Below are 40,850 nucleotides of genomic sequence, written 5' to 3'. Positions count from 1 at the left end.
CAGCAGCATGGCGGCAATCAGCAGCACGCCGACCACCTTGATCGCCACCGCCACAACCAGCGCCAGCGCGATGGTCAGCACCATCTGCTCGCGCCGGGGATCAATGCCGGCGGCATGGGCCAGGTCCGGGTTCAGGGTCGCGGTCAGCAGTGCAGACCACCGCCACCACAACAGTGCCAGCACCAGCACCGCGCCGCCCCAGATCACAGCCAGATCGGCCCGGCCCACCGCCAGGATATCACCGAAAAGATAGGCCATCAGGTCGATCCGCACCCCCTGCAGGAAGGAGACGGCAACCAGGCCGAAGGCAAGCGAGGAATGCGCCAGGACCCCCAGGAGCGTGTCCATGGCATAGCCGCGCCCTGCCAGCGCCGACACTGTGGTGGCCATTGCCATCGCGGTGGCCAGAACGCCTGCAAAGACCGAGACATCAAAGCTGAGCGCCAGCGCTACGCCGAGGATCGAGGCATGCGCAGTGGCGTCGCCGAAATAGGCCATCCGCCGCCAGACCACAAAACAGCCCAAGGGCGCGGCGGCCAGCGCCACGCCGATGCCCGCCAGCGCGGCACGGATCAGGAAATCGTCCAGCAGGGTCATTCGGCGGCCTCGTGTTGGTGCCCATGGCCATGCTCGTGATCATGGGCGCAGCCGTGGTCGTGGCTGTGGTTGTGTTCATGCCGGTAGAGCGCCAGCGCGCCCTGGGTGCCGGTGCCGAACAGGGCACGGTATTCCGGGGCGGAGGCGACATGCTCCGGGGCGCCTTCGCAGCAGACATGGCCATTGAGGCAGATCACCCGGTCGGAGGCGGCCATCACCACATGCAGTTCGTGGCTGACCATCAGCACCGCGCAGCCCAGCTCCTGGCGGACCTTTTCTATGCGCTGGTAAAAGGCGGCGGAGCCGGGCTGGTCCAGCCCTTGGGTGGCCTCGTCCAGGATCAGCAGCTGCGGATTGCACAGCAGCGCGCGGGCCAGCAGCACCCGCTGGAACTGTCCGCCCGACAGGCCCGACATTTGCCGGGCCGCCAGATCGCCGGCACCTGCCTGCTGCAATGCCTCAGCGGCGCGGGCGTCGGACACCCGGTCCGGCAGGCTGAGGAAGCGGCGCACAGTCAGCGGCAGGGTGGGGTCGATGTGCAGTTTCTGCGGCACATAGCCGATGCGCAGCCCTTGTGCCCGGGTTACGGTGCCGCGGGATGGCTTCAGCGCGCCGATCACGCTGCGCAGCAGGGTGGACTTGCCAGAGCCGTTGGGGCCGACCACGGTGACAATCTCACCGGGTGCAATCGACAGTCTGACGCCGGACAGAACCGTGTTGCCGCCATGCGCGACGGTGAGGCCGTCCAGGGAAATCAGGCTGGTCATGCGGCGGGCTTCGCTTGGCATTTCGGGCACAGGCCCTCGGCCTCGATCACCGCGCGCTCAATCACGAAACCAGCGTCGCGGGCGGCCTCGCCAAGCTGGCCCTGGGTTGGCTCGCGCTGCGCCTCGGCCACCGCGTCGCAGGCGCGGCAGATCAGGAAAACCGGGGCGTGGCTCTCGCCCGGATGGGTGCAGGCGATAAATGCATTCAGGCGCTCGATCTTATGGGCAAAGCCGTTTTTCACCAGGAAATCCAACGCCCTGTAGGCGACGGGCGGCTGCGAGCCAAGGCCCTCTTCGCGCAGCCGGTCGAGGATTTCATAGGCTCCCAGCGCGCGGTGTTCTTGCAGCAGAATCTCCAGCACCCGGCGGCGGACCGGGGTGAACTGCAGGCCTTCGGCCCGGCACTGGGCATCCACGGCGGCGATGCCGTCCTGGATGCAGCTGCTGTGGTCGTGCGGGGCAAAGCCGATGGAGTCCATGTCCGGGGTCCTTTGGGCGGCGGCGGATTTGCCTCTTGATATGTTATGTTATGACGTTTATCAAGCCGCGTGATGTTATAAGATTACATGGGGCGCGTCATGCGGAAAACGGGGATGTGGACAGCGAGCGCGGCGGCCTTGCTGGCCGGGGCAGGGGCTGCGGCGGCAGAGGTGCCGCGGGTGGCGGCAGATATCGCGCCGGTGCACGGACTGGTGGCACGGGTGATGCAGGGTCTGGGCGAGCCGGCGCTGGTGGTGCCGCCGGGAGCGTCGCCGCATGGTTACTCGATGCGCCCGTCGGAGGCGCGGGCGCTGGACCAGGCGGATATTGTGTTTTGGCTGGGCGAGCCGCTGACCCCCTGGCTGGAAGGCCCGCTGGAGGAACTGGCCGGCGATGCGCACAGGATTGAGCTGCTGGAGGCCAAGGGCACCACGGTGCTGCCGTTCCGCGAGGGGGCCCGGTTCGAGGCGCATGCGCATGAAGAAGAGCATGACGATCACGATTCTCACGACGGCCACGCGGAGCATGGCGAGCATGATGAACATGCCGAAGGTCATGATGATCACGCGGGTCACGAAGACCATGCTGAGCATGGCGATGGACATGACGATCATGATCATGAGGAGCATGCCGAAGGAGAAGGCGACGTGGGCCATGAGGATCACGCCGAAGCCCACGGCCATCACCACGAGGGTGCCGATCCGCATGCCTGGCTGCTGCCGGCCAATGCCCAGGCCTGGCTGGACGTGATCGCAGAAGAACTGGCAGAGAACGACCCGGATAACGCGGCCGCCTACCGGGCGAATGCCGAAGCCGGTAAGCAGGAGATCGCAGAAGCCGTTGCAACAGTCTCAGCCCAGCTGGCGCCGTTCCAGGACAAGCCGTTCATCGTGTTCCATGACGCCTATCAATATTTCGAGCAGGGCTTTGGCCTGAGTGCTGCGGGGGCGATCTCGCTGAGCGACGCGGTGAAGCCCAGCCCGGCGCGGGTTGCTGAAATCCGGGATGTGGTGGCGGATCTGAAAGTGGCTTGCGTGTTCTCGGAGCCGCAGTTCAACCCGGGACTGGTTGCCACAGTGCTGGACGGCACCGCGGCTGGCACCGCTGTGCTGGATCCGCTGGGGGCGGGGCTGGAGCCGGGTCCGCAGTTCTATCCGGCGCTGCTTCAGGACATCGGCGCGGCGATTGCTGGCTGCGAGTAAAAGGGGGCGGGCATTGGACCCGCCTTTTCTTTCATCTATTGCTGAAAAGATGAGTGAGCGTGGCGCCGGTTTCGTAATAGGCGCTGCGCAGGCCCGCGAGGGGCAGGCTGTGACCCGGGGCGGGCGGAACTGGCAGGCAGGCGCTGTCACCTGTCAGCAGCGCCTCGGCCATTGCCGCGCCGAACAGGGTGCCGGGGCCGATGCCGCGGCCGGAGTAGCCGAAACAGGCATAGCCGCCCTGCAAGTCCAGGATTTTGGGCAGGTGCTCCGTGGTCATGGCGATGCGGCCGTGCCAGTGGCTGCGGAGCTGCACATCTTTCAGTTCCGGGTACAGCGCTGCCAGCTTGCGGGGCAGCCAGTTGCGGTGCAGGGCGCTGCCGAAATGGTTGAGCGCGCCCATGCCGCCGATGACCAGCCGCCCGGCCTGGTCCAGCCGCCATGACGACATCACCAGCGCGGTGTCCCAGCAGCCTTCCCTGCCCGGCAGGATTTTTTTCAGCAGGGATGCGGGCAGCGGATCGGTGCCGGCCTGGAAGTAATGCACCGGGATCACCTGCGGCGCTGCGTAGCCGGAGATCTCGCGGGCATAGGCGTTGGTGGCCATGATCAGGTGTTTGGCGCGGATGCTGCCCCTGGGCGTCGCCACATGCCAGGTGCCGCTGTCGCGGCTGATGGCCGTTGCGGGGGAATGGCCGTGCAGCTGCGCGCCTGCGTTTGCCGCAGCGCGGGCGAGGCCGCGGACGTAGGCCAGCGGCTGGATGGTGCCCGCGCGTGGGTCGAACAGCGCGCCGTGCACGGCGTCTGACCCCGTTCGCTGCACCGCCTCTGCACGGGAGAGCAGCTCCACCGGCGCACCGATGGCGGTGAGCTGGGCGTGGCGGCGCTGCAGGTCTTTCATTCCGTCGGGCGCATGGGCACAGTGCAGGGTGCCGCCGCGTTCCGGCTCGCATTGGATGGCGTGTTTTTCGATCAGCGAGAACACCATCCCGGGGGCGCCCGCCAGCAGGGAGGAGAGGCGGCTGCCGGTCTCCGGCCCCAGCGCGGAGTTGATGTCTTCGGGTGGCAGCCAGAGGCCCGCGTTGGCCAGCCCCACGTTGCGGCCGGAGCCGCCGCAGCCGATCTCGTCCGCTTCGATGAGGTGGACCGAGGCGCCCAGTTCCGCGGCTTTCAGGGCTGCAGAGCAGCCGGTGTAGCCGCCGCCGATCACCACAAGATCGGCCTCTGCCTCCCCGGTGAGTTCCGGGAAGGCAAGGTTTTCCTGGCAGGTTTGGTGCCAGAGGCAGGACGCCAGATCAGATGTCAAACTTGATCCCCTGAGCAAGCGGCAGCTCGCGCGAATAGTTCACGGTGTTGGTCTGCCGGCGCATGTATCCTTTCCAGGCGTCGGAGCCGCTTTCGCGGCCGCCGCCCGTCTCTTTCTCGCCCCCGAATGCGCCGCCGATTTCAGCGCCGGAAGGGCCGATGTTCACGTTGGCAATACCGCAGTCGGAGCCCGCTGCCGAGAGAAAATATTCGGTTTCGCGCACGTCGGTAGAGAAGATGCAGGAGCTGAGGCCCTGGGGCACTTCGTTCTGCATTTCAATGGCTTGGTCCAGATCGGAGTACTTTACCACATAGAGGATCGGGGCAAAGGTTTCGGTGTGCATGATCTCCGTCTGGGCCGGCATCTCGACGATGGCCGGGTGCACATAGGCCGCATCGCCGTGGCTGTCCGCCAGCGCGCGGGTGCCGCCGTGCACTTTGCCGCCTTCACTCTGAGCACGGTCCAGCGCGCTGGTCATCGCGTCCAGCGCGGCGCCGTTGATCAGCGGGCCGACCAGGGTTCCGTCGGCCAGCGGGTCGCCGATGGGCAGGCCCACATAGGCCTTGATCAGGCGCGGGATCAGCGCGTCATAGATGTCCTCGTGCACGATCAGGCGGCGCAGCGAGGTGCAGCGCTGGCCGGCGGTGCCGACGGCGGAGAACACGATGGCGCGCAGGGCCATTTCCAGATCGGCGGAGGGTGCCACGATCATCGCGTTGTTGCCGCCCAGTTCCAGAATGGTGCGGCCGAGGCGCTTGGACATATCACCCGCAACCGCCTTGCCCATCGGCACCGAGCCGGTGGCGGAGATGATGGCGACGTCTCTGGAGGCGGTAAGCGCCTCGCCCAGGTCCCGCTCGCCGATCAGCACCTGGATGAGGCCCTCGGGCGCGTCATCGCCAAAACCCGCCATGGCGCGGTCGCAGATTTTCTGCACGGCAAGGGCGGTCAGCGGGGTTTTCTCCGACGGTTTCCAGATCACCGGATCGCCGCAGACCAGCGCCAGCGCCGCGTTCCAGCACCAGGGGGCGACGGGGAAGTTGAAGGCGGTGATGATGCCGCAGGTGCCCATCGGGTGCCATGTCTCGCGCATCGCGTGGCCGGGGCGCTCAGACGCGATGGTGAGGCCGTAGAGCTGGCGCGACAGGCCGACCGCAAAGTCGCAGATGTCGATCATCTCCTGCACTTCGCCGAGGCCCTCCTGGTAGATCTTGCCGCATTCCAGTGTGACAAGGCGGCCCAGGTTTTCCTTTTCCTTGCGCAGTTCGTCCCCCAGCAGGCGCACCAGCTCGCCGCGGCGCGGGGTTGGCACCAGGCGCCAGGATTTGAAGGCGGATTTGGCGGCGGCGATTTGCGCTTCGGCCTCCGCCGCGGTGTGGGTTTTCAGGCGGGCGATTTCGCTGCCGTCTACCGGCGTGGTGACAGAGAGGCTGCCGCCTGTGATTTCGGCTTCGGTCAGGCCGGCAGCGGCGAGGATGTCGGAATGGGGCATATCAGCGTCCTTTCGGTGCGAGGGCAGGGCATGAGCAAAACTTTAGCCTGATTTGCGCCGGTGTCCCGCCGGGCGTCGGTTGGATATAGAAATTGCACCCTTCGGCGCGGATTGCTATTGAAACAAAATCCTGAAGATATGAGCAAAGATCATATGATTGCCCCGCGCCGCTTTCTGCCCTCGATCCCGTCGCTGCTGGCGCTGGAGGCCGTGGACCGGCTTGGCAGCGCCTCAGCCGCGGCAGAGGATCTGTCGCTGACGCAAAGCGCCGTCAGCCGCCAGCTGAAACAGTTGGAGGAGCAGATGGGGGTGGACCTGATTGCCCGCGACCAGATGCGGATGCAGCTGACACCGGCGGGCGCTGGCTTTGCCAAGGAGGCGCGCGCGATCCTGACCCGGCTGGCGCAGGCCTCGGTCAAGCTGCGCGCCAACCCGGATGGCGGCAGTTTCACCCTGTCGATCCTTCCGTCCTTCGGCCTGCATTGGCTGGCGCCGCGGCTGAAAGGGTTTGCCGCCAGCCATCCCGGTATCACGGTGAACCTGCACACCCACAATCTGCCGTTCAGCTTTGACGGTGGCACGGCGCAGGCGGCGATTCACTACGGCACGCGGGACTGGCCGGGGGTGGAGTATCTGCCGCTGATGCCGAAACACGTGTTGCCGGTCTGCGCGCCGGGGCTGATGGACGGGCCGGTGGCCAGCCCGGTGGAGCTGCTGGACTATCCGCTGTTGCATCTGGAGACGCATCCCGACTGCTGGGAGCAGTGGTTTCACCTGCACGATGTCCCGGCAGCCAAGCTGCGCGGGATGCTGTTTGACCAGTCTTCAGCCATGACGCAAGGCGCGGTGCATGGGCTGGGGGTGGCGCTGCTGCCGGACTTCCTGGCGGAGAACGAGATTGCGCAAGGGCGGCTGGCGCTGGCGATGGAGGGGGATGCGGTGAGTCTGGGTGAGTATTTCCTGGTCTGGCCTGCGGATCAGGCGGAGGACTATCCGCTGATCAAGTTCCGCGAATGGCTGCTGGCGCAGCTGGAGGAGAGCTGACATGCGATTGCCGAGCCTGACCCATCTGCGCTGTTTCGAAAGTGCCGCGCGGCATCAAAGTTTCACTGCCGCGGGGGAGGAGCTGGGGCTGACCCAGAGCGCGGTCAGCAAGAAGGTGAAGGAACTGGAGGCGGATCTGGGCTTCGACCTGTTCCAGCGGGCAGGCCGCGGCGTGGTGCTGACCCCGGCGGGGCAGGGGCTGGCGGCCGATCTGGAGCTGGATCTGGCGGGGCTGCGCGCCACCTTGCAAAAGGCTGCGGCTGCCGGGGCCGGGCGGTCGGCCCTGCGGATTGCGGTGCTGCCGGCATTTGCCAACCTCTGGCTGATCCCGCGGCTGCCGGATTTTTTTGCCCTCCACCCGGAGGTGGAGCTGAGCTTCTCCACCCGGCTGGAGCCGTTTGATTTTGCCCGCGAGAATTTCGACCTGGCGGTGCATTACGGGCTGGATAACTGGCCCGGCACCCGCATGGCGCCGCTGTTCGGCGAGGAGATGGTGCCGGTCTGCGCACCAGGGTTCTATGCCGCCCATCAGCTGGAGCAGGCGCATAATCTGGCACAGGCGCCGCTGTTGCATCTGGAAAGCCGCGCGGGCTCCTGGGCGGAGTGGTTCGAGCGCGCAGGGCTGGCGGGCGCGCCGCGGCAGGACGGACGCTATTTCGACCAGCACTCTATGGTGATTGCGGCAGCAGCGGCGGGGCTGGGCGCGGCGATTGTGCCCTATGACATGGTGGCGCGGGAGATTGCGGGCGGCGATCTGATGCGCATCCCGGGGCCTGCGCTGGAGTCGCGCAAGCGCTATTACCTGGTGCGCCCGCACGGGGTGGTGCCGGAGGCGGTGCAGAAATTCGAAAGGTGGCTAAAGAAGCAATTGCGTTCAAAGTGAGATTGAGATGTTTTGCCCGGCCGACAAGCCGGGCTGCACCTGCCTGCCCGTCAAACCGGAGGTTTGCCTCCGGCAAAACGGACAGGTGCATTCGCACCTACCCAGGCAGGCGCAGCCCTAGGTGGTTTATGCATGTACCATGACAATCTGGAATTAGTTGTGTCGTAATGGGCTGGTATTTCAAGAGCGGCTTTCGTTTCATTCTGGCTGTGCCAAAACCAGAAGGGAGCCTTTGCCATGGCCCAGTTCCGCCGCGCCGCCCGTCTTGACCCGCTCGAGGTCTCCGAAATTCTGACCATCGGCGCCAAGGCCGCGGAGATGAAGCAGCAGGGCGTACCGGTGATTATCCTGGGCGCGGGCGAGCCGGATTTCGACACACCGGACCACATCAAGGAAGCCGCCGCTGCCGCGATGCGGGCGGGGGAGACGAAATACACTCCGCTCGGCGGCACGTTGGCGCTGCGGCAGGCAATCCAGGCCAAGTTCAAGCGTGACAACGGGCTGGATTATGCGCTGGACGAGATCATCGCCGGCACCGGCGCCAAGGAAATCCTGTTCGATGCCTTCATGGCCAGCCTCAATCCCGGCGATGAGGTGATCGTGCCGACGCCATATTGGACCTCCTATTCCGACATCATCCGCATTGCCGGCGGCGAGCCTGTCCTGGTGCCTTGCGGGGATGACACCGGTTTCCGGCTGACGGCGGAGAAGCTGGAGGCGGCGATCACCCCGCGCACCCGCTGGCTGCTGCTGAACTCGCCTTCGAACCCGGCCGGCGCCGGCTACAGTACCGCGGATTATCAGCCGCTGCTGGAGGTGCTGCTGCGGCACCCGGATGTCTGGCTGATGGCCGACGACATGTATGAGCACATCACCTATGGCGGCTTTGAATTCGCCACTCCCGCGCAGGTGGAGCCGCGGCTGAAGGACCGGGTGCTGACGGTCAACGGCGTCTCCAAGGCCTATGCAATGACCGGCTGGCGGCTGGGCTATGCGGGCGGACCGAAGGCGCTGATTGATGCGATGAAGGTGGTGCAGTCGCAATCGACCTCGCACCCGTCGTCCATTTCGCAGGCGGCGGCAGAGGCGGCGCTGAACGGCCCGCAGGGGGTGCTGGCAGAACGGCGGGCCAGTTTCCAGATGCGGCGCGATCTGGTGGTCGAAGCCTTGAACGGCATGGAGGGGATCAGCTGCCCGGTGCCGGAGGGGGCGTTCTACACATTTGCCAATTGCGCCGGCGTGCTGGGCAAGCGCACGCCGGAGGGCAAGGTGCTGGAAACGGACGCGGATTTCTGCGCCTGGCTGCTGGACCGGCATCATGTGGCAGTGGTGCCGGGCCGCGCCTTTGGCATCTCTCCCTATTTCCGGATTTCCTATGCCACATCCGAGGCGGAGCTGCGCGAGGCGCTGAGCCGGATCGGGCGGGCGGTGGCGGCGCTTGCCTAGGCTTCCGCAAGCGACGGCTGGCGGGCGCGGGCGTTGGCCCAGGCCCGCACCAGCTGCCGCTGCAGGGAGGCAACGGCCAGCCCCAGCGCGATGCCGCCGAGGATGCCGAGCGTGTTGACCAGCGAGCTGCGTCCCTCCAGCCCGATCATCGGCATCAGGACTTCCGGCACCAGCCGGTGCAGCAGGTAGATCGGGAAGGCGGCCTGCGCCAGCCGCATGACAGTACGCGAAACCGGGCGCGGCAGCGGCACCCGCTGGACAAAGATCAGCCCGGCGATCAGCGCCAAGAGCCACATGTACTTGATCCAGCCGCCGTACCAGTTGCCGCCGAGGTAGGCGGCTGACGGCATGATCACGCATGCGGCGCCCAGCAGCACCAGCTGCTGGCGCAGCCCGCGGGCGGCGGTGATGCACCAGCCGATGGCAAACAGGTAGAGAACCCACGGAACAGTGAACTGCGCGCGGCCGCCGATCTGCCAGACCTCCGGCGCGATCAGCCGCAGCGCCACGGCAATCCCCAGCAGGCACAGGCCCGCGCGGTAGGCGCCCTGTGCTGCCAGCCATCGCCGCGCGGGCGGCAGGGCAAAGGGCAGGGCGATCAGCAGGGTGATCTGCCAGTAGGCCTCCACGAACCAGTAGAGATAGGGCAGCATCAGATGGGTTTCCGGCGTGGTCAGGGCAAAGTTCCCGGCCAGGAAGACAGAGACCCAGGGCACCTGCTCCCACGCGACGGCATAGCCTGCCAGTACCAGGTAATAGGGGATCAGCACCGCGGCCACGGGTTTGAAGAAGCTGCGCATGTCCCCCGAACTCAGGGCCTCCCAGCGGTAGCCTGCGACGCTCATCCCCATCAGGATCACCATTGCGGCGGCGCCGCCGTAGGTGGGCCAATGGGTCTGATGCGCGATGACCACGGCGAGGATCGCAATCACCCGCGCGACCAGTTCGAACGGCAGGCTGCTGCCGCGGGCGGGGGCGATGGTCTCCAGCTCCTTGATCGGCATGGATTCCCAGCCGGCCGGGGCGCCGCCCAGGGCGTCGTCCAGCGCCAGCGACAGTTCCACATGGCGCAGGGAATCGCCGCCCAGCGAGGCAAAACTGTCGTTGCGGCCCACGGTTTGCGGCGCAAAGGCGGCCTGGTAGGCGGCCAGCACGCCCTTCGAGTGCGCGGGTTTGGCAGCCTGCGCCTTCAGCGCCGGGTAGTCGATCTTGCCATTTGCCCGGCGCGGCAGGGATTTGCGCGGGATCACGCAGAAATGCTGCTGGCCGACGCCAGTCAGCTTGGCAGCCAGCGCGGCGATGCCGTCCTCTGGCCCGCAGATGGCGATGGAGATGCGGGCATCATCGCCCCAGACCGCGGCCTCATGCCCCTGGGCAGCCAGCGCGCGTTCGATGGCGTCATGGCCGATGCGCAGGCCCGCGATCTTGGACATCCGCGACAGCCTCCCGGTGATGTGGTAGAGGCCGCTTGCATCGCGACGGGCCAGGTCGCCGGTGGCGAGCTCAGCAAGCTCCTCGCCCTTGGCCAGACCGGCGCTGTCTTCGGCATAGCCCATCATCACATTCGGGCCTTTGTAGATCAGCTCACCCTCGCCTTCGGGCGCGGTGACTTCCTTGCCGCCCGCATCGCGCAGCAGCAGCTGGCCGCCAGGGATGGCGCGGCCCGCGGCGCCAGGGTATTTCAGCGCAAGGTCCGGCGGCAGATAGCTGATCCGGGCCGTGGCCTCGGTCTGGCCGTACATCACAATGAACCGGCCGGCGCGGGCCTGCATCCGGGCGGCCCAGGTTCGGACTTGATCCGCCTCCATCGCGCCGCCGGCAACAGTAAGGGTCTTGATGGTTTCCGGCAGCGCATGTGACAGGCCCGCGCTGTTCAGCAGCCGGAAGTGATGCGGCACGCCTGCGAGGCTGGTGGCACTGGAGGCCGCAAACGCATCTGCAAAACCGGCATCCAGAACCGAACCGGGTGCGAGCCAGATGCTGGCCCCGGCCGCCAGATGCGAATGCAGCACCGACAGGCCATAGGAATAATGCAGCGGCAGGATCAGCGCGGCGCGGTCCCGGGTCTGGATATCCAGATACTCCGCAATGGCGCGGGCATTGCTGTCCACGGCCGTCGCGGACAGGCGCACGCCGCGCCCGTGGCCGGTGCTGCCGGAGGTTTGCAGCAGCAGGGCTAGGTCCGGATGGATCTCTGCCGGTTCATGCGCATGGGCCAGCAGCTGCCAGGTGCCGCCGATGCAGCGGAAGCTGGCGGCGGGGCGGAAGCGGTTTGTCAGACTGTCTGCGGTGGCCTCATCCCCGGCGGGCAGCGGCATCACGGCATGTCCTGCGGCCAGCGCGCCGAGATAGGCGGTGATGGCCTCGCGCGTGCTGGCGGCCTCAATCGCAATCAGCCGCCGGTCCTGTGGCAGCTGGCGGGCAAACTGTTCTGCAGCATCCGCCAAAGCGGCATAGGTCAGCTGGCGTCCATCCGCCGAAATCAGGCAGGGACGGGCGCCGAACGCGCGCAATTCAGCCAGGTCAAAAAACATCCGCAACTCCTTCGAGCGCGGCGGGTAATTTAATTTACTAATTTTGTCAATTATTCCTGGGCGGCTTGTTGCCGTCTGTTCCGCAGATGCTCCGGAGCGGCATAAGAAAAAGAATGTAATAGGGATTATGGTAAAAATATGAGGGGCGAAATGCCGCGGGCGTTTGCCCGCGGCTTCCGTGTCAGGCCTTCATAGGCTGCCCGGCCACATAGGTCTGCGCGATCGAACGGTCATCGCCCAGGGTCTGCAGGATGAACAGTTCTTCGGACAGGGTTTCGGCGCGCTGCATCCGCAGGTCCATTGCGTGGGTGGCGCGGGAATCGAGCACCACGATGTCGGCCTCGGTGCCGGCCTCCAGCGTGCCGATCTTGTCCTCCAGCCCCAGTGCCACGGCGTTGCCGCGGGTGATCCAGTGGAAGGCGCGCAAGGGGTGCAGGCTCTGGTTCTGCAATTGCAGGACCTTGTAGCCCTCGTTCAGGGTCTGCAGCATTGAGTAGCTGGTACCTGCGCCGATGTCGGTGGCAATCGCGTTGGTGATGCCGCGCCCGCGCAGGCCTGCGTCGTCAAACAATCCGCTGCCCAGGAACAGGTTGGAGGTCGGGCAGAACACCGGTTTGGCCTGGGTTTCCGCCAGCGCGTCGATCTCGCGCGGCTGCAAGTGGATCGAGTGGCCAAGCAGCATCTTTTCCGTCAGCAGCCCGTAAGACTGGTAGACGTCCAGATAGTCGCGCGCCTGCGGATAAAGCTCTGCGGTGAAGGCGATTTCGTCGTGGTTTTCCGACAGGTGGGTCTGCACGTAGCAGTCCGGGTGCTCCTGCACCAGGGCACCCGCCATCTCCATCTGGTCGGGGGTGGAGGTGATGGCAAAGCGCGGGGTGATCGCATACATGCCGCGGCCCTTGCCGTGGTATTTCGCGATCAGCTCCTTGGTGTCGTCATAGCCGCTGACGGGGGTGTCCAGCAGACCCTCGGGCGCGTTGCGGTCCATCAGCACCTTGCCGCCGATCATCCGCATGTTGCGGCGTGCGGCCTCGGTGAAATAGGCCTCGGCTGAGGTCTTGTGGACCGAGCAATAGGCCACTGCGGTGGTGGTGCCGTGGCTGGTCAGCAGGTCGAAGAAATGGCCCGCCATTTCGTTGCTGTGGCCGGCATCGGCAAAGCGGACCTCCTCCGGGAAGGTGTAGTTGTTCAGCCACTCCAGCAGCTGCGAGCCCCAGGAGGCGATCACCTGCACCTGCGGGAAATGCAGGTGGGTGTCGATGAAGCCGGCCATCAGGATGTTGGGGCGGTGGTCGATCACTTCGGCCCCGGTTGCCTGGGCCGAGACGTCGCCGTAGCTGCCCTTGGCCAGGATCATGCCGTCGGCAACCAGCAGCGCGCCGTCCTCGATGAACTCATAGGCGCTGGTGTCCTGGGGGTCTTGCGGCTCGGCGGTGAAGGAAAGCACCCGGCCGCGCAGCAGCGTCTGTTTCGTTGTCATGTCAGTGTTGTCCTTGGTTCGCAGGCAGGGGGCGTGCGGCCCCCTGCCCATTTTCATTTGGGATTATTCGCCTGCCGGCAGGTGCGGCACATGCGGTTTGATACCGTCGTCTTCGGCTTCTTCATGCTCATCCGCCTTGTGGAAGATCGGGTAGATGAACAGGAAGGCGGCAGCGATCAGGTAGCCCATGGCGACACCGCTGAACTCCGGCCAATGCAGGCTGGCAGAGTGGATCACGCCGATCAGCGACATCACCGCCGCCGCCAGGGCAAAGCCGCCCGCGTTGCGGAAGTCGCCGTCGATCACGCTGGCCACAATGGCGCCCCAGATCAGGCCGGTCAGGATCGCACCCTGGCTGAGCGCCAGATGGCCCTCATAGTGCGCGCCCTGCTGCAGCAGCGCCGCGGTCAGTTCCGGATCGCCCAGCTGGGCCATGCCGGTGGCACCGAGTGCGCCCAACGCGCCTGCCAGTGCACCCCATTTGATCACCAGGAAGGCCGAGACATGCGGCATCATCGCGATGGTCACCGCGGCGATATGGTCGGTTTTCACCGAATGCGCTGTATTGGTCACCAGGCTGAGCGCCACAAACACCAGCACCGGTGCGGCGGCGGCCACGGGGATCAGGGTGTTGAGGAACGCCAGCAGGCCAAAGAAGGCGGCAAAGGGGATCACGATGCCAACGCCGATGATATAGCCGGAGCGCGCGCCCATCCGCTTGTAGGCCGGGTGGCCGATATAGGCGGTGGTCGGGAACGGCGAGCCGAAGACCGCGCCGATCATGGTGCCGACGCCATCGGTCACCTGGCACAGGGCCACCGGATAGTGGTCGCCCGCGGCTTCGGCGCTTTCGACGTTGTTCATGGTTTCGATGAAGTTGTAGATCTGCACCGGCACCAGCACCAGGAACAGCTCCGGGTTGGCAAACAGATGCTGGATGCCTGCAACCAGGTCACCGAAGTAGGGAACCGGCAGGTAGACGCCCACGCCCTCGATCGAGACCGAGGCCTTGCCCATCGCCAGCGCCACAACGGTGCCGACGATCAGCGCCAGCAGACCGGCGGGGATGTTGAACGGCAGCCGATGGCGGCCCACCAGGCCCCACAGGATGATGATCATCGAGGCAAAGCCGATGAACGGTTCCTCGAAAATCGTTGCCAGCGGAACGGTGCCGATGAACACCAGCGCGATGCCGCAAAGCGTGCCCAGCATGCCGGCGCGCGGGGTCACCCGCTTGAGCCAGGGGCCGACGATGGCGCCAAGGCCCGCGACGATGCCACCCATGAAGCCCGCGCCGATGCCCACCTGCCAGGCCAGCATGGCGTCATTGGTGGACCAGTAGATCGGCCCGATCACACCGAACAGATAGACGAACATCACCGGGGTCGAGATGCCATAGGGCAGCGCGGTCACGTCGCGGCCTTCTTTCTCGGCGGTGTGCTTGGCCAGCCAGGTGTAGACCGCGATACCGGCCAGGATCGCCACTGCGGCGCCGGGCACGATGCGGCCGAACACGATGTCGGCAGGCATGTTGAAGACAAACTGACAGATGCCCGAAAGCACGATCAGGTTGATCAGGTTGTCGGTGAACAGCGCCCAGAATGCACTGAAGTCATTCCGCGCGAACAGTTTGTACGTGTAGCTCCGCCCGGTCATGGCGGCCTCCTCCTGTCAAGAGGACGCAGTCTTAACGGCTGTTTGCTCCAGCCGTATCTCCCTCTGCGTCCGGTTGCTTACCCGCTTGGGGCAGGTCAGTGCTCCGTGATGGAGCGGACGCGGCAGTTTCAGAGGTCAGATCAGCAATCACTTCCGCCGCCACGAAGGCCGCGATGACGCTGGGCCGCTTGTCGCGGCTACCGCTTGCCCCGATGGGGCAGATGAGACGGTCGGTTCCCAGACCGTCGCAATGGTCCCGGCACCAGCGGCGGAATTTCTCCCGCTTGGTGGCCGATCCGATCAGGCCGACATAACCCGCATCGCCGCGCTGCAGGGCAGCGGAGGCAAGCAGGAAGTCGAGCGCATGATCATGGGTGAGAACGACAAAGGCGCTGCCCGCGGGTGCGGTGGCAATGTCGATCTCGGGAATAGCGCTTTGGCGGATTTCCACATCCGCGTTGCACAGGGCAAGTTCTTCGGCACGCTGGTCAACCAGGATGCAGCGCACCGGCATATGCTGGAACAGATCCGCCAGAGCCCGGCCCACATGGCCCGCGCCCATCACATAGACATGCGGCAGCGCCTGTTCCTCGGCCTGCTGCCGGGCAATGGCAGCGTCGCGGTCGGCCTGGCGCATCTGCGCCAGCGACATCTCCACCCGGCCGCCGCAGCACTGGCCGATCTCCGGCCCCAGCGGCACATCCAGCGTGTCGCTGATCACACCCTGCTTCAGCATCCGCCTTGCGTGGTCGATGGCGATATATTCCAGCTGGCCGCCGCCAATGGTCCCCCACAGGCCTTCCGCCGCCACAAACATGCAGGTGCCGGTTTCGCGCGGGGAGGATCCGCGGACGCGGGTCAGCACGACCTGCACCACATGTTTGCGGCTGGCCAGAAAGTCCTGGAGGGAAAGGCGGCGGGTCATGGCTCAGCCCTGCCCTTTGAGGGTTTCGATCGCCATCAGCACGCGCTCCGGCGTGGCCGGCGCATCGAGGCGCGGGCAGACCTTGTAGTCCGTGGTGCTGGCAACCGCCATCGACAGTGCCTCAAACACCGAGATGCCCAGCATGAACGGCGGCTCGCCCACGGCTTTGGACCGCTTGATGGTGCGCTTCTTGTTCACCGACCATTCGGCCAGCCGGGTGTTGAAGATGCGCGGCCGGTCGGACGCCAGCGGGATCTTGTAGGTCGAAGGCGCATGGGTGCGCAGGCGGCCTTCGCCGTCCCACCACAGCTCCTCGGTGGTCAGCCAGCCCATGCCCTGGATGAACGCGCCCTCCACCTGGCCCTTGTCCAGGATCGGGTTCAGCGAGCGCCCCACGTCATGCAGGATATCTGTGCGCTCCACCCGGTATTCGCCGGTCAGCGTGTCGACCGACACCTCGGAGCAGGCGGCGCCATAGGCGTAGTAGAAGAACGGCTGGCCCTTGCCCGCCGCGCGGTCCCAGTGGATTTCCGGGGTTTTGTAGAAGCCCGCCGCCGACAGGTGGACGCGGGCCATATAGGCCTCTTTCACCAGCGTATCGAAGGGGATCTCTTCGCTGCCGACGCGCACGCGGTTGGGCAGGAATTCGACCTCCGCCTCGGTGACACCGTGCTTCTCAGCCGCGAATTTGGTCAGCCGGGCAATGATCTGCTCCGCCGCATCCAGCGCCGCCATACCATTGAGGTCCGAGCCGGAAGAGGCCGCGGTGGCAGAGGTGTTCGGCACCTTCTCGGTGGTGGTCTTGGTGATCTTGATGCGCTCGAAATCCACCTGGAAGGCGTCTGCCACAACCTGCGCCACCTTGGTGTTGAGGCCCTGCCCCATTTCGGTGCCGCCATGGTTCAGGTGGATCGAGCCGTCGTTATAGACATGGATCAGCGAGCCCGCCTGATTGTACCAGGTCGCGGTGAAGGAGATGCCGAATTTCACCGGTGTCAGGGCAATGCCCTTCTTGATGATCTTCGACTCCTTGTTGAAGGCGATGATCTCCTCCCGCCGCTTGCGGTATTCGGCGTTTTCCTCCAACTCCCCGATCAGCCGGTCGAGGATATTGTCCTCCACCTTCTGATGGTAGGGCGTCAGATCGCGGCCCTCTTCGCCATAGAAGTTGGCCTTGCGCACATCCAGCGGGTCCTTGCCGAGGGCATAGGCGATCTCCTCGATCATCCGCTCTGCCGCGACCACACCCTGCGGGCCGCCAAAGCCGCGGAAGGCGGTGTTGGAGACGGTGTTGGTCTTCATCGGGCGGCTTTTCAGCAGCACGTTCGGGTAGAAATAGGCGTTATCCGCGTGGAACAGCGCGCGGTCGGTGACCGGCCCCGACAGGTCCGAGGAATAGCCGCAGCGCGCGGCAAAACCGCCCTCGACCGCCTGAATGCGGCCCGCATCGTCAAAGGCCACGTCATAGTCGATCACGAAATCATGGCGCTTGCCGGTGGCGGTCATGTCCTGGTCGCGGTCCGGGCGGATCTTGACCGGGCGGTTATGCTTCTTCGCGGCAATCGCAGCCACCGCGCAGAACAGGTTCATCTGGCTTTCCTTGCCGCCAAAGCCGCCACCCATCCGGCGCACGTTGACGGTCACCGCATTGTTCGAAACGCCCAGAACATGCGCCACCATATGCTGCGCCTCGCTCGGGTGCTGGGTGGAACAATGCACGGTCACATCCTCATCTTCGCCGGGGACGGCAAAGGCGATGTGCCCCTCCAGATACATGTGGTCCTGGCCGCCGACGGTCATCTGCGCCTGGATGCGGTGGGCGGCGCCTTTGCGGCCCGCTTCCACATCGCCGCGCTCCAGCTTCAGCGGGTCGGTGATCATCGGATAGCCGGCCTCCTGCGCCTGGACCGGGTCCAGCGCGTGCGGCAGCACCTCATAGTCCACCTCTGCCAGCTCGGCCGCTCGGCGGGCGGCATCGCGGGTCTCGGCGATCACCGCAAATATCGGCTGGCCGTGGAATTCGACCTTCTCGGTCGGGAACACTGGCTCGTCATGCTTGCCGGTGGGGCTGATGTCGTTGACGCCGGGAATATCCTCAGCGGTCAGCACATCCACCACGCCGGGCGCGGCGCGCACAGCTGACAGGTCGATGCTCTTGATATTGGCGTGGGCGACGGTGGAAACACCCAGGTAGGCGTGCAGCGTGCCATAGGGTTCGGCGATATCGTCGGTGTATTCGGCGCGGCCGGTCACATGCTTGATCGCGCTGTCATGCTGGCGGTCATGGTGCACGGCGCCGCTGATGGTCTGATGGTCTTTCATCTCAAAATCCTCCTCAGGCGACGGCCAGCCGGACGGCACCGGCGGTTCCCGCATCATGTTCCAGGTAGAAGCGGCGCAGCAGGTTGCTGGCCGTGAGCGCGCGGTACTCCGCAGAGGCGCGCCAGTCGCTCAAGGGGGTGAAGTCCTGCTTCACCGCCTCCGCTGCCGCGTCAAATGCAGCCTCGCTCCAGGGCTGGCCAACCAGTGCGGCCTCGGCACCGGCGGCGCGCTTGGGCGTTGCCGCCATGCCGCCGAATGCGATCCGTGCAGCGGTGATCACGCCTTCCTTGACGGTGACGCTGACGCCTGCCGCAACCGAAGAGATATCCTCGTCCCGGCGCTTGGAAATCTTGTAGGCGGCGTCGATCTGGCCATCGCGGTGCAACGGAACGCGGATCGAGGCGACGAAATCGCCCGGCTCGCGGTCCTGCTTGCCGTAGTCGATGAAGAACTCCTCCAGCGGCAGGGTGCGCGACCCGCCCTTCTTCTGCAGCGTCACCTCGGCACCCAGCGAGATCAGCACCGGCGGAGTGTCCCCGATGGGCGAGCCGTTGGCGATATTGCCGCCGATGGTGCCCATGTTGCGCACCTGCCAGCCGGCGATGCGGTCCCAGTAGGCGCCCAGATGCGGGAAGGCATCGCGGATCGCCGCTTCGCTCTCGGTATAGGTGACGCCGGCACCGATGGTCAGCGCCTCATCCGTCAGCTCGATGGCCTTCAGCTCCTCCAGGTGGGCAACAAACACCACCGGAGAGATTGGCTTCATAAACTTGGTGACCCACAATCCCACATCGGTGGAACCTGCGACGATGGTCGCCTTGGGGTTCTCGGCCAGCACCTCTGCCAGATCCGCCGCATTCAGCGGCAGGATGGCGCGGTCGTCCTCGGGGCCGGTAACCACACGGGTCTGCGGCTGGATCGCCTTCAGCTTGGCGGTCAGCGCGTCGCGTTCGGTAGTCAGGTAATCATTGGCCGGGGTGCCGTACTGGTTCACCGCAAGCGCTGCCTTCACGATCGGCTCATAGCCGGTGCAGCGGCAGAGGTTGCCCTGAACGGCTGTTTCTACTTCGGCCTCATTCGGCTGCGGGTTTTCCATCCACAGCGCATAAAGCGACATCACGAAACCGGGGGTGCAGAAGCCGCACTGGCTGCCGTGGTATTCGACCATCGCCTGCTGCACCGGGTGCAGACGGCCATTGGGGCCGGACAGATGCTCAACCGTCACAACGTGGCAGCCGTTCAGCGATGCCAGGAACCGGATGCAGGCGTTCACCGCCTCATAACGCAGTGCGCCATTGTGCAGACGACCCACCAGCACGGTGCAGGCGCCGCAGTCGCCCTCGGCGCAGCCTTCCTTGGTGCCGGTCAGGCGCTGCTCCAGCCGCAGGAATTCCAGCAGGGTGGTGGTCGCCTTCACGTCCTCCAGCACAATATCCTTGCCGTTCAGAAGAAAGCGTATGCCGGTTTGATGTGCCATGGGGCCTCCCGAGTGTCTCTTGGGCCGAGCTGGCCCGCTTATGTCATTTTTACCTTGTCTGACTGCCACGGTTAACGGCCGCAATCGCGAAAGGCTTTCAACACCCTGTTGAAAATGGTTACGGTAATAGGTGCCGGAACCGGTGCTTTTCCGCCTGCCTGCCTGACTGGCAGGCGGGGAACGCGCCCCGTAAAGGTCTGTGAAACATGTCTTATCTGGAATCCCTGCGGGTCTTTACCCGAGTCGTCGAACTAGGCAGCATCACCTCTGGCGGGCGGGATCTGCGGCTGACTCCGGCGGTGGCCAGCAAAAGGATCAAGGAGCTTGAAAAGCACCTTGGGGTGCGTCTCTTCAACCGTACCACGAGATCGCTGACCCCGACAGAGGTCGGGCAGCTGTTTTATGCAGAAGCCAAGAAGGTGCTCGAATCGATTGAGGACGCCGAAGCGGTGGTCTCGCAGTTCTCCGCCGCGCCGCGCGGTGTGATCCGGGTGACCGCGCCGCTGGGCGTTGGCCGCCGCATCATCGCGCCGCTGGTGCCGGGCTTTGTCGAGGACTATCCGGCCACCGAAATCCGGATGCGGATGTCGGACCGCAAGGTCGATATCCTGGCGGACGGGCTGGATGTGGCGTTCTTTATCGGCACCCCGCATGATTCCACCCTGAAGATGCGCAAGATCGCCGATTGCACCCGGGTGCTGTGTGCCGCGCCGGAATATCTGGAGCGGCACGGCACCCCGCAACTGCCGGAGGACTTGCTGACCGGCCACAACTGCCTGCTGCTGCGCTATCCGCGTTCGMCGGAATATTACTGGACATTGTCGACCCCGGAAGGCCCGCGAAAGCTGGAGGTGTCAGGCAAGTACGACGCCGATGACAGCGACGTGCTGACGGGCTGGGCGCTGGACGGGCGCGGCATCGTCAACAAGCCGCGGTTTGACGTTGCCGCGCATCTGCGCAGCGGCGCGCTGGTGGAGGTGCTGCCGGACACGCCGCCGGAGGCGACCATCTTCGGCTGCCTCTACCCTCACCGGAAACTGCAGGATCCAAAGATCCGCCTGTTTGTGGATTACGCGGTGAAACACGGCCTCTCCGCCTTCCGGCGCAGCGAGGCGGGTAACTGAAGGCAGCAAAAAAGGCGGGCACCGCTGGCCCGCCTTTTTCATTTCCAGGGTTCTCGCGTTAGCAGCGGTGCGGATTTTCCTGGCAGTAAATCAGGTTGGCCGCAGCCCCGACGGCCGCACCCGTTACCAGGTTGGCGTCCAGAACAGCGGCACCGGCTGCGCCGGCGCCCGCACCGTAAACCAGCCGTTCGCCGGTGGTGTCACCGCAGGCGGCCAGAGTGGTGCAAAGTGCAAATCCGATGGCGATGGATTTCTTAAACATCGTGTTTCCTCCTTCAACGTCCAAACCCCGCAGTTTTGCCGCGGTCCCAAACGGCCAGCCCCCGGCATGTGCTGCTGGGGGAAGGGTGCCCGAAAGGGAATGGCGCTGTGGCAGAACAGACCGGAAACCCCGGAGATCCGGCGCAATTGGGCGCACCCTGCAGGGATAACGCACGGCTGCGGTGAAAGGTTCCCAGGTTTTTTGCTGCCTTGGGGGTGCACAGGCGGTGTACGGGGGGTGCACGCTTGGTGCTGGGCAAAAAAATGGCCCCGCCGCCAGGCAGGGCCATTCGGTTTGTTTGTGCTGTTCGGCGTCAGTTCGCGGCCAGCGTCAGCGGCAGATCCTTGGAGGCGCTGCCGTACCAGCGGCGGATCAGGGCGCGCTCCTCGTCCTCCATGAAGGTGACGTTGGCAGGCGGCATCGCATGGGTGGCACCGGCTTGGAGGTAGATCTCCTTGGCGTATTTCGCCACATCGGCCGGGGTCTCCAGCAGCACGTTCTTGGGCGCGCGGCGGATGCCGTCATAGTAGGGCTCCCGCGCGTGGCACATGGCGCAGCGGCCCGGCACCACATTCATCACGTCCTCGAAGTGCTGATTGCTGGCAAACACTTGCTCGGATTTGGTCAGCTCCCGCGCCTCGGATTCCTCGTAGGTGTCCTGCTGCAGCGGCGCCTGGCTCAGGATCATGATGCCGATGAACAGGATGGCGGTCACAGGCCAGGTCCAGGTCGGGTTGCTGGTGCCCGCGTGGTTGCTGTTGAAGTAGTGGCGGATAGTGACGCCCATCAGGAACACCAGCGCCGCGATCAGCCAGTTGTACTCGGTGGCAAATGCCAGCGGGTAGTGGTTCGACAGCATCAGGAACACCACCGGCAATGTCAGGTAGTTGTTATGGGTCGAACGCAGCTTGGCGATCTTGCCGTATTTGGCATCCGGCGTGCGGCCTTCCTGCAGATCCTTCACCACGATGCGCTGGTTCGGCATGATGATGAAAAAAACGTTTGCCGTCATGATGGTAGCCGTAAAGGCGCCCAGGTGCAGCATCACCGCGCGGCCGGTGAAGATCTGGTTGTAGCCCCAGCCCATGGCGACCAGCAGCACAAACAGCAGCACCATAAGGAAGGTCGGCTTTTCCCCCAGCGGCGATTTGCACAGGAAGTCATAGACGATCCAGCCGATGGTCAGCGACGCGCCGGAAATCAGGATGCCCTGCCACAGGGCCAGGTCGGCCTTGGCGGAATCGATCAGGTACAGCTCTCCGCCCGCCCAGTAGACGATCATCAACAGGCCAGCACCGGACAGCCAGGTGGCGTAGCTTTCCCATTTGAACCAGATCAGGTGATCCGGCATGTTCTCCGGTGCCACCAGGTATTTCTGGATGTGGTAAAAACCGCCGCCGTGGACCTGCCATTCCTCGCCATGCGCGCCGACCGGCAGATGCGGAACCTTCCGCAGGCCAAGGTCCAGCGCGACGAAGTAGAAGGACGATCCGATCCAGGCAATGGCGGTGATGACATGAAGCCAGCGGACCGCAAAGCCCAGCCAGTCCCACATGATCACAAGCTCTTCCATTGTTCTCTCCTCATAAGCTTTGACCCGAGACTAGAGCATGGTGCTATTTTCATGTATTAGGTAAAAAATCCAAGCTGTTTCAAAATAACACAAAGAATACATGAATGGCCTATCTCGACAATATCCGCACCTTTGTCCGCGTCTATGAACTTGGCAACATGTCTGCTGCCGCCCGCGACATGCGGATCTCGGCGGCAGTGGCGTCGTCGCGGATTTCGCAGCTGGAGGATCACCTGAACGTGCGGCTGTTCCAGCGCACCACCCGGCTGCTCAATCCGACCGAGCAGGGCAATTTGTTCTATCACGGCGCGGTCAAGATCCTGGAAGCTGTGGACGAGGCGGAAGCCGATATCAGCAGTGTCACCCAAACCCCGCGCGGCACGCTCTATGTGGCAGCGCCCTTGGGGCTGGGGCAGCGGCTGATTGCGCCGGCGGTGCCGAAGTTCAAGGAAGCTTATCCGCTGATCTCGATCCGGCTGCGGCTGTCGGACCGCAAGCTGGACCTGGCGGCAGAGGGGCTGGATGCGGCGTTTTTCCTAGGCGTGCCGGAGGATTCAAACCTGCGCATCCGCAAGATCGCCGATTGCCCGCGGGTGCTGTGCGCAGCGCCGGAGTACATCAGGCAGCGCGGCCAGCCGAAAAACAGCGAAGAACTGAAGACGGAGGCGCATGACTGCCTGAACCTGCGCTATCCCGGCGCGCCGGAGTTCCAATGGCCGCTGCGGAGTCAGGACGGGGTGAAACGGGTGACGGTCACCGGGCCGTTTGAATCGGATCACGGCGATGTGCTGACCAGCTGGGCGCTGGACGGGCACGGGATCATCCTGAAACCGGTGTTCGAGATTTCGGAACATCTGGCCTCCGGCAGGCTGGTGCCGGTGCTGGCGGAAGAGCCGCCGATTCCGATCCAGATGGCCTGCCTGTACGTCCACCGCCGCCATCAGGACCCCAAGGTGCGGCTGTTCATGGATTTCATGGTGGATCACATCCAGGCATCGCTCCCCTCAGAATGAAAAAGCCCGCCCCAGTTGCCTGGGACGGGAACCGCCGGCAGATGCCAAGCGGGAGGAGAGGTATCTTGGGGAGGGTGGCTCAGCTGCCGCGGTAGGTGGAGTAACCGTAGGGCGACAGCAAGAGCGGCACGTGGTAGTGGCTGCCTGCCTCGCTCATGCCGAAACGCAGCGGCACCTCGTCCAGGAACAGCGGATCAGCGCCGGCCTGGCCGGTGGCGCGCAGGTAGCCGCCTGCGTGGAACACCAGCTCATAGGTGCCGGTGGCGAACTCGCCTGCGGGCAGGATCTGCTCATCGGTGCGCCCGTCGTCATTGGTGGTCAGGCTGCGCAGGTGCACGCGCTCATCGCCTTCGATCCGGTAAAGGTCGATCTTCAGCCCTTCCGCCGGGCAGCCGCGGGCAGTGTCCAGCACATGGGTGGTCAGAAATCCGGCCATGCCAGCCTCCTATCAATTCCGTTTCCCTAGGTATGCGCGGTTCAGCCCGCTGCATACAGAAGGAAGAGTCAAAAAGTTCTTTCAAAAATATACTGAAAGCCGAAGCGGATTATCTGTTCTATACATAATAAAAAGACAGGAGACCTGACGTGACGCGCTATCCTCGTGACTTGCGCGGATACGGTGCTGCCGCACCTGACCCGCAGTGGCCCAATGGGGCCAAAGCCGCCGTGCAATTTGTTCTGAACTATGAAGAGGGCGGCGAGAACTGCATCCTGCATGGGGATGCGGCCTCGGAAGCGTTCTTGTCCGACATTCCTGGTGCCTCGCAATGGCCCGGCCAGCGCCATTGGAACATGGAGTCGATCTATGAATACGGATCGCGCGCCGGCTTCTGGAGGCTGCACAGGCTGTTCACCGGCGCGGGCATTCCGCTGACTATCTATGGCGTCGCTAGTGCTCTGGCCCGAAGCCCCGAGCAGGTGCAGGCGATGAAGGACGCGGACTGGGAGATCGCAAGCCACGGCCTGAAATGGGTCGAGCACAAGGACATGGCCGAGGATGAGGAGCGCGCCGCCATTGCCGAGGCTGTGCGTTTGCACACTGAGGTGACCGGCACCCGCCCGCGCGGCTGGTACACCGGGCGCTGCAGCGCCAACACCGTGCGTCTGGTAGCCGAGGAAGGCGGCTTTGACTACATCTCCGACACTTACGATGACGACCTGCCCTATTGGCTGGAGACCGGCGGGCGCGATCAGCTGATCATCCCCTACACGCTGGAAGCCAACGACATGCGGTTTTCCAATTCGCCGGGCTGGATCACAGGTGAGCATTTCTTCCAGTATCTGAAGGATGCGTTTGACGTGATCTATGCCGAAGGCGAAGCCGGCGCGCCGAAGATGATGACCATCGGCCTGCATTGCCGTTTGGTGGGCCGTCCGGGCAAGATCGCCGGCCTCAAACGCTTTATAGACTACATCCAAGGGTTCGAGGGCGTCTGGTGCCCGCGCCGCATCGACATTGCCGAGCATTGGGCGGAAACCCATCCGCCGGAGAAACGTGAGCGCCCGAGCCAAATGGAGCGCGAAGCGTTTGTCGCCAAGTTCGGCTCTATCTTTGAGCATTCGCCTTGGATCGCCGACCGCGCCTTTGATCTGGAGCTGGGCCCGGCGCATGACTGCGCTGCGGGCGTCCACAACGCGCTGTGCAGGATTTTCCGCACCGCATCTGAGGATGAGCGTCTGGGCGTGCTGACCGCGCACCCTGATCTGGCTGGCAAACTGGCCGCCGCGGGCCGCCTGACGGCGGAGAGTACCTCGGAACAGTCCAGTGCCGGCCTTGATATGCTGACCGACGAAGAGCGCGAGACCTTCACCCGGCTCAACACCGAGTATGTGGAGAAGCACGGTTTCCCCTTCATCATCGCGGTGCGCGACCACAACAAGGCGTCGATCATGGAGGCCTTCCACCGCCGCATCCACAATGACCGGGCAACCGAGTTCGATGAGGCCTGCCGCCAGGTTGAGCGCATTGCCCAGTTCCGCCTGCAGGACCTGCTGCCGTGAGCGGGCGGCTGACAGCAAAGCCGCTGACCGCAGCGGCTTTTGCACCCTATGGCGACGTGATTGAGGTTGCGGGCGCGCCGGACAAGATCATCAATCAGGGCATGTGCGGGCGTCATCACGACCGCGCGGCCCTGGATTTCGGCCCGGACGGGCGGGCCGGTATCAGCCTGTTTGACGCCAAGGCCCGTCACTTGCCGCACAAGGTGGACATGGTGGAGCGTCACCCGGAGGGCAGCCAGGCCTTTGTGCCAGTGAGCGGCGTGCCGATGCTGGTTGTGGTGGCGGATGACGACGGCGGTGTGCCGGTCAACCCGCAGGCCTTCATCAGCCAGCCGGGCCAGTCCATCAACTTGCACCGGGGCACCTGGCACGGGGTGCTCGCCCCGCTGGGAGCACCCGGGCAATACATTGTTGTCGACCGGATCGGCACCTCGCCCAACCTCGAAGAACACTGGTTCAAGGAGCCGTTTACCGTGGTCGCTGACTGACCGCACACCTCGAAGCCGCCAGCAAAAACAAGAAGCGGCAAGATCCCCATGACCAACAGGAGAAATTCATGGCTGACACTTCCATCGGGACGCCAGCACAGCTGCGCGACCCCAACTATACGCCGCCCTTGCACAAGGCGGTGCCGCTGGGCATCCAGCACGTGCTGGCGATGTTCGTATCAAACGTTACACCCGCCATCATCGTGGCCGGAGCCGCCGGTTTCGGGTTCGGCTCCAACTCACCCGATTTCCCCGAGCTGCTTTATCTGATTCAGATGTCGATGGTGTTTGCCGGCATTGCCACACTGCTGCAGACCATCACGCTGGGGCCGGTCGGCTCTGCGCTGCCGATTGTGCAGGGCACCTCCTTTGCCTTTCTTCCGATCATGATCCCGCTGGTTGCGGGCAAGGGGGTGGACGGTCTGGCCGCATTGTTCACCGGCGTCATTGTTGGCGGTATCTTTCATGCCTCGCTGGGCACGGTGATCGGCAAGATCCGCTTTGCGCTGCCGCCGCTGGTCACCGGACTGGTGGTGACGATGATCGGCTTGGCGCTGGTCAAGGTCGGCATTCAATACGCCGCGGGAGGCGTTCCCGCCATTGGCACCCCGGAATACGGCTCGCTGCTGAATTGGTCGGCGGCGCTGGTGGTGATTATCGTCACCTTGGGGTTGAAGTTCTTTACAAAGGGGATGCTGTCGGTCTCGGCGGTGCTGCTGGGGCTGATCGTCGGCTACATCTATGCGCTGATGACAGGCATGCTGACCTTTGAGGCGGTCTCCGGCTCCTGGGAGCGGGCCGCGGCCTTTGCCCTGCCGCAGCCGTTCAAGTACGGGGTGGAGTTCTCCGCCGCGGCCATCATCGGCTTCTGCCTGATGAGCTTTGTCTCAGCCGTGGAAACCGTCGGTGACGTCTCTGGCGTGACCAAGGGCGGCGCGGGCCGCGAAGCCACTGAGGAGGAGATTGCTGGCGCGACCTATGCCGATGGTGTGGGAACTGCTGTGGCGGGGTTCTTCGGTGCCTTCCCCAATACCTCCTTCAGCCAGAACGTAGGCCTGATCGCAATGACCGGCGTGATGAGCCGCCATGTTGTGACCTGCGGCGCCATATTCCTGATCATCTGCGGGCTAATCCCCAAGGTGGGGGCGGTGATCCGCACCGTGCCGATCGAGGTGCTGGGCGGCGGTGTGATCGTGATGTTCGGCATGGTGGTTGCGGCCGGTGTTTCGATGCTGTCGGACGTGGACTGGAACCGCCGCAACATGGTGATCTTTGCGATCTCCCTGTCCATCGGCCTTGGCCTGCAGCTGGAGCCGGGCGCGCTGCAGCACATGCCCGACACCGCGCGCATCCTGCTGACCAGCGGCCTCCTGCCGGCGGCGCTGATCGCCATCGTTCTGAACCTGGTGCTGCCGCAGGAACTGTCGGGGGAGGCGACTGAAGAAGTCTCTGGCGGGATGAGCGGCCATGGCAAAGGTTCGCTGCCGCATGAGGATCACGCCTGAAACACACCGCGCCAGGCAAGCTGAAATTGAAGAACCGGCCCGCGGTGGGCCGGTTCTTTACGTTTCAGGCGGCAAGCCCGTGCAGAACTGCCAGCCCCGGCAGCCAGCCGGTGAAGATCCCGCACAGGAGCGTTGCAATGGCAGTCACACGGGGGCTGCCGCGCCGCAGCGCAAGGTTCAGGAAATAGAGGAACCACAATCCGGACCAGGCGGCCCAGCAACCGGCCAGCCAGACATCGAACAGACCGTCCGCTTGCGCCAGTACCCGCAGCACCATCGGCGCGGCAGTCAGCGCCACAAAGCCGCTGAACCATCCCAACCCCTCGCCGCTGGAGGCGAAAGTGCGGTTGTAGGCCACCCACAGGTATGTGGTGCCGAACAACAGTGTCATGCCCGCATCCAGCAGGTCCGCGGGCTGCCGTGCCGCCAGCGCGATCAGCAGGACGATGGCGAAGAACACCAGCGCCGCAACCGCATTTATCAGGATGATCTCGCGGTCCTGAATACGGCCCATAAGCCAGACGCCGTTCAGGCACAGCACGACGCCGACCACCAGCAGGCTCAATCCCAGAAACATGTTTTCAGCCCCTCAAAGAAAAAACAGGAGAGAGGTACACCTCTCTCCTGCTGCTCCGCTACGCGGATATTTTCGGAATGTGTTTCTTGCCGGGGCTTAGAAATCGACCTCGATAGCGATGCCTTTTTCGACCGCAACTTCCACGACAGAGGCTGCGACGGCCAGATCCTGCAGGCCGACGCCGGTGCCGTCGAACAGGGTGATCTGATCGTCCGAGGTGCGGCCCGGATTGGTGCCGTTGATGACCGCGCCGATCTGGGCGACATCAGACTCCTGGATCAGGCCCTGCGCCACCGCGTGCTGCGCTTCACCGATGGAGATGGACTGGGCGACCTCGTCGGTGAACACGTCGGCCGCAACCAGCAGCTGGGGATCCACTTCCTGCTTGCCCTTGGTGTCGGTGCCCATGCAGGCGATATGGGTGCCGGGGCTGACCTGATCCGCCTTCAGGATCGCATCGAACGACGAGGTGATGGAGATGATCACATCTGCCTCGCGCATGCCGTCCAGCTCCACGGCTTCAAAGGGCAGCCCCGCCTCATCCGCCACCTCTTGTAGGTTCGGCAGCATCTCGGGATGCAGATTCCAGCCGATGACCTTTTCAAACTGCCGCTGCTCCAGAGCGGCGCGCAGCTGGAACCTGGCCTGATGGCCAGCGCCGATCATGCCGATCACCTTGGCGTCCTGGCGGGCCAGATGCTTGATCGACACAGAGGACGCCGCCGCAGTGCGCAGCGCGGTCAGGAGGTTGCCGCCCACCATCGCCTTCACCTTGCCGGTGTCCGGGTCGAACAGGAAAACGGTGGACTGGTGGTTGATCAGCCCGCGTTTCTCCAGGTTGTTCGGCCAGTAGCCGCCGGCCTTGAGGCCCAGGGTGAGGCCTGCGCGGTCAAAGCCGCCCTTGAAGCCATACAGCGCGTCCTCGTGGCCAATTGCCTCGCGCACCACGGGGAAGTTATAGGCATCTCCCGAAGCCATGGCGGCAAAGACCTTCTCGACCGCATCGAACGAGGCTTCACGGGTCACCAGGTCCGCAATCGCCTTTTCCGGAACGATATACATGTCTGTTTCTCCTCAACAAAAAAGCCGGCGGAGGGCGGCATGCGCACCTCCGCCAGTTCGGGGATGGTTCGGTCAGTAGGCCTTGCCGCGGGCCGAGACGGGCCAGACGGTTTCAACCTTGCCGTTGCGCACACCGACGTACCAGTCGTGCACGTTGGCGGTCGGGTCGCAGTGGCCCGGCACCAGGCGCAGCTTGTCGCCCACTTTCAGCGCGCCGTTCGGGTCGGAGACCACACCGTGCTCGTCCGAGCATTTGATGTATTCCACATCGTCGCGGCCGAAGATGAAGGGCAGGCCGCTGTCGACCGACTGCGCCTTGAGGCCGGCATCCACGATGGCCTTGTCGGCCTTGGCGTGGCTCATCACCTGCGTGTAGAGGAAGAAGGCGTTTTCCCACTCGCCCTGATCGATCCGGTTGCCGTCCTTGTCCAGGATGCGGCCGTAATCCGCGTCCATGAAGGCGTAGGAGCCGCACTGCAGCTCGTTGTACACGCCGGAGTTCGACTCGAAGTAGTAGGAGCCGGTGCCGCCGCCGGAGACCAGTTCGCACTCGATGCCTTCGGCCTTCAGCCCTTCAACCGCATCGGCCACCTGCGCGATGGCGATGTCCAGCTTGGCCTTGCGGTCCTCGTAGMTGTCCATGTGCTGCATGGCGCCCTGATAGGCCTGGATGCCGGAAAACTTGAGGTTCTCAGCCGCGTTCACCGCCTTGGCGATCTCGACAACCGCCTCAGTCGTGGTTACGCCGCAGCGGCCTGCGCCGCAGTCGATCTCGACAAACACTTCCAGCTCGGTGCCGTGCTTTTGCGCCGCTGCCGACAGGTCAGCCACGTTGTCCAGATCATCGACGCAAACGATGGTGCGGGCGCCGAGCTTGGGCAGGCGGGCCAGACGGTCGATCTTTTGCGGGTCGCGCACCTGGTTGGACACCAGAATGTCCTTGATGCCGCCGCGGGCAAAGACCTCAGCCTCGGACACCTTCTGGCAGCAGACGCCAACCGCGCCGCCCAGTTCTTCTTGCAGCTTGGCCACGTCCACCGACTTGTGCATCTTGCCGTGCACCCGGTGGCGCATGCCGTGCGCCTTGGCATAGTCGCCCATCTTCTTGATGTTGCGCTCCAGCGCGTCCAGGTCGAGGACCAGCGCCGGGGTCTGGATGTCAGCCTCGTCCATGCCCGGGATCGCCGGGACGTCATAGCCGACTTCAAGTTCTTCGAATTTGGTCTGTGCGTTCATGTTTCTATTCCCCAGTTTAGCTGTTCATCCAGGGCAGCTTGTCGAGGTCGACATTGCCGCCGGTGACGATCAGGCCCACGCGTTTGCCCGCGAAGGCGTCTTTGTTTTTCAAAATGGTGGCGAGCGGCACCGCTGAAGACGGCTCCATCACGATGCGCAGGTGCTTCCAGATCAGCTTCATCGCGTCGATGATTTCCGCATCCGACGCGGTGTAGATCTCGCTCACGTGGTTGCTGACAAAGTGCCAGGTCAGGTCCTTCAGCGGCACCAGCAGCCCGTCGGCAATGGTCTTGGGCGCATCATCTGCGATGATGTACCCCGCCTTGAAGCTGCGATAGGCATCATCGGCCTGCTCCGGTTCCGCCGCGATCACCTGGGTTTCCGGCGCCAGCGTCGACAGCGTCAGGCAGGTGCCCGAAATCATGCCGCCGCCGCCGATCGGGGCCACCACCATGTCGAGGCCGTCGGTCTGCTCCACGAATTCCTTGGCGCAGGTGCCCTGCCCCGCGATGACCCGGTGGTCATTGTAGGGATGGACGAAGTCGCCGCCGGTCTCGGCCTGCACCTTGGCAAAGGTCTCCTCGCGCGAGCTGGTCGAGGGCTCGCATTCGGTGATCTTGCCGCCATAGCGGCGCACGGTGTCCTTCTTGGCCTGCGGCGCGGTGCGCGGCATGACCACGTTGCACGGGATGCCACGAAGCATTGCCGCGTAGGACAGGCAAGAGGCATGGTTGCCGGAGGAATGCGTGGCGACGCCCTTGGCGGCCTGCTCTTGGTCCAGCCCGAACACCGCGTTGGTGGCGCCGCGCACCTTGAAGGCGCCCGGTTCCTGGAAGTTCTCGCACTTGAAGAACAGTTCGGCGCCGGTCAGTTCATTCAGATAGGCAGAGGTGCGCACCGGGGTGCGGCGGATATGGGGCTGGATGCGCTCATGCGCAGCCAGCATGTCCTCATAGGTCGGGATATACATCGCGGTATCCTTCATCAGGCGGCGGCCTTGGCGCTGCTGGCGGTGTTGCCGCGGTAGTAGTCCTGTGCAGCAGCAACGCCGGAGCCCAGCTGGATGTCCAAGCCAAGGTCGGCCATGACCATTTCGGCGGTGGCAATGCCCGACAGCGCCATCACGTCGGTCAGGCTGCCCAGGTGTCCGATGCGGAACACCTTGCCCGCGACCTCACCCAGGCCGGTGCCAAAGGCGACGCCGTATTTCTCAGCTGCCAGGCTGACGAATTTGTTGGCGTCAAAGCCGTCCGGCGTGCGGATCGCACTAACACTGTCGGAGTAGACATCCGGCGACACGGCGCAAAGCTCCAGCCCCCAGGCGCGGACCGCGGCGCGAACGCCCTCGGCAATCCGGTGGTGGCGGGCAAAGACGTTCTCCAGCCCTTCATCCAGCAGCATACCACAGGCCATGTTCAGACCGTTCAGAAGGCCGACAGAGGGGGTGTAGGGATAGGCGCTGTTGGCATAGCCGTTGGCCATGTCCTTGATGTCAAAGAAAGTGCGCGGCAGGGTCGCGGTCTCCGCCGCTTTCATCGCCTTGGGCGAGAAACCGACGATGGCCAGGCCCGGCGGCAGCATGAAACCTTTCTGCGAGCCAGTGACGGCAATATCGACGCCCCATTCATCCATCCGGAAGTCCATCGAGGCGATCGAGGACACGCCGTCGACAAACAGCAGTGCCGGGTGGCCCGCGGCGTCCAGCGCGCGGCGGACGGCGGCGATGTCGGACTTCACGCCGGTTGCGGTCTCGTTGTGGGTCGCCAGAACCGCCTTGATCTGGTGGGAAGTGTCGGCGGTCAGGATTTCCTCGTAGCGGTCCGCAGGCAGGCCCTCGCCCCAGGGAGTTTCGACAACCTGCACGTCCAGCCCGTGGCGCTGGCACATGTCGATCCAGCGGTGGCTGAACATGCCGTTGCGGGCGGCCAGGATCTTGTCGCCCGCATTCAACGTGTTAGTGATCGCGGTTTCCCAGCCGCCGGTGCCGGTCGACGGGAAGACGAAAATCTCGGCGGTTTCGCTTTTCAGAACCTTCTTCACGCCGGCCAGTGCCGGGTGCAGGATCTGGCCGAACAGCGGCGAGCGGTGGTCCAGCGTCGGCATGTCCACTGCCTTGCGCAGCGCTTCGGGCATATTGGTCGGACCGGGGATGAAAACCGGATTTTGAAAGCTCATGTCGTGCCCTCCTGTGGCGATTTCCTCCAATGTAAGGGGCAGCTGCCCGCAGGGATACTTTTTTGAAAAAAACTTTCAAAAACGGATGAAATGAGTAATTTTTCTATATTTTCAATGGTTTTAGTTTTTTCACTGTACAGAAGTGATTTTCAGTTTTATCCATAAGCAGCTGCTTGAATTGCCAAGAAAGACCTGAAAATGCCCCAGCCGCCGCGCCGCAAGGGCCGTCCCAAGAGTTTCGATTCCAACAGCCAGCCGGCCACCATCCAGTCACTGGACCGGGCGCTGGACGTGCTGGACGCTCTGGCCGGCGCCAGCGGCATGACGCTGACGGAACTCTCAGCAGCGCTCGATCAGTCGGCAGCCACCATGTACCGGGTGCTGGCGACGCTGGAGGCGCGCCGGATTGTCGAGATGGAACCGCAGTCCCAGACCTGGCACATCGGTGCGATGGCGTTCCGCCTCGGCTCCGCCTTCCTGCGCCGCTCTAGCGTTATTGAGCGTTCGCGGCCGGTGATGCGAGAGCTGATGGAGGCCACCGGCGAGACTTCCAACCTCGGCATCGAACGCGGCGGTGATGTGATGTTCGTGAGCCAGGTGGAAACACATGAATCGATCCGGGCTTTCTTCCCGCCCGGCACCACCTCACCGATGCACGCCTCGGGCATCGGAAAGGCTCTGCTCAGCTGTTTTGGTGAGGATCAGCTGGCCCGCTTCCTGCGCGGACGGACGCTGCAAGAGTTCACGGAGAAAACCCTGACCTCAGCCGAGGCGCTGCGCGAAGATCTGGCGCGGATCCGCAGCCGCGGCTGGTCCTTCGACGACGAGGAAAAGGCGCAGGGTATGCGCTGTGTTGCTGCGCCGGTCTTTGGCATGCAGGGCGAGGTGCTGGCCGGGATCTCGATCTCCGGCCCCACTGCACGGATGCCCGACGGCGGTATCGACGGCATCGGCGCCCTGGTCAAGGACGCCGCACAAAAACTGTCGCAAGGGATGGGGGCGCCGGCAGTCTGACGCCCCTTGCCCCTAGAGCTGTTTTTTCTCTTCAACGCGGTGCGGAGTGCCCTGACCGGTGTCCAGGAACGCCTTGAGGCTGGAAACGAAGAAATGGTCCCAGCCGGCCTCGCAGATGCGGTAGCAGAGCAGGCTGGGTCTGAGGCCCTCATGCTCAAACCGGATGCGGCAGCCCTGCGGATCCGGGAAGATGCGCCAGATCGCGCGGGTGCCGTGCCATTCGGTCTGGATCCCGCTGGGCTGTCCCTCGTGCAGATGCAGCGCCTCGACGCATTCGAGCTCGACAAGTTCGCCGGGAACAAGGCGCTTGGCCTCAAAGGTCCAGAACGAATGCCCCGGAGGGAAGGTGAATTTGGCGCGGTCGCCGGGTTGCAGAATGGGATTATCCGACTCCGTCCACCAATCCCCGAACCCTTGGGTTAGGGCGTGAAACGCCTGGTCAGGTGTGGCGGCGGCGGAAATGCTGCGTTTGTAGTTGCGCGCGGCGGGTCTGCTGTCCTGCTCGTTCCAGTGCGGCGGCAGGGTTTCAGCCATACCGGGCAGTGCGCTCATCCGCTCCTTCCAGTCCGCCAGACGGGGGTAGTGATTGGGAGGAAAGCCGAACCCGAGTTTTTCCATAATTGCGTGGCGCGTTTCGACTGCTCTTTGGATCAGCCGGATTTCCGGAAACGCCACCGCGTCTGCGGCGCTCGGCGCATCCCCGGCCAGATACGGCCTGCCGTCCAGCAACCCTTCCAGCCAGCGGCACTCTCTGTGCAGGGTCTCCGCCGCGGTCTTCAGCGCTGCTTCTTCCTGGCTGCCGGGGGCTGGCGTGACGCGTTGCACCAGGACAGGCGCCAGCACTGCATGGCAGGCATCGCGCAGATAGCTGTTTGTTTCCATTGTGATCTGCCAGATTTTTGCGGCTTCATCCGGACAGGATCCAAAAAGCGGACGCTCCGGAAAGGCCCGGTCGAGCCAGGCAAGAGCCGCGATGGAATCCCGGATAACGCAGCCGCCTGCTTCCAGCACCGGGACCGTGCCGCGCGGATTGAGCGACAGGAAGGGTTCCTTCTTGTGCTCGCCGTCCGACGCTGACAGCACGTTCTGCTCCCAGCTCAGCCCCTTGAGTGCCAGGCCCGCGAGAACACGCCAAGCGCATGGTGCACCGCTGATTGTGTGAATAGTGAGTGTCATATTGAACCTCCTTCAGGTGTCTCCGAGGAGGGTAAAGGTTGTTAATGAATTGAAAAGTAGGCAGAATTTTCTAACTTAGTCAGGAAAACGATACTATTGCCGGGCTGCTTCCAGTGAAAGGTTCCGGCGAAAGGGCATCCTAAACTCTGATTTTCCGCGAAACTGTTTGAATTCATGTTAGTATGATTTTTGTACCAAGGGGAATTTGCGATGAATGCCGAGCCGCCGGAAAATTTCCAGGCCAAGCAAACTGGCGGGGCATTTGGCACGCGCTGTCCGATGCCGGACATCGCTCAGCTCATTGGCGGCAAGTGGAAGCTGATTATTCTTCAGGTGCTGATCTTTCAGGGAACCAAACGGTTTGGCGAGCTAAAGCGTGAAGTTGAAGGCATCACCCAGACCATGCTCACCAGCCAGCTGAGGGCGCTGGAGAAAGACGGCCTTGTCAGCCGGGAGATCTTTCCCGAGGTGCCGCCGAGGGTGGAATACACGGCAACCGCCAAGGCGCTGGCCCTGACAGACATGTTCCACGCAATGCACAAATGGTGGGTGCTCCATAACGGCGAACAGGCCAGCTGACCTGAGGGTCGGCCAGCCTGAGTATGAGCAGCCCGATACCGTAATACGGCTTGTGTTGCCCTGACCTGCCCTCAGCGCAGCGGTGCCAGCGGCATGTGGCGGTTCACGTCCTTGTACAGCAGGTAGCGGAACTTGCCCGGACCGCCCGCGTAACAGGCTTGCGGGCAGAAGGCGCGCAGCCACATATAGTCGCCGGCCTCGACCTCGACCCAGTCCTGGTTCAGCCGGTAAACCGCCTTGCCCTCCAGCACATAAAGGCCGTGCTCCATCACATGGGTCTCGGCAAAGGGGATCACCGCACCGGGTTCAAAGGTGACGATGGTCACATGCATGTCGTGGCGCAGGTCGTTCGGATCGACAAAGCGCGTCGTCGCCCATTTGCCCTCGGTTTCCGGCATCGGGGTCGGATCAACGTGTTTGTCGCTGGTGACAAAGGCCTCCGGCGCATCCAGGCCCGCAACCGGCTGATAGGCCTTGCGGATCCAATGGAAGCGCACCGGCGCATCGCCGTTGTTGCGCAGGCTCCAGTTTGCTTGCGGCGGCAGGAAGGCATAGCCGCCCTCTTCCATTTCATGCGCGGTGCCGTCGATGGTCAGGGTCATGGAGCCTTGCACCACGAACAGCACCGCCTCGGTGCCCGCTTCCGTTTCCGGACGGTCGCTGCCGCCACCGGGCAGCACCTCGGCGATGTACTGCGAGAAGGTCTCGGCAAATCCGGACAGGGGCCGCGACAGCACCCAGAAGCGGGCCTTGTCCCAGAACGGCAGGAGGCTCGCCACGATATCGCTCATCGTGCCCTTSGGRATCACYGCATAGGCCTCGGTGAACATGGCGCGGTCGGTCAGCAATTGGGTCTGCGGCGGCAGCCCGCCTTCAGGGGCGTAGTACGATCGTTGAGTCATGGGCTGCCTTTCCTGCTGAAGTGCTGCCCTATTGATACCCGCCCGTCCGGCGCAACCGAACTTATTTCCGTATCAAGAATACCTGAAGGATTGTCTTGGTATTTTTGAAGACGTCATTGACGGCCCTAACCGCCGCTGCTGCCGATATCTTCCGGCGCGATGGAGACGGTTTTGACCACTGCATGGCATTCCGCGCCTGGTTCCAGTGCCAGCGCTTGGGCGGAGCGTCGGGTGACACGGGCCAGAACCCGGCCCGCAGGCGTGGTCAGCGAGACCATGGCGCCGGGCCCGCCGCCGGTGCGGACATGTTCAACCGTCCCTGGCAGGATATTGAGCGCCGACAGCCCTTCGGGTCGCTGGCGCGACAGGATTACCTCATGTGCCGAGATCCTGACCCGAACCATGCTGCCGGGAGCCTTGGCAATTTGCGGCAAGAACAAAGACACGCCGCCTGCATCCAGCTCTGTCAGCCCGTCGCCGTGATGCCGGGCAACCCGCGCCTGCAGCAATGCGCCTGCCGCGCGGACGCCTGCGGGCATAACTGCGGGGTCGCCTAGAACCTCTGCCGCCATCCCTTGCCGCTGGACTTTGCCGTCCTGCAGCACAACCACGGTGGTAGCCAGCCGGGCGACCTCGGCGGCGGAGTGGCTGACGTAAAGCATCGGAATGCCGATCTCATCCCTGAGCCGCTCGAAATAGGGCAGGATTTCCGCCTTGCGGGCCTCATCCAGCGCCGACAGCGGCTCATCCGCCAGGATCATCCGGGGGGCGGCCAGCAGTGCGCGGCCGATGGCAACCCGCTGCTTCTCGCCGCCTGACAACCGGCCGGGGCGGCGCTGCAGCAAGGGGCCGATGCCCAGCAGCTCGACTACCCTATCCAGGCTCTCTTTCTTGGCGTCGCGTGGTGCAAACCATTGCCCGAACAAAAGATTCTGCCGCACTGTCAGATGCGGAAACAGCCGCCCCTCCTGAAACACATAGCCCATGCGGCGCTTGTGCGGTGGCAGCCAGTGGCCGCGGCTGGTGTCGCACAGAACTTCCCCCTCCAGCGCCACCCTGCCCTGATCCGGCCGAAGCAGCCCGGCAACCGCCTGGATCACCGTCGTCTTGCCGGTGCCGGAGCGGCCGAACAGCACGGTGACGCCCGGCGGCGCTTCGAACTGAACGTCCAGCCCGAACCCCGGCAGCGCATGTTGCAGCGACACGGTCAGCATCAGCGCCCCCCTGCCCGGTCGGCTGCCCGCCGCGCCAGCAGTTCCGACAGCAGCAGCGCGGTCAGGGCGATTGCGACCGACACCAATGTCAGCCGCAACGCCGCGGTCTCGCCGCCGGGCACCTGCAGGAAGGTATAGRTCGCGGAGGGCAGCGTCTGGGTCTGGCCGGGAATGCTGGAGACAAAGGTGATGGTAGCGCCGAACTCCCCCATCGCCTTGGCAAAGCCCAGCACAGTGCCTGCAATCAGCCCGGGCAGGATCATCGGCAGGGTAATGGTTGCAAAACACATCAGGCGCGACGCGCCCAGGGTCGCGGCGGCCTGCTCCAGCTTGGGGTCCACCGCCTCAATCGACAGGCGGATGGCCCGCACCATCAGCGGAAAGGCCATGATGGCCGCGGCCAGCGCGGCCCCGGTCCAGCGGAAGGCAAAGACGATGCCGATCTGTTGCAGCGCCCCGCCGATCGGCCCCTTGGTGCCGAACACCATCAGCAGCAGATAGCCGGTAACCACCGGCGGCAGGATCAGCGGCAGATGCACCAGGCTGTTAACGATCTGTTTGCCGGGAAACTGCCAGCGCGCCAGCGCGTAGGCGGCAAACACCGCCAGCGGCAGCGCTGCCAGCGTTGCCCAGACGGAGACCCGCAGCGACAGCATGACCGCCTGCCACTCCTCGGGGCCCAGCCATGCGGTTTCAGCACTCACGGATCTGGCACTCCAAACCCCTGCTGAATGAAAACCTCTCTGGCTGCCGGGCTTTGCAAGTAATCCAAAAACGCCTTGGCCTCGGCGATGTTGCCATCCGCGACCGCTGCAGCAGGATAAAGAATTGGCGGGTGGCTGTCTTCCGGAAAGACGGCAAGGACCGAGACGCCGGCCTCTGCACGGGCATCGGTGGCGTAAACCACCCCCATCGGCGCCTCGCCGGAGGCAACCAGCGCCAGCGCGGCGCGGACATTGGCGGTCTGAGCCACCTTGGGGGCAAGCTCACTCCATTGCCCCAGTGCCATCAGTGCTGCCTTGCCGTAGATGCCTGCAGGCACCGTATCCACCAGCGCCATGGCCAGGCGGCTTTCGCCAAGCCGGCCTGCCAGATCCGCGGTCTCTAAGTCCAGCGGCAGAGCACCTGGTCCATGCGCGATCAAAACCAGACTGTTCGCAAGCAAGTCCAGGCGTGAGGCTTCATCGATCAAGCCCTCTTGCTGCAGGACATCCATCCAGCCGGGATTGGCCGATATGAAAACATCCGCGGGTGCGCCCAGCTGGATCTGCCGGGCCAAGGCGGGCGAGCCTGCATAGGAGAGCGTGACATCCCGGCCGGTGCCTGCCTCGTAGGCTGCCGAGGCTTCATCCAATGCGGTTTTGGTGCTGGCGGCGGCGAAAACTGTGATCCCGGCCTGCAGCTGACCGGCCAGGCTCAGGAATAAAACCCCAGCAGCAACAAGGCTCCGCCGGAATGCCGGCGAAGCCAATGAATTCAGGAATGAAGCCAGGTTTGCGCTCATGTCCCTTAAGGGACTACCTCTGCCGGCCGGAACGGGCAAACGGAAATTCTTGCCCTGGTGCAGCGGCTTTGCAGCCCGGATGACGGTCGAGGCCGCTGCTCAGAACAGATCAACAACGCCAGCGCCTGCACCAGCAGCCGCAGGAGCGGGTGCGGGTGCGGGGCGCGTAGCGGCGCGCTGCTCCATTTCGCCGAGCTTGCGGTCGTCCTTCACATGGGTTTGCTGGGCCGCGCCGGAACAGGCGTGGAAGCGCACCCGGCGCGCCGATGTGCCGCCAACGCTGGAAGAGATCACGGGGATGCCCTCATCGCGAAGGAAGCGTTGCACAAAATCGGCATTGGCGGCACCAATATCCGACAGGTTGGCCGACATCTTCGCACCGCCGAACACTTTGGACTTGAGATTGGAGCGGATCGCGCCCTTCTTGAGAACCCCGTTGATCAGCAGCTCCATTGCATGGATGCCGTAGCGGGCATTGGCCGCACCGCCCTGGCGGGCGTTGGCCAGCAGGAAATGATTCATCCCGCCCACACCATTTTCCGGATCATAAATGCAGGCAGCAATGCACGAACCAAGGACCGTGGAGAACATGATCTTAGGATCAGTGCTCACCCGGTATTCCCCTTGCAGAACCGTAACGGATTTCGAATTGGCGAAAACAGTAGTCAAAGTCAGGTCCTTCCTGCGGTTCGATCAGACCTTGCTGGCCTGTAGTAGTGTATTGGCCATCCGGGTCAGAGGCACCTGCTGCTGGGCAGCCCCCATTTCCCAGGCCACCCGGGGCATGCCGTAGACCACTGAGGATTTCTCATCCTGGGCAAAGGTCTTGGCGCCGGCCTTGCGCAGTTCCAGAAGCCCCCTGGCCCCGTCCTGGCCCATGCCGGTCAGAATAGTGGCAACAACGTCCTTCCCATATGGCACGGCAGAGGTGAACAGAGCGTCAACAGAAGGTGTGTGGCCGGAAATATCCGGGCCTTCCTTCATCCGCAGACGCAGGGGCTTGCGGCTGGTCAGCCCCATGTGACGGCGCTGGCCGGCAGCGATGTAAACGTGGCCCGGTTCCAGAGTGATGCCATCCTCGGCCGCACGCACGCGGGCCGGGCAGATGCGGTCCAGCAGCGATACCAGGCCGGAGCCGAAGTTCTTGCCGGTGTGCTGCACTATCAGGGTCGGCGGACAGTCGAATGGAAAGCCGACCAGCACATTGCGCAGCGCTTCCACGCCGCCGGTCGAGGACCCGATCAGGATCAGCTTCTTGGCGCTTCCAGCGGTGGCGGAAGGGCGTGCAGCCGAAGCACGTGCTGCGGCACGGGCACTGCGGCGCGGCGCATTCAGCATCATGTCCAGATACTGGGCAAACTGGCTTGGGTGGTCGGATTTCGTTAGTTCGAAAATGCCCGCGCCGACATCCAGAAGCGGCGAGGATTTTCGGGCCGGTGTGGCGCCCTGAGTATCCATCACGGAAACCCAGCGGGTATCCATGGCGGAGAACAGCGCCATCATCATCTCAAATTCGGGCAGTTTGGTGAAACCGTCCTCGACAAAGGCAAAAACCGGCTGTGCGGCCTCTGCCTGATTGTAGGCCATCATCAGGTTGTTGGCCAACAGCACTTTCATGCCGGGGTAGGCGGACTCCATGTATCCCTGCAACGTGCGGGCAAAGTTCCGGTCCGTGGTAATGATCAATAAGTTTCGCGAAGACAATGGGTTCCCCAGTCAAGTTGCAGTGCCATCAGAATTACAGGCACAGGTTGCCATAGTCTGAAGGCGCCGCGTTTTTTTGCGGCGCCTCCGGTGAGTTCTCAGAAGTCCTGCCAGAGGTCGCGTGCGGCATTGC

The 40,850-nt window shown here is 64.1% G+C and carries 37 protein-coding genes; 11 read left to right on the top strand and 26 right to left on the bottom strand.

Going from position 1 to position 40,850, the window contains the following annotated elements; all coding sequences use genetic code 11:
* The 3 genes from A9D60_RS15500 to A9D60_RS15490 form a co-directional block, all read right to left on the bottom strand.
* Positions 1-597, bottom strand: a 597-nt coding sequence (locus tag A9D60_RS15500) for a metal ABC transporter permease (protein WP_065268428.1), incomplete at its 3' end; no start/stop codon positions are given.
* Positions 594-1,364 carry an ATP-binding cassette domain-containing protein gene (locus A9D60_RS15495; RefSeq protein WP_065268434.1) on the bottom strand — a complete coding sequence of 257 codons (771 nt, stop codon included), beginning with the start codon at positions 1,362-1,364 and terminating at the stop codon, positions 594-596. The genes A9D60_RS15495 and A9D60_RS15500, both read right to left, overlap by 4 nt.
* Entirely contained in the window at positions 1,361-1,843 is a 483-nt protein-coding gene (locus tag A9D60_RS15490; protein ID WP_065268427.1) for a Fur family transcriptional regulator, read from the bottom strand. Before A9D60_RS15490 ends, A9D60_RS15495 begins: the two co-directional genes overlap by 4 nt.
* 114 nt (positions 1,844-1,957) lie before the next feature.
* Between A9D60_RS15490 and A9D60_RS15485 the strand changes: the two genes are divergently transcribed.
* Positions 1,958-3,046 (top strand): zinc ABC transporter substrate-binding protein, encoded by a 1,089-nt coding sequence (locus tag A9D60_RS15485; RefSeq protein ID WP_254656709.1) that lies wholly within the window; start codon positions 1,958-1,960, stop codon positions 3,044-3,046.
* Between the two features lie 31 nt (positions 3,047-3,077).
* Here the strand turns inward: A9D60_RS15485 and A9D60_RS15480 are convergent, their stop codons facing one another.
* Together A9D60_RS15480 and amaB are read right to left on the bottom strand one after the other, a co-directional pair.
* Positions 3,078-4,349, bottom strand: a complete 1,272-nt coding sequence (locus A9D60_RS15480; protein WP_065268425.1) for an NAD(P)/FAD-dependent oxidoreductase — start codon at positions 4,347-4,349, stop codon at positions 3,078-3,080.
* Positions 4,339-5,841, bottom strand: coding sequence for an L-piperidine-6-carboxylate dehydrogenase (gene amaB / locus A9D60_RS15475; RefSeq protein ID WP_065268424.1), 1,503 nt, complete (start codon positions 5,839-5,841; stop codon positions 4,339-4,341). The genes A9D60_RS15480 and amaB overlap by 11 nt, the downstream gene beginning before the upstream one ends.
* 138 nt (positions 5,842-5,979) lie before the next feature.
* On the opposite strand from amaB, the gene A9D60_RS15470 reads away from it, so the two are divergent.
* The 3 genes from A9D60_RS15470 to A9D60_RS15460 all read left to right on the top strand — a co-directional run bounded on the left by A9D60_RS15470 (position 5,980) and on the right by A9D60_RS15460 (position 9,214).
* Positions 5,980-6,885 (top strand): LysR substrate-binding domain-containing protein, encoded by a 906-nt coding sequence (locus tag A9D60_RS15470; protein ID WP_083194225.1) that lies wholly within the window; start codon positions 5,980-5,982, stop codon positions 6,883-6,885.
* A 1-nt stretch (position 6,886) separates the two neighbouring features.
* A complete protein-coding gene (locus tag A9D60_RS15465; protein ID WP_065268423.1) occupies positions 6,887-7,768 on the top strand; it encodes a LysR substrate-binding domain-containing protein in 882 nt (293 codons plus the stop codon).
* A gap of 237 nt (positions 7,769-8,005) precedes the next feature.
* The gene (locus tag A9D60_RS15460) at positions 8,006-9,214 is read left to right on the top strand and encodes a pyridoxal phosphate-dependent aminotransferase (protein WP_065268422.1); all 1,209 of its coding nucleotides are present in this window, start codon (positions 8,006-8,008) and stop codon (positions 9,212-9,214) included.
* Here A9D60_RS15460 and A9D60_RS15455 read toward each other — a convergent pair.
* From A9D60_RS15455 to xdhA, 6 genes are all read right to left on the bottom strand, one after another.
* On the bottom strand, positions 9,211-11,748 hold the full coding sequence (locus A9D60_RS15455; protein ID WP_065268421.1) for an AMP-binding protein: 2,538 nt from the start codon (positions 11,746-11,748) through the stop codon (positions 9,211-9,213). The genes A9D60_RS15460 and A9D60_RS15455 overlap by 4 nt on opposite strands.
* 181 nt (positions 11,749-11,929) lie before the next feature.
* The gene (gene guaD, locus A9D60_RS15450; protein ID WP_065268432.1) at positions 11,930-13,228 is read right to left on the bottom strand and encodes a guanine deaminase; all 1,299 of its coding nucleotides are present in this window, start codon (positions 13,226-13,228) and stop codon (positions 11,930-11,932) included.
* A 63-nt stretch (positions 13,229-13,291) separates the two neighbouring features.
* Positions 13,292-14,884 (bottom strand): xanthine/uracil/vitamin C permease, encoded by a 1,593-nt coding sequence (locus tag A9D60_RS15445; protein ID WP_065268420.1) that lies wholly within the window; start codon positions 14,882-14,884, stop codon positions 13,292-13,294.
* 31 nt (positions 14,885-14,915) lie between these two features.
* Positions 14,916-15,809 carry a xanthine dehydrogenase accessory protein XdhC gene (xdhC, locus tag A9D60_RS15440; RefSeq protein ID WP_065268419.1) on the bottom strand — a complete coding sequence of 298 codons (894 nt, stop codon included), beginning with the start codon at positions 15,807-15,809 and terminating at the stop codon, positions 14,916-14,918.
* Between the two features lie 3 nt (positions 15,810-15,812).
* Complete coding sequence (gene xdhB, locus A9D60_RS15435) at positions 15,813-18,131, bottom strand: xanthine dehydrogenase molybdopterin binding subunit (RefSeq protein ID WP_065268431.1); 2,319 nt, start codon at positions 18,129-18,131, stop codon at positions 15,813-15,815.
* Between the two features lie 13 nt (positions 18,132-18,144).
* The gene (xdhA, locus tag A9D60_RS15430; RefSeq protein ID WP_065268418.1) at positions 18,145-19,608 is read right to left on the bottom strand and encodes a xanthine dehydrogenase small subunit; all 1,464 of its coding nucleotides are present in this window, start codon (positions 19,606-19,608) and stop codon (positions 18,145-18,147) included.
* A 206-nt stretch (positions 19,609-19,814) separates the two neighbouring features.
* Here xdhA and A9D60_RS15425 point away from each other — a divergent pair, with 206 nt between their 5' ends.
* Positions 19,815-20,732 carry a LysR family transcriptional regulator gene (locus A9D60_RS15425; RefSeq protein ID WP_065268417.1) on the top strand — a complete coding sequence of 306 codons (918 nt, stop codon included), beginning with the start codon at positions 19,815-19,817 and terminating at the stop codon, positions 20,730-20,732.
* 58 nt (positions 20,733-20,790) lie between these two features.
* On the opposite strand, the gene A9D60_RS15420 is transcribed toward A9D60_RS15425, so the two are convergent.
* Both A9D60_RS15420 and A9D60_RS15415 read right to left on the bottom strand, forming a co-directional pair.
* A complete protein-coding gene (locus A9D60_RS15420) occupies positions 20,791-20,994 on the bottom strand; it encodes a hypothetical protein (protein ID WP_065268416.1) in 204 nt (67 codons plus the stop codon).
* Positions 20,995-21,307: 313 nt separating this feature from the next.
* On the bottom strand, positions 21,308-22,567 hold the full coding sequence (locus tag A9D60_RS15415; RefSeq protein WP_065268415.1) for a urate hydroxylase PuuD: 1,260 nt from the start codon (positions 22,565-22,567) through the stop codon (positions 21,308-21,310).
* 104 nt (positions 22,568-22,671) lie between these two features.
* Here A9D60_RS15415 and A9D60_RS15410 point away from each other — a divergent pair, with 104 nt between their 5' ends.
* Positions 22,672-23,580, top strand: a complete 909-nt coding sequence (locus A9D60_RS15410; RefSeq protein WP_065268414.1) for a LysR family transcriptional regulator — start codon at positions 22,672-22,674, stop codon at positions 23,578-23,580.
* Between the two features lie 79 nt (positions 23,581-23,659).
* Here the strand turns inward: A9D60_RS15410 and uraH are convergent, their stop codons facing one another.
* Positions 23,660-24,016, bottom strand: a complete 357-nt coding sequence (gene uraH / locus A9D60_RS15405) for a hydroxyisourate hydrolase (RefSeq protein ID WP_065268413.1) — start codon at positions 24,014-24,016, stop codon at positions 23,660-23,662.
* A 149-nt stretch (positions 24,017-24,165) separates the two neighbouring features.
* On the opposite strand from uraH, the gene puuE reads away from it, so the two are divergent.
* From puuE to A9D60_RS15390, 3 genes are all read left to right on the top strand, one after another.
* Positions 24,166-25,581 (top strand): allantoinase PuuE, encoded by a 1,416-nt coding sequence (gene puuE / locus A9D60_RS15400; protein ID WP_065268412.1) that lies wholly within the window; start codon positions 24,166-24,168, stop codon positions 25,579-25,581.
* Positions 25,578-26,069, top strand: coding sequence for an ureidoglycolate lyase (locus A9D60_RS15395; RefSeq protein WP_065268411.1), 492 nt, complete (start codon positions 25,578-25,580; stop codon positions 26,067-26,069). Before puuE ends, A9D60_RS15395 begins: the two co-directional genes overlap by 4 nt.
* 68 nt (positions 26,070-26,137) lie before the next feature.
* Complete coding sequence (locus tag A9D60_RS15390) at positions 26,138-27,574, top strand: uracil-xanthine permease family protein (RefSeq protein ID WP_065268410.1); 1,437 nt, start codon at positions 26,138-26,140, stop codon at positions 27,572-27,574.
* A 64-nt stretch (positions 27,575-27,638) separates the two neighbouring features.
* Here the strand turns inward: A9D60_RS15390 and A9D60_RS15385 are convergent, their stop codons facing one another.
* The 5 genes from A9D60_RS15385 to bhcA all read right to left on the bottom strand — a co-directional run bounded on the left by A9D60_RS15385 (position 27,639) and on the right by bhcA (position 32,624).
* Positions 27,639-28,151 (bottom strand): AmiS/UreI family transporter, encoded by a 513-nt coding sequence (locus A9D60_RS15385; protein WP_065268409.1) that lies wholly within the window; start codon positions 28,149-28,151, stop codon positions 27,639-27,641.
* 96 nt (positions 28,152-28,247) lie between these two features.
* Positions 28,248-29,213: an iminosuccinate reductase BhcD gene (gene bhcD / locus A9D60_RS15380; RefSeq protein WP_065268408.1), complete on the bottom strand. Its 966-nt coding sequence runs from the start codon at positions 29,211-29,213 to the stop codon at positions 28,248-28,250.
* Between the two features lie 72 nt (positions 29,214-29,285).
* On the bottom strand, positions 29,286-30,449 hold the full coding sequence (bhcC, locus tag A9D60_RS15375; protein WP_065268407.1) for a 3-hydroxy-D-aspartate aldolase BhcC: 1,164 nt from the start codon (positions 30,447-30,449) through the stop codon (positions 29,286-29,288).
* A 16-nt stretch (positions 30,450-30,465) separates the two neighbouring features.
* Positions 30,466-31,434, bottom strand: a complete 969-nt coding sequence (gene bhcB / locus A9D60_RS15370) for a beta-hydroxyaspartate dehydratase BhcB (RefSeq protein ID WP_065268406.1) — start codon at positions 31,432-31,434, stop codon at positions 30,466-30,468.
* Positions 31,434-32,624 (bottom strand): L-aspartate--glyoxylate aminotransferase BhcA, encoded by a 1,191-nt coding sequence (bhcA, locus tag A9D60_RS15365; RefSeq protein ID WP_065268405.1) that lies wholly within the window; start codon positions 32,622-32,624, stop codon positions 31,434-31,436. The genes bhcB and bhcA overlap by 1 nt, the downstream gene beginning before the upstream one ends.
* 198 nt (positions 32,625-32,822) lie before the next feature.
* Here bhcA and bhcR point away from each other — a divergent pair, with 198 nt between their 5' ends.
* Positions 32,823-33,638, top strand: coding sequence for an HTH-type transcriptional regulator BhcR (gene bhcR / locus A9D60_RS15360; RefSeq protein WP_065268404.1), 816 nt, complete (start codon positions 32,823-32,825; stop codon positions 33,636-33,638).
* 12 nt (positions 33,639-33,650) lie between these two features.
* Here bhcR and A9D60_RS15355 read toward each other — a convergent pair whose 3' ends face one another.
* Positions 33,651-34,814: a glutathione S-transferase N-terminal domain-containing protein gene (locus A9D60_RS15355; RefSeq protein ID WP_217492065.1), complete on the bottom strand. Its 1,164-nt coding sequence runs from the start codon at positions 34,812-34,814 to the stop codon at positions 33,651-33,653.
* 210 nt (positions 34,815-35,024) lie between these two features.
* Between A9D60_RS15355 and A9D60_RS15350 the strand changes: the two genes are divergently transcribed.
* Positions 35,025-35,393, top strand: a complete 369-nt coding sequence (locus A9D60_RS15350; protein ID WP_083194224.1) for a winged helix-turn-helix transcriptional regulator — start codon at positions 35,025-35,027, stop codon at positions 35,391-35,393.
* A gap of 71 nt (positions 35,394-35,464) precedes the next feature.
* Here the strand turns inward: A9D60_RS15350 and A9D60_RS15345 are convergent, their stop codons facing one another.
* The 6 genes from A9D60_RS15345 to A9D60_RS15320 all read right to left on the bottom strand — a co-directional run bounded on the left by A9D60_RS15345 (position 35,465) and on the right by A9D60_RS15320 (position 40,651).
* Positions 35,465-36,295 carry a bifunctional allantoicase/(S)-ureidoglycine aminohydrolase gene (locus A9D60_RS15345; protein WP_065268402.1) on the bottom strand — a complete coding sequence of 277 codons (831 nt, stop codon included), beginning with the start codon at positions 36,293-36,295 and terminating at the stop codon, positions 35,465-35,467.
* A gap of 125 nt (positions 36,296-36,420) precedes the next feature.
* Positions 36,421-37,509: a molybdenum ABC transporter ATP-binding protein gene (gene modC, locus A9D60_RS15340; protein WP_065268401.1), complete on the bottom strand. Its 1,089-nt coding sequence runs from the start codon at positions 37,507-37,509 to the stop codon at positions 36,421-36,423.
* Entirely contained in the window at positions 37,509-38,213 is a 705-nt protein-coding gene (modB, locus tag A9D60_RS15335) for a molybdate ABC transporter permease subunit (RefSeq protein WP_083194223.1), read from the bottom strand. Before modB ends, modC begins: the two co-directional genes overlap by 1 nt.
* Positions 38,210-39,013, bottom strand: coding sequence for a molybdate ABC transporter substrate-binding protein (gene modA, locus A9D60_RS15330; RefSeq protein WP_065268400.1), 804 nt, complete (start codon positions 39,011-39,013; stop codon positions 38,210-38,212). The genes modB and modA overlap by 4 nt, the downstream gene beginning before the upstream one ends.
* Before the next feature lie 99 nt (positions 39,014-39,112).
* A complete protein-coding gene (locus tag A9D60_RS15325) occupies positions 39,113-39,682 on the bottom strand; it encodes a chemotaxis protein CheD (RefSeq protein ID WP_065268399.1) in 570 nt (189 codons plus the stop codon).
* A gap of 24 nt (positions 39,683-39,706) precedes the next feature.
* On the bottom strand, positions 39,707-40,651 hold the full coding sequence (locus tag A9D60_RS15320; protein WP_065268398.1) for a CheB methylesterase domain-containing protein: 945 nt from the start codon (positions 40,649-40,651) through the stop codon (positions 39,707-39,709).
* Positions 40,652-40,850: the final 199 nt, after the last annotated feature.

The organism is Leisingera sp. JC1 (assembly GCF_001679925.1).
Taxonomy (GTDB): domain Bacteria; phylum Pseudomonadota; class Alphaproteobacteria; order Rhodobacterales; family Rhodobacteraceae; genus Leisingera.
The sequence above is the reverse complement of the archived record's forward strand: the minus strand, read 5'-3'. Positions and strand labels throughout refer to the sequence as shown.

Bases quoted from the DNA above. Each gene is read 5' to 3' on its own strand.
- bhcR (WP_065268404.1), top strand. From the start codon at position 32,823: ATGCCCCAGCCGCCGCGCCGCAAGGGCCGTCCCAAGAGTTTCGATTCC.
- A9D60_RS15445 (WP_065268420.1), bottom strand. From the start codon at position 14,884: ATGACCGGGCGGAGCTACACGTACAAACTGTTCGCGCGGAATGACTTC.
- A9D60_RS15420 (WP_065268416.1), bottom strand. From the start codon at position 20,994: ATGTTTAAGAAATCCATCGCCATCGGATTTGCACTTTGCACCACTCTG.
- A9D60_RS15390 (WP_065268410.1), top strand. From the start codon at position 26,138: ATGGCTGACACTTCCATCGGGACGCCAGCACAGCTGCGCGACCCCAAC.
- A9D60_RS15495 (WP_065268434.1), bottom strand. From the start codon at position 1,364: ATGACCAGCCTGATTTCCCTGGACGGCCTCACCGTCGCGCATGGCGGC.
- bhcB (WP_065268406.1), bottom strand. From the start codon at position 31,434: ATGAAGGATACCGCGATGTATATCCCGACCTATGAGGACATGCTGGCT.
- A9D60_RS15465 (WP_065268423.1), top strand. From the start codon at position 6,887: ATGCGATTGCCGAGCCTGACCCATCTGCGCTGTTTCGAAAGTGCCGCG.
- modA (WP_065268400.1), bottom strand. From the start codon at position 39,013: ATGAGCGCAAACCTGGCTTCATTCCTGAATTCATTGGCTTCGCCGGCA.
- amaB (WP_065268424.1), bottom strand. From the start codon at position 5,841: ATGCCCCATTCCGACATCCTCGCCGCTGCCGGCCTGACCGAAGCCGAA.
- A9D60_RS15455 (WP_065268421.1), bottom strand. From the start codon at position 11,748: ATGTTTTTTGACCTGGCTGAATTGCGCGCGTTCGGCGCCCGTCCCTGC.
- xdhB (WP_065268431.1), bottom strand. From the start codon at position 18,131: ATGAAAGACCATCAGACCATCAGCGGCGCCGTGCACCATGACCGCCAG.
- A9D60_RS15410 (WP_065268414.1), top strand. From the start codon at position 22,672: ATGGCCTATCTCGACAATATCCGCACCTTTGTCCGCGTCTATGAACTT.
- xdhA (WP_065268418.1), bottom strand. From the start codon at position 19,608: ATGGCACATCAAACCGGCATACGCTTTCTTCTGAACGGCAAGGATATT.
- A9D60_RS15490 (WP_065268427.1), bottom strand. From the start codon at position 1,843: ATGGACTCCATCGGCTTTGCCCCGCACGACCACAGCAGCTGCATCCAG.
- A9D60_RS15470 (WP_083194225.1), top strand. From the start codon at position 5,980: ATGAGCAAAGATCATATGATTGCCCCGCGCCGCTTTCTGCCCTCGATC.
- A9D60_RS15320 (WP_065268398.1), bottom strand. From the start codon at position 40,651: ATGGAGTCCGCCTACCCCGGCATGAAAGTGCTGTTGGCCAACAACCTG.
- A9D60_RS15350 (WP_083194224.1), top strand. From the start codon at position 35,025: ATGAATGCCGAGCCGCCGGAAAATTTCCAGGCCAAGCAAACTGGCGGG.
- A9D60_RS15460 (WP_065268422.1), top strand. From the start codon at position 8,006: ATGGCCCAGTTCCGCCGCGCCGCCCGTCTTGACCCGCTCGAGGTCTCC.
- A9D60_RS15415 (WP_065268415.1), bottom strand. From the start codon at position 22,567: ATGGAAGAGCTTGTGATCATGTGGGACTGGCTGGGCTTTGCGGTCCGC.
- uraH (WP_065268413.1), bottom strand. From the start codon at position 24,016: ATGGCCGGATTTCTGACCACCCATGTGCTGGACACTGCCCGCGGCTGC.
- modC (WP_065268401.1), bottom strand. From the start codon at position 37,509: ATGCTGACCGTGTCGCTGCAACATGCGCTGCCGGGGTTCGGGCTGGAC.
- bhcA (WP_065268405.1), bottom strand. From the start codon at position 32,624: ATGAGCTTTCAAAATCCGGTTTTCATCCCCGGTCCGACCAATATGCCC.
- A9D60_RS15385 (WP_065268409.1), bottom strand. From the start codon at position 28,151: ATGTTTCTGGGATTGAGCCTGCTGGTGGTCGGCGTCGTGCTGTGCCTG.
- guaD (WP_065268432.1), bottom strand. From the start codon at position 13,228: ATGACAACGAAACAGACGCTGCTGCGCGGCCGGGTGCTTTCCTTCACC.
- A9D60_RS15485 (WP_254656709.1), top strand. From the start codon at position 1,958: ATGTGGACAGCGAGCGCGGCGGCCTTGCTGGCCGGGGCAGGGGCTGCG.
- xdhC (WP_065268419.1), bottom strand. From the start codon at position 15,809: ATGACCCGCCGCCTTTCCCTCCAGGACTTTCTGGCCAGCCGCAAACAT.
- bhcD (WP_065268408.1), bottom strand. From the start codon at position 29,213: ATGTATATCGTTCCGGAAAAGGCGATTGCGGACCTGGTGACCCGTGAA.
- A9D60_RS15355 (WP_217492065.1), bottom strand. From the start codon at position 34,814: ATGACACTCACTATTCACACAATCAGCGGTGCACCATGCGCTTGGCGT.